The organism is Novosphingobium sp., assembly GCF_025351285.1.
In the GTDB taxonomy this organism is placed as follows: domain Bacteria; phylum Pseudomonadota; class Alphaproteobacteria; order Sphingomonadales; family Sphingomonadaceae; genus Novosphingobium.
In genome coordinates this window covers 1-49,174 of sequence record NZ_JANXWG010000006.1, presented here as the reverse complement: position 1 = coordinate 49,174, position 49,174 = coordinate 1, and the positions used below count along the sequence as shown (strand labels likewise).

Annotated in this window: 40 protein-coding genes and 1 pseudogene; 18 read left to right on the top strand and 23 right to left on the bottom strand. The window is 64.9% G+C overall.

Features of this window, described 5'->3' with window-relative positions; all coding sequences use genetic code 11:
• Positions 1-396 (bottom strand): annotated as a pseudogene (locus Q0R16_RS00740) (transposase); the annotation flags it as partial.
• A gap of 541 nt (positions 397-937) precedes the next feature.
• Here Q0R16_RS00740 and Q0R16_RS00735 point away from each other — a divergent pair.
• Positions 938-1,141: a hypothetical protein gene (locus Q0R16_RS00735; RefSeq protein WP_295630801.1), complete on the top strand. Its 204-nt coding sequence runs from the start codon at positions 938-940 to the stop codon at positions 1,139-1,141.
• Positions 1,142-1,487: 346 nt separating this feature from the next.
• The gene (locus tag Q0R16_RS00730; protein WP_295630799.1) at positions 1,488-2,180 is read left to right on the top strand and encodes a serine hydrolase domain-containing protein; all 693 of its coding nucleotides are present in this window, start codon (positions 1,488-1,490) and stop codon (positions 2,178-2,180) included.
• A gap of 252 nt (positions 2,181-2,432) precedes the next feature.
• On the opposite strand, the gene Q0R16_RS00725 is transcribed toward Q0R16_RS00730, so the two are convergent.
• The 10 genes from Q0R16_RS00725 to Q0R16_RS00680 all read right to left on the bottom strand — a co-directional run bounded on the left by Q0R16_RS00725 (position 2,433) and on the right by Q0R16_RS00680 (position 13,881).
• Positions 2,433-3,842, bottom strand: coding sequence for a DUF1501 domain-containing protein (locus Q0R16_RS00725; RefSeq protein WP_295630797.1), 1,410 nt, complete (start codon positions 3,840-3,842; stop codon positions 2,433-2,435).
• A 12-nt stretch (positions 3,843-3,854) separates the two neighbouring features.
• Positions 3,855-5,618 (bottom strand): DUF1800 family protein, encoded by a 1,764-nt coding sequence (locus Q0R16_RS00720; RefSeq protein ID WP_295630795.1) that lies wholly within the window; start codon positions 5,616-5,618, stop codon positions 3,855-3,857.
• Positions 5,619-5,803: 185 nt separating this feature from the next.
• Positions 5,804-6,799 carry a P-type DNA transfer ATPase VirB11 gene (virB11, locus tag Q0R16_RS00715; protein WP_295630793.1) on the bottom strand — a complete coding sequence of 332 codons (996 nt, stop codon included), beginning with the start codon at positions 6,797-6,799 and terminating at the stop codon, positions 5,804-5,806.
• Between the two features lies 1 nt (position 6,800).
• Positions 6,801-7,889 carry a TrbI/VirB10 family protein gene (locus Q0R16_RS00710; protein WP_295630791.1) on the bottom strand — a complete coding sequence of 363 codons (1,089 nt, stop codon included), beginning with the start codon at positions 7,887-7,889 and terminating at the stop codon, positions 6,801-6,803.
• Positions 7,886-8,581 carry a TrbG/VirB9 family P-type conjugative transfer protein gene (locus Q0R16_RS00705; protein ID WP_295630789.1) on the bottom strand — a complete coding sequence of 232 codons (696 nt, stop codon included), beginning with the start codon at positions 8,579-8,581 and terminating at the stop codon, positions 7,886-7,888. Before Q0R16_RS00705 ends, Q0R16_RS00710 begins: the two co-directional genes overlap by 4 nt.
• A complete protein-coding gene (locus Q0R16_RS00700) occupies positions 8,581-9,516 on the bottom strand; it encodes a VirB8/TrbF family protein (protein ID WP_295630787.1) in 936 nt (311 codons plus the stop codon). Before Q0R16_RS00700 ends, Q0R16_RS00705 begins: the two co-directional genes overlap by 1 nt.
• On the bottom strand, positions 9,513-10,847 hold the full coding sequence (locus Q0R16_RS00695; protein WP_295630785.1) for a type IV secretion system protein: 1,335 nt from the start codon (positions 10,845-10,847) through the stop codon (positions 9,513-9,515). The genes Q0R16_RS00700 and Q0R16_RS00695 overlap by 4 nt, the downstream gene beginning before the upstream one ends.
• Complete coding sequence (locus Q0R16_RS00690; protein WP_295630783.1) at positions 10,805-13,231, bottom strand: VirB4 family type IV secretion/conjugal transfer ATPase; 2,427 nt, start codon at positions 13,229-13,231, stop codon at positions 10,805-10,807. Before Q0R16_RS00690 ends, Q0R16_RS00695 begins: the two co-directional genes overlap by 43 nt.
• Positions 13,210-13,497: a VirB3 family type IV secretion system protein gene (locus tag Q0R16_RS00685; protein WP_295630781.1), complete on the bottom strand. Its 288-nt coding sequence runs from the start codon at positions 13,495-13,497 to the stop codon at positions 13,210-13,212. Before Q0R16_RS00685 ends, Q0R16_RS00690 begins: the two co-directional genes overlap by 22 nt.
• A gap of 69 nt (positions 13,498-13,566) precedes the next feature.
• The gene (locus Q0R16_RS00680; protein WP_295630805.1) at positions 13,567-13,881 is read right to left on the bottom strand and encodes a TrbC/VirB2 family protein; all 315 of its coding nucleotides are present in this window, start codon (positions 13,879-13,881) and stop codon (positions 13,567-13,569) included.
• 382 nt (positions 13,882-14,263) lie between these two features.
• On the opposite strand from Q0R16_RS00680, the gene Q0R16_RS00675 reads away from it, so the two are divergent.
• A complete protein-coding gene (locus Q0R16_RS00675) occupies positions 14,264-16,255 on the top strand; it encodes a TIR domain-containing protein (protein WP_295630779.1) in 1,992 nt (663 codons plus the stop codon).
• Between the two features lie 34 nt (positions 16,256-16,289).
• On the top strand, positions 16,290-16,526 hold the full coding sequence (locus tag Q0R16_RS00670; RefSeq protein ID WP_295630777.1) for a hypothetical protein: 237 nt from the start codon (positions 16,290-16,292) through the stop codon (positions 16,524-16,526).
• A gap of 60 nt (positions 16,527-16,586) precedes the next feature.
• Here the strand turns inward: Q0R16_RS00670 and Q0R16_RS00665 are convergent, their stop codons facing one another.
• From Q0R16_RS00665 to Q0R16_RS00655, 3 genes are read right to left on the bottom strand one after another with little or no spacing between them, the layout of a single operon-like run.
• Entirely contained in the window at positions 16,587-17,714 is a 1,128-nt protein-coding gene (locus Q0R16_RS00665; protein ID WP_295630775.1) for a trypsin-like serine protease, read from the bottom strand.
• Between the two features lie 11 nt (positions 17,715-17,725).
• Positions 17,726-19,174, bottom strand: a complete 1,449-nt coding sequence (locus Q0R16_RS00660) for a serine protease (protein WP_295630773.1) — start codon at positions 19,172-19,174, stop codon at positions 17,726-17,728.
• Entirely contained in the window at positions 19,174-20,814 is a 1,641-nt protein-coding gene (locus Q0R16_RS00655; protein WP_295630771.1) for a serine protease, read from the bottom strand. The genes Q0R16_RS00660 and Q0R16_RS00655 overlap by 1 nt, the downstream gene beginning before the upstream one ends.
• Positions 20,815-20,988: 174 nt before the next feature.
• On the opposite strand from Q0R16_RS00655, the gene Q0R16_RS00650 reads away from it, so the two are divergent.
• Positions 20,989-22,953: a hypothetical protein gene (locus Q0R16_RS00650; protein WP_295630769.1), complete on the top strand. Its 1,965-nt coding sequence runs from the start codon at positions 20,989-20,991 to the stop codon at positions 22,951-22,953.
• 10 nt (positions 22,954-22,963) lie between these two features.
• Here the strand turns inward: Q0R16_RS00650 and Q0R16_RS00645 are convergent, their stop codons facing one another.
• Positions 22,964-23,842 (bottom strand): MBL fold metallo-hydrolase, encoded by an 879-nt coding sequence (locus Q0R16_RS00645; protein WP_295630804.1) that lies wholly within the window; start codon positions 23,840-23,842, stop codon positions 22,964-22,966.
• Positions 23,843-23,954: 112 nt separating this feature from the next.
• A complete protein-coding gene (locus Q0R16_RS00640) occupies positions 23,955-26,381 on the bottom strand; it encodes a TonB-dependent receptor (protein WP_295630802.1) in 2,427 nt (808 codons plus the stop codon).
• 601 nt (positions 26,382-26,982) lie between these two features.
• Between Q0R16_RS00640 and Q0R16_RS00635 the strand changes: the two genes are divergently transcribed.
• From Q0R16_RS00635 to Q0R16_RS00595, 9 genes are read left to right on the top strand one after another with little or no spacing between them, the layout of a single operon-like run.
• Positions 26,983-28,065: a putative urea ABC transporter substrate-binding protein gene (locus Q0R16_RS00635; RefSeq protein ID WP_295630767.1), complete on the top strand. Its 1,083-nt coding sequence runs from the start codon at positions 26,983-26,985 to the stop codon at positions 28,063-28,065.
• Positions 28,066-28,120: 55 nt separating this feature from the next.
• On the top strand, positions 28,121-28,936 hold the full coding sequence (locus Q0R16_RS00630) for an ABC transporter permease (protein ID WP_295630765.1): 816 nt from the start codon (positions 28,121-28,123) through the stop codon (positions 28,934-28,936).
• Positions 28,933-29,709 carry an ABC transporter ATP-binding protein gene (locus Q0R16_RS00625; protein ID WP_295630763.1) on the top strand — a complete coding sequence of 259 codons (777 nt, stop codon included), beginning with the start codon at positions 28,933-28,935 and terminating at the stop codon, positions 29,707-29,709. The genes Q0R16_RS00630 and Q0R16_RS00625 overlap by 4 nt, the downstream gene beginning before the upstream one ends.
• Positions 29,706-30,179 carry a CopG family ribbon-helix-helix protein gene (locus Q0R16_RS00620; RefSeq protein WP_295630761.1) on the top strand — a complete coding sequence of 158 codons (474 nt, stop codon included), beginning with the start codon at positions 29,706-29,708 and terminating at the stop codon, positions 30,177-30,179. The genes Q0R16_RS00625 and Q0R16_RS00620 overlap by 4 nt, the downstream gene beginning before the upstream one ends.
• Entirely contained in the window at positions 30,176-31,000 is an 825-nt protein-coding gene (locus Q0R16_RS00615; protein ID WP_295630759.1) for an urea amidolyase associated protein UAAP1, read from the top strand. Before Q0R16_RS00620 ends, Q0R16_RS00615 begins: the two co-directional genes overlap by 4 nt.
• 11 nt (positions 31,001-31,011) lie before the next feature.
• Positions 31,012-31,650 (top strand): urea amidolyase associated protein UAAP2, encoded by a 639-nt coding sequence (locus Q0R16_RS00610; protein WP_295630757.1) that lies wholly within the window; start codon positions 31,012-31,014, stop codon positions 31,648-31,650.
• The gene (gene uca / locus Q0R16_RS00605; protein WP_295630755.1) at positions 31,647-35,255 is read left to right on the top strand and encodes an urea carboxylase; all 3,609 of its coding nucleotides are present in this window, start codon (positions 31,647-31,649) and stop codon (positions 35,253-35,255) included. The genes Q0R16_RS00610 and uca overlap by 4 nt, the downstream gene beginning before the upstream one ends.
• Positions 35,252-37,015: an allophanate hydrolase gene (atzF, locus tag Q0R16_RS00600; RefSeq protein WP_295630754.1), complete on the top strand. Its 1,764-nt coding sequence runs from the start codon at positions 35,252-35,254 to the stop codon at positions 37,013-37,015. Before uca ends, atzF begins: the two co-directional genes overlap by 4 nt.
• Positions 37,016-37,032: 17 nt before the next feature.
• Positions 37,033-37,956, top strand: coding sequence for a YncE family protein (locus Q0R16_RS00595; RefSeq protein ID WP_295630752.1), 924 nt, complete (start codon positions 37,033-37,035; stop codon positions 37,954-37,956).
• A gap of 40 nt (positions 37,957-37,996) precedes the next feature.
• Here the strand turns inward: Q0R16_RS00595 and Q0R16_RS00590 are convergent, their stop codons facing one another.
• The 7 genes from Q0R16_RS00590 to Q0R16_RS00560 all read right to left on the bottom strand — a co-directional run bounded on the left by Q0R16_RS00590 (position 37,997) and on the right by Q0R16_RS00560 (position 44,119).
• Positions 37,997-38,326, bottom strand: coding sequence for a UrcA family protein (locus Q0R16_RS00590; protein WP_295630750.1), 330 nt, complete (start codon positions 38,324-38,326; stop codon positions 37,997-37,999).
• Positions 38,327-38,451: 125 nt separating this feature from the next.
• On the bottom strand, positions 38,452-38,817 hold the full coding sequence (locus Q0R16_RS00585) for a hypothetical protein (protein WP_295630748.1): 366 nt from the start codon (positions 38,815-38,817) through the stop codon (positions 38,452-38,454).
• A 22-nt stretch (positions 38,818-38,839) separates the two neighbouring features.
• A complete protein-coding gene (locus Q0R16_RS00580) occupies positions 38,840-40,411 on the bottom strand; it encodes a tetratricopeptide repeat-containing sulfotransferase family protein (protein ID WP_295630746.1) in 1,572 nt (523 codons plus the stop codon).
• Positions 40,408-41,331, bottom strand: a complete 924-nt coding sequence (locus Q0R16_RS00575) for a sterol desaturase family protein (protein WP_295630744.1) — start codon at positions 41,329-41,331, stop codon at positions 40,408-40,410. The genes Q0R16_RS00580 and Q0R16_RS00575 overlap by 4 nt, the downstream gene beginning before the upstream one ends.
• Positions 41,332-41,430: 99 nt before the next feature.
• Positions 41,431-42,369, bottom strand: coding sequence for a LysR family transcriptional regulator (locus tag Q0R16_RS00570; RefSeq protein WP_295630742.1), 939 nt, complete (start codon positions 42,367-42,369; stop codon positions 41,431-41,433).
• Between the two features lie 113 nt (positions 42,370-42,482).
• The gene (locus Q0R16_RS00565; RefSeq protein ID WP_295630740.1) at positions 42,483-43,106 is read right to left on the bottom strand and encodes a hypothetical protein; all 624 of its coding nucleotides are present in this window, start codon (positions 43,104-43,106) and stop codon (positions 42,483-42,485) included.
• Between the two features lie 29 nt (positions 43,107-43,135).
• Positions 43,136-44,119, bottom strand: coding sequence for a sterol desaturase family protein (locus tag Q0R16_RS00560; protein WP_295630738.1), 984 nt, complete (start codon positions 44,117-44,119; stop codon positions 43,136-43,138).
• A gap of 339 nt (positions 44,120-44,458) precedes the next feature.
• Here Q0R16_RS00560 and Q0R16_RS00555 point away from each other — a divergent pair, with 339 nt between their 5' ends.
• The 4 genes from Q0R16_RS00555 to Q0R16_RS00540 are packed head-to-tail and all read left to right on the top strand — an operon-like array spanning position 44,459 to position 49,126.
• Positions 44,459-45,139, top strand: coding sequence for a DUF969 domain-containing protein (locus tag Q0R16_RS00555; protein WP_295630736.1), 681 nt, complete (start codon positions 44,459-44,461; stop codon positions 45,137-45,139).
• Positions 45,136-46,047: a DUF979 domain-containing protein gene (locus Q0R16_RS00550; RefSeq protein WP_295630734.1), complete on the top strand. Its 912-nt coding sequence runs from the start codon at positions 45,136-45,138 to the stop codon at positions 46,045-46,047. Before Q0R16_RS00555 ends, Q0R16_RS00550 begins: the two co-directional genes overlap by 4 nt.
• Positions 46,044-47,036: a DUF2891 domain-containing protein gene (locus tag Q0R16_RS00545; protein WP_295630732.1), complete on the top strand. Its 993-nt coding sequence runs from the start codon at positions 46,044-46,046 to the stop codon at positions 47,034-47,036. The genes Q0R16_RS00550 and Q0R16_RS00545 overlap by 4 nt, the downstream gene beginning before the upstream one ends.
• Before the next feature lie 50 nt (positions 47,037-47,086).
• Positions 47,087-49,126, top strand: a complete 2,040-nt coding sequence (locus Q0R16_RS00540; RefSeq protein ID WP_295630730.1) for an amidohydrolase family protein — start codon at positions 47,087-47,089, stop codon at positions 49,124-49,126.
• Positions 49,127-49,174 lie beyond the last annotated feature (48 nt).

Genomic DNA, 49,174 nt, shown 5'->3' with positions numbered 1-49,174 from the left:
CCAAGCATGAAAGCCACTGCGCGAGACACCGCCAAAAATCTGGGAGCGCCCCGCAAATCCATGACACCGGCCAGATTCCTCGATGCTTTGCGATGAACCCGAACTTCATATCGAGTCCCTGGCAAAGTAGGCCGCGGCTTTTTTTAGGATGTCACGTTCCGCCTTCATCCTGGCAAGCTCGCGGCGCAGCCGCTCAATCTCCTGGTTCTCAGGCTTCATCTGGCCATTGCCAGGAAACGCCGACCGCGGATCGGCTTCCGCTTCGCGGACCCATTTACGCAGCACATTCTCGTGCAGGTCCAAGTCCCGGGCGGCCTGTGCCACCGCCACGCCCCGATCGCGGACCAACTTCACCGCCTCAAGCTTGAACTCTCGGCTGAACTTCCGTCGTTGCATTTACATCCTCCGGTCCCAAAAACACCTTAACTCGGTGTCCATGAGACCGGCAGCAGCTCAGACGATCCCGCTCGGCCTGTGGCGCTCACCGTTCGTAAACCATATCTGCCAGCAGTCGAACGACGCTTAGCCGCCGCTCGGGGCGAAATCGCCGCGGCGCGTGCAGCCTCTTTGCCGGCCTTGCGGCTTACCGCTGGCGGGTTAGGGCAAGCCCTGGCCGCTGCGGGTCCCCTCGGTTGGATGGCCACGTTTGAGTCAAGTATATTTGCGCCTGTGTTTCGGCGCTGGCGATTGCAGGCACGATATGACGAGGCGACCGCAAGACAACAAGAGAGCCTTGCGCTATATCGGCTAGCGCTGCTGCAGGCGGCGCAGGAAGCGGTCAACACGCTATCCGCCGTCGAATTGGGTCAGCAGCGAGAACCCATTTTCGAATAATCGCTCGATATGGCTAGGCGCACCATGGAGTTGGCATCGTCTCAATACCGCAATTGATCTGACTGGCTTGCTCGAAAGTCGACGCATTGAATTGGCCTTGCCGATGGCGGCGATCGATGCGCGCCAAGATCGGCTGACGGCGGCGATCAACCTCTACGAGGCGCTGGGGGGACGCCACGGAGTGAGCACCATACGTGACGTATGCCTGGATGCGGATCTAGTACTCGCTTCTGTCCGCGTGAAAGTATGTAATTGCTCGACTCCGACGGAATTCGGCGCGGTGCCGGCGACTGCGAATAAGGCCTAAGGCAACCAAGCCCAGCACCACAAGTCCGAGCATACCAGGCTCGGGAACATCGGTCGCGCCGCCAGACGTGCTTGTCATTCCGCCGCCGCTGCTCGTGCCACCGCTGCTGGTCGCACCACCGCTGCCGCTTTCGCCCGAAGTCGAAGTGCAATGGCAATCCGCATCTGGGTCAGGCTTATGGTCGGGACCGGGTTTGGACCCCGGATCGGGGTGGTGGCCATGTTCAGGGCTCGGCGCGATTTTCGGGCCGGACCCGTTACCAGCGGGACCTGACTTAAGGACTGGACCGCCCGCCTTTCCACCAGCCGCAGGGCTGTCCCCTCCAGATGTGCCACAATTGCACCTGTTGGCCACGCTGCCGCTCGGCTATCAACCGGGTTCATGCTGGCGTTACAGCATGTCTATGGATGTGCAGGGCGCGATCATCGAGCGGTTGAGTGGGCAATCGCTGCCCCAAATCATGCGCCAACACATATTCGATCCGCTAGGGATGGAAGATACCAGCTTTTTCATCGCTCCCCGAAAACGGCATCGCCTCGTGACGCTTTACCTCAAGATGGGTGATGCCCCGCTAACGCCGATCGCCAATCCCTTGCAGCCAGACTCTGAAAGCGAACCGAGGCTGGCGATGGGTGGCAGCGGGTTGTTCTCTACCGCATACGACTATGCCCGCTTCGCACAGATGCTTCTCAACGGCGGCGAACTGGACGGTGAGCACATTGTCAGCGCTCAAGCCGTGCGCGCACAGATGACCAATCGCCTTCCGAACGATCTGCTCGAGACGCGCTTTGTCGCCGAACACCAGAAATTTCGGCCAGGCTTCGGCTTTGGCTACAACGGGGTTCTATTCACCGACCCGGAGCTTGCCGGAATGCCTGTCTGCAAAGGCACTTATCACTGGGATGGCGCGGCTGGCACATGGTTCTGGGTCGATTCAGAAAACGACCTGCTGTTCGTCGGGATGACGCAGTTTCTGTCCTACACTGCGCTTCCGCTCAAGGCGACGAGCCAGATGCTGATGGGTGAAGCAATCGACTGAGGCCGAATTTGGCCCGCGAACGAGCGCTTTTCAATTGGCAGGGTCGGGATCGGCGCTCAGCGACCATAGGTCCGATCGGTGTAAATCGGTGCGACATCGAGCGGAGTTATGGTCGCTGGAAATACACGTTTTGAACAACACGTTTGCGCGGTCAAAGTTTTGAAGGCGGCAAAATTTATCACAGCATTTCGTGACGAAAATAGTATTTTATTGCAAATTATACGATCGATTAAAATATATCGATACGATTTTTCAAATAAACCCGACATCAGTACCAAGTGGACTACCAGTGTAGTTGCCAATATTAGGAAGAACAGTAGAAAGGTTGCTGGCCGAAACGCCGAACCAGCTCGCCATCGTTGCGCCATATTGGTCGACCGACATCGTCGGTACCAGCCGGCCCTGGCCGATATCGTCGGGGCCGTTGTTGGCGAGCGTTGGATTGATCCCGTAATAGCGCCCGCCCTTGACCGCGCCGCCCAGCACGAAATGCATCGAACCCCAGCCGTGATCGGTGCCGTCGTTGTTCGAAGTCAGCGCGCGGCCGAAGTCCGAGGCGGTAAAAGTCGTGACCTTATCGGAAATGCCCAGTTCCACGGTCGTATCATAAAATGCCCTCAGCGCGTCTGCCAGGTTGGTCATTAGCAGCGGGTGGATCGTGTCCAGACCATCGTGAGTGTCGAATCGGCCGGTCGAGACGAAGAACACCTGCCGCTTGGCGCCAAGCTCGTTCGACACGGAGATCAGCTTGGCGACCTCCTGCAACTGCGCGCCGAGCGAGGATTGCGTGTCGGCAGCGGCGGGGAACACCGTAGTGGTTACGGGCGCAGTGGCCAGCGCGGTGGTGATCTGGCTGTAGAGCCCGAGCGAACGCTTGCCGATGGTGCCGTATTCGGTGCCGAACAAGTGGCTGCTGCCACTGCCGCCGATCAGTTGCTGGAGCAACGTGGCCGCCTGCGCCGAACCTTGCAGCGAATTGCGGGCGTTGAGCGCGATCGGGCCCGAGGGCGAGATTGCGTATTGCACCGCGGCGGTGCCGGTCAGGAACACCGCGTTGCCCGCGGCATTGATGCAGGTCAGCGTGGAAGTGCCGTTGCCCGATTGCAGCAGGTCGCCGATACGCCCGCCCCAGCCCGAAGTTGCGCCTTCGGGCTTAGAGCTTTGCCAATAACTTTGCTGGTCATTGTGGCTGAGCAACTTGGGCGGCAGCGGCACGCTGTTGGCCTGATACTGCGCCTTGGTGGTCGGCTGGACCAGCGTGCCCACGTTCAGCATCACCGCCATCTTGCCCGCGTCGAAGATCGGCAGCAGTTTGGCCAGTTCGGGTGCCAGCGCGTATTGCGCGCCGTTGGGCAGCGCCACGCTCGGTTTGAGCACTGTGGGCGTTACAGATGCCTGCGAGTAGTTGAGCCCCGGCCGCTGCGCGGCATAAACCGCGTATTGCGCGGCGTCGAAAGGCACCAGCGTGTTGGCGTAATCGTTGCCGCCATAAAGGAACACACAAACCAGCGCCTTGTAATCGGTGGCGGTGGCGGCGGCAGCCTCGCCGATCGAGGCCAGGTTCATCACGAAAGGCGCGGCTCCGCCGACCAGGCTGACGGCGGAAGCGCGCTTGAGGAAGGCGCGGCGCGAGGCGTCCCCAAAGATTATGGGCATGGTCATTGCGTCAGTCCTTCAGCGCAGCACAAGGTATTCGGGCGAGGCCATCACCAGCACGATCGCGGCATAGATGCGGTTCAGCAGCCCGGCGTTGGTGGCGGTCGAAATCGTGTCGAGCGCGGTTTTCATCGAGGCCAGCGTCGCTGCCGAGATCTGGTTGGCCGCCAGCACAAGGTTGAGTTCGGCCAGCAAGGCCGCGCTGTCGGTGGCAAGCGTGGTCAGCGACGAATAGTCGGGCTTGGCCTCGCCCGCGCCGTTCACGATCACGCTTTGCATGTAGTTGACGTAAGCCACGATCTGCGGCTCGTTGGTGATCTGGAATTCGGGCGCAACCAGCCCGGCATTGGCGATCGCACCCTGCACGGCATAGCCGGGGCGGAACCAGTTGAACACGCTGGGCGCATGGCCGGGGCTTTCGCCGATGCGGTTCGCGGTCGATGACACGTTGCCGAAGGGCCAGAGACTGGTTGGCGATGTGACGTTGAAGGCCCTGGCCCATTGCACCAGCCGCACCACCGGTTCGCGCAGCTTGCCGAAAGTGGTGCTGGTTGCCTGGCCGTCGTCGCGCGCTTCGGTGTCGGTCAGGATCGAGCGGACCACTGCCTGCATGTCGCCGCGCGCGCCCTTGCCGTTGTTGGCAAACACCGCGGAAACTCGCGCTACATAAGCGGGCGAAGGGTTACTGGTGACAAGATGCTGGATCATCTGCTTCGAGACGAACGGCGGCGTGTTGGCGTGGTTGAACAACCCGTCGAGCGCCAGCATGCGCGCGGTGGCACCATCGCTGCCGGCGGGGATGTTGATACCGATGAAGCTGGTGGCGCCGGTTTCGTGGTTGGCCGCGGTGATCGACAGACCGAGCGGGATGCGGTTGGGGGTGCTGTTGTCGTTGTTGGCGTAAGTATAGCCGGTCCACACCCGCGCGCCTTGCGAGACATCGGCCTGCGTATACGTCGGCACCGGGTTGCCGCCGCTCAGCACGTTGGTCCCGTCCGGGTTGAGCTGATAGAGCCCGATCGTGAACAGTTGCATCAATTCGCGCGCATAGTTCTCATCCGGGATGAAGCCGTTCGCGTTGGCCTTCACGCTGCCCAGGAAGGTCAGGTACAGCCCCATGCCCACGCTGGTGGAAACGGCCTCCATCAGGTTGCGGTAGTTGCCGAAAGCGTTGTCCCACAACCGATCGAGGTAATCCGCCATCACGAACGGCTTCCAGCTTCCGCCGAAGCCGTCGATCGAAACCACCCACATGTCGAGCAGCGCCAACCCCACGCGCTGGCGCAGAATATCGGCGCTGCCCATCAGTTGCGACCAGATCATCGGCTCGTAGCCGCTCGCAGTGTTCTGGTTGGCAGACACGTTGTAGCCGTTGGTGGTCAGGAAATCGTAGAACTTCTGCGGCCGGGCCAGTGCGAACTGGCCGGTGATCCAGGCATCGAACCCGCTGCTGGCAACCGTCGTGACATCGGCCTTGGCATAGCCGATCGCCGCCTGCGACAGGAAGCGCGAAGCCGAGGTGCCGGTGACGGTGGGGGTTGGTGTCGGGGTCGGGGTAGGCGTCGGAGTGGGCGTTGGCGTCGGCGTCGGCGTGCCCCCGCTTTCGCCGCACCCTTCGAGCGCCAACGATCCGGCGCTCGCCGCCGACAGCGTCGATGCGAACGACAGCAGTCCGCGCCGATCCACCTTACGGCGGCTTTCGGTTGTTGGAGCAGTTGCGGTGGACTCGGCTGTTTGCAGCCCGTCCTGCTCGATCACGCTGGTATCATCCCAACCCGTCATGTCTGCTCCCGATCGCCGCACCCGGCTGCCATGTTCTTTGTTATCCTAGCGCGCCCTTGTAACCGCACAACGCGCCACGCGACACTCTCCTTCGCGGGGCATGAAGGTTTATTTCGCAGACATGATGGACCGCCCGTCAACCATTGCGCATTGGGCCGATATTGCGCGCCCGGGCTGTACGTGCGCTATTCGCGCGTCAACTTGATGGCAGAAATCCCCCGCACTCCATCGCGCCGTTCGAGCTGGACGATCACATCGACCGTGGCCGTAACATACGCGACAATGTCTTCACGGCGGAGCTGGGTTCCGGTCTGCAGGATGATCAGCGCCACCTGTTCGATCGCGCCCTCGGGGCTGTCGGCATGGATCGTCGAAAGCGAGCCGGGGTGGCCCGTATTGATCGCACGCAGGAAGGTATAGGCCTCGGGCCCGCGCAATTCGCCCACCACGATCCGGTCCGGCCGCATCCGCAGCGCCGCCTGGAGCAGATCGTCGGCCGAAACACGCGCCTCGCCCAGTTCGCCCTTGATTGCCAGCAGGCCGACCGCATTGGCGTGGGCCAGCGCGATTTCGGCGGTGTCCTCGATCAGCACCAGCCGTTCGTGCGCTGGAATCTCGCGCATCAAGGCGTTGAGAAACGTGGTCTTGCCGCTCGACGTGCCGCCCGAGATCAGCACGTTGCGCCGCGCGCGGACCATGTCGGCCAGGAACTGCGCAAGGTCCTGCTGCGTGTCACCCGTGGGCCGGGGACTGGGCGGCGCCGCCGTGATGCCGCTGCTGACAGTCGCCTTGGCAAAGGCGCCGTCGGCAACGTAGTCGCGCAAGGTGCGATCGGGTGCGAGATGCTTGCGAAAGGCAATCGCCATGTCCCCGCGTGTCGCGGGCGGGGCCACGATCTGCACACGCGCACCCCCTCCAAGCGAATTGGCTGGCAGCGTGGCAGCAAGCAGCGGGTGCGCGCGGCTGATGCCCTGGTGGCTGAGCGCCGCGATCTGGCGCGCGAGATGCCACAGCCGGGTTGCGTCCAGTTCGGGGCAATCGACCCGCTCGATCGCACCACCCAAAGTTTCGATCCAGGCCTCTCCCGAGCGGTTGATCATCACATCGGTGACATCGGCGCGCGCCAGGAACCCGGCCAGCGGCGCGAGATAAACGTCGATGTATTGCGTGAGCGCCGTCACCTCAGCGCACCGGAGGGGTGCCGCCGAAATCGAGATCGCGCGCGACGAACACCGCGATTTCGGCGCCCTCGCGCACTTTCACCGTCGGCGGCCGGGTGAAGGTAGGGGCCAGCGCCTGGCCGACAGTCTGCCCTGCGCCACTGATATAGACGCCGCCGTTCGACGGCTGCGACGCCAGGTTGACCCCGATCGCCAGCGCGGATTGCAGCACCGCGCTGCCGAACCGTTCGAAGAAATGCGTGTTGACCCGCCCTGCCACTCCCGCGCCGCCAAGCGGATCGGACACCGGCGAGCCGATCCGGATCGCCACGCCATCGGGGCGGATCAGGCGGTTCCAGGTGATCAGGATACGGCGCAGGCCGGGGTTGGGATCGGCATGGAACTCGCCGATCAGCCGGCTGCCGCGCGGAATCAGCACGCGCGTGCCATCGAAGCTGCGCACATCCTGCGACACGATCGCGCGCGCCAGCCCCGGCCGGTCCGAATTGAGCGGGGTTTCGAGCACAGCCGCGATGATTGCACCTTGCGGAATGACCGATGCGCGGTTGCGGATCTGCGTGGCACGGACGGTTTCGTCGCCTTCGCCGGCGGCAGTTGCCGCCGCGCCGCCGGTGCCGTTGACCGGGGCGCCACTGCCTGCGGTCAGGTCCACCACCAGCGCGGGCTGGCTGCTGCCGGGGGGAGGCGCTGGGGGCAGCGGGCGCTGCGGCTGCACCAGCGGGGCGGGCGGTGGCGGGGCCATGATGACGGGCGGGCGTGCGCTGGCCGGTGTTGGTTCCGTAACTGCGGGGACGGCAACTATGACCGGCTGCGCGGGAACCACGGGTGCGGGCACCAGCAATGGTGGCGGCGCCGGTCGCGCGCGGGTCGCGGTCGTCGTGGCCGCCGCGTCGGTCGCGGAGCGCCGCGCGTTGAGGAGCAGGAACAGCGCCAGCGCCAGCACCGCAGCCATGGCGATGGCCAGCGGCAGCGGCACGAGTTCGCGCGGGCGGGCCACGCGCGGGGCCAGATCGTGTCCGGGCCCGCCGCGATCGCCGGTTGGATCGGGCATCGCGCGCGGGTCACCCTGCTTCGTATCCGGGCCGGTCATGGCCGGGCATCCTCGCGGATGGCACTGGCCCGCGATTTGCCGCGCACGAACACGAATTTGCGGTGGACGCCCTCGATCACATAAGCGCCATCACGCACCACGCCGTTGATCAACGCCAGTTCGCCCTTGCGATCCTCGGCATAGATCGCGGGAAGCAGCACGTCGGCCGGCCACACCATCGACGTAAAGTGCCCATCATCGCGTACACTTTGCGGCCACAGCGCGCGCGCGCCGCCCAGCTTGTAGCTACCGGAAGGTTCGGTGCTGGCTGTCGGCGGCGGCTCGATTGGCAACGCATACACGAAGCTGACGATATACGGCTGGACCCCGCTTATCGCCTGCTCGCTCGACAGCGTGAAACTGTAGCTGCGCTGGTCGGTCAGCACGACCAGGTTGGTGTGCCCGGCAAAGCCGTTGGGTTTGACCACGAATGCATCGGCCCGGCGATTGACCTGGACCTGCCATGCCGCTGCATCGCCCACCGTAACAGTTTCGATCCGCTCGTCAGGCGCCAGCCGCACGATCACCGCGAAGCCCGGCTCGACATGGAGCGAGACGACCTCGGTTGCATCGTACATGACCGTTTGCAGGTGCGGATCGCCCACGCCCGGCTGCGGCAGCACGGCCGCCATGGCGGGCGCACCGATCAGCAGCGCTGCGGCCCACGCAATCAAGGCGACGCGCCGATGCATCAGTGCGCGCTGGGCTGCGCGGGCACGCGCAGACTGGACTGTGCAGGCACGCGCGGGCCAATCGGAGCGGACGAAGTGCCCGCGCCCGGAACCGCCATCGGCACCGCAGCGGGGCCGGTCGCCAGCGGCGCAATCCCACCTTGAGTACCGACGGACTGGCCCGATGCCGGCCCGGTCGGCGCGGCAGGCGCGATGTTGATCGCCGCCGGGCCGGGGGCAGGCAATGCCTCCTGATCGCGGCGGTAGTGTGCGATCTCGAACCCCAGCGGATTGACCAGCCGATCATCCATCGCCAGCGGTTCCCCGGCAAAGCGATAGCGGATCTGCGCGACATAGGCGGTGCGGGTGGAGGGCGCGGTCGGCCCGTCGCGGCGGTCGGTTACGAAGCGCACTTGCGCGGTATCGGGACCGACCAGCGCGACGCTGTCGACTGTCACCGAGACGATGGCGCTGCGGGGGTAGATATTCATCGGGCTTTGCGGGTTGGTCAGCGGCATCTGCGCCAGGTACTCGGTGCGCGCTTCGCCCTCGGACCACAGGCCGATCTTGCGGTACTGGTCGGCAATCGTGGTGATGTCGAAAGTCTCACGCGCAACCACGTATTGCGCCAGCATCGACTGGGTCAGCGCCGATTGCGGCTTGAGCACTTGCGGGTGCGTGCCGTCGATCACGGTCGAGTAGCCGGTCGTCTTGTCGACCATCACGGTATAGGGCACCACGGTCTTGAGCGGTGCAAGCGCGACGAGCGCCAGCGCTTCGAGCACCGCCACCCCGGTCGCCAGGCTTGCAACGATCCATGCCGCGCGCCGCGAGTTGGCAAGCGCGGTATCGCGGTCATAGGCCCAGCTTCGCGCTGCTTCGTAATGCTGCTCGCGGTCTGCCGGTTCTTCGGCTTCGGCCACGTTTGGTTGGGGTGCCCCGGTTTCGCTCGTCACGTTGTCATATCCCGTCGCTGGGCGCCGATTGTGCTACGCTGGCGGATGCGGCGGCCGGTCTGGCCAAGCGGAGGTCCACTGCTCGAAGCGCCGGGTGCAGCCGCCGGATCGGAGCGCTGCGCCGCGCCTGCAAGGCGAACGATTCGCACTTGCTCGGGCAGCGAACCGTCATCGCGCCGGGCTTGCGCGCGCACGGCATCGGCCAGTTGCGCTGCACGGTTGCGGCTGTCGATGGGAGCGGCCGGGCCATCGCCGTTTTGGGCGGGGGCGGGCGAGCCGCGCTCGGTTCGGTCCGACGGGGCGAACAATGATCCGACCCCGTTGCTGACAGCCTCGGGTATCTGCAATCCCGCGGCCACGCGGATGACCGCGGCCAGCAGCGCAAACAACACGACGGCCGAAGCCAATGCGGTCGCGACGATCGCCAGTGGCAGGAACCCGGGTGGCTGGTTCGCATCGACCAGGTTGCGCAAGGCAACCACCTGCCGCTCGACGATTCCGAGATCGAGCGCCAGTACCAGCGGCACCGCGATCGTGCCCAGCATCGCGCCGAGCAGCACGCGCACCCACGCCACGAACAGCCCGCGCGTCCACGTGAACAGCAGCGATACGATGAACAGCGGCCCCAACGCCAGCATCAGGGCCATGGTCGCGCTGACCGTCAGCAATCCGCCCAGCGCTGACACGATCAACGCCGTATCGGCCAGTTCGAGCGGGAACTGCGCGGCTTGCGGCAGCGTACCCGCCAGCGGCGCGGCGCCGACTTGCGCGGTCGGCGCCGGCTGGCCGGGCAGCGGCGGCACTTGTCCCGGAGCCTGACCGTTTTGGGGCGACAGCGGCACGGATACAGTGGCCGGACTGACCAGGTCGGCGATCGCCGCGCTCACCCCGTCGATCCGCGCGGCGATCGCGGTCGGTGACAAGTCGCCCGACGTGCCTCCCCCAGAGCCGCCTGACATGCCTGCCGCCAGTTCCCCCGGCGCGCCGGTCACGACATCGAACACCAGCGTCTTGTAAGCCGGCCATTGCGTCGCCAGCGTCAACACCACGCCCAGCCGCAGCGCCAGCAGCACGCCATCGCGCAAGCTCAGCATCGAGCCGAGCAGCATCCGATAGCCGATCAGCGCGACGAAAATCGTCAGCAGCCCGGTCAGCGCGGTTCCGAACGGCGTGCCCGCACCCATCGCGCGATAGACGCCTTCGCCCAGCGACAGCGTGCGGCAATCGGCAAAAGTGATCACCGCGGTGACATAGGGCGCAAGCGCATCGAAGGCGGGGCAGCCGTCCATCACGCGCGCTCGCCCGCTCTGGCCAACAGGCGCGGCAGCCATGCGGCGGGATCGTCGCCGGTTTCGAGGCGAATCTCGTCAAACAACCGGACGGTGCGCTCACGCCCCGAAAGCACGGTCAGCAGATCGCGCTCGCCCGACAGGTTGAGCCGCACAACCACGCTTTCCTGGCCGTGCTTGACCAGGAAGCAGAAGGCGTTGTCGGGCAGGCTGCGCACCAGGTCGAATTCGTGCGCGGTCAACCCGAAGCCGCCGACGTAGTCCTCTTCCGCTGCCTTAGGGTTGGCGGTGAAAACCTGCGTGGCGGCCTGCTCGACAATCACCGATGCAATCCGGCTTTTCAGCGCATCCGAGGCGTTCTGCGTGGCGAAGCCGACGATGCCATTGCGCTTGCGGATGGTCTTTTCCCAGTCGCGGATGCGCGCCACGAACACATCGTCATCGAGCGCCTTCCACCCTTCATCGACCACGATGATCGCGGGCGTACCATCGAGCCGTTCGTCCACCCGGTGGAACAGGTACATCATCGCGGGCGTGCGCAGCACCGGATCATCGAGCAACCGGGTCAGGTCGAAGCCCACGGTGTCGCGGCTGAGATCGACCGCGTCATGCTCGTTGTCGAACAGCCAGGCGTGTTCGCCTTCACCCCACCACGGCCGCAGGCGCGCGTGGAGATCGTCGGCGCGCGGGCGTTCGCCGCCGCGCAGCAGATCGACGAAGCTCGACAGCCGGCGGTATTGGATGGGCGCGGCGAAGTTGGCGTCGACCGCGTCCTTGACTTGCGCCTGCTCGGCCGCGCTCAGCGGTTCGCCCGCCGGATTGGCCAGCCGCGCGATCCATTCGGTCAGGAACCGGCGGTTCTCGGCGCTGTCGGCCAGCAGCAGCGGATTGAGCAGGCTGGCGGTGCCGGGGCGCAAAACTTCGTAAACCCCGCCGATCGCGCGGATGAACAGTTCGGCGCCGCGGTCCTTGTCGAAGAACACGATGCGCGGATGGAACCGCCGCGCCTGCGCCAGCAGGAAATTGACGATCACCGTCTTGCCCGAGCCCGACGGGCCGATCACGGTGAAGTTGCCGAGATCGCCGGCGTGGAAATTGAAGTGGTACGGCCCGGCGGCGGTTGTCTCGAACTGGGTGACCGCATCGCCCCAATGGTTGCCCGCGGCCTGGCCCAACGGGAAGTTGTGGCTGCTGGCGAACGAAGCGAAATTGGCCGAACCGATCACCGCCCGCCGTGCGATCATCCCGAAATTGCCCGGAAACTGCGCCCAGAACGCAGGCTCCAGCCCCAGTTCCTCGCGCACCGCGACGATGCCCAGATCGCTGAGCGCGGCCTGGACTTCGGCGGCGCTGGCGTCGACTTCGGCCTGGCTGGCGCCGCGCACGGTGACGGTCAGGTGGTGTTCGCCAAAAGCGGCGCGGCCGGCGGCGACTTCGTCCTTGGCCTGCGCCAGTTCGCCGCGCAACGACAGCGCCTCGTCGTCCGACGCGCGCATTCGCCGCAACGCCAGGTTCATCCGTGCCAGCGCCGGCCCACGATCGACAAAGGCGAAGCTTTGCGAGATGACCATCTCGGCAGGCAGCCGCAGCAGATCGTCAAGCATTCCGGGCGCGGTGAGGTTGGGATAGTCCTTGATCGACAGCATCGCGCCGAAGCTGCGCGCCATACCATTGGCCGTGCCCAGTTCGAAGGTGTCCTGCCCAAAGCTGACCCGGCGATAGGGCAGGTATTCGCCCGCATCGCTGGCCGGCAGCCGCACCGGTGACAGATCGGCGTTGTAAAGCGCCGAGAGGAATTCGAGCACTTCGGAGCAAGGGCCGCCCGGCGTATCGTAAGCCGACAGCAGCCGCGGGGTATAGCTTGCCAATGCGGCCAGAAGCTGGTCGCCGGCCGCCTCCAGCGCACGCACTTCGATCGCGCGCTGCGCATCGGCGGCGGCGCGCGAAGTCGCCCGCCCGAACCGCCGCGCCAGCCGTTCGCCGATGCCGGTGCGGCCTTGCAAAGGGCGGCGCACGATCGTCAGGAACAGATCGTTAGCATAGAGCTTGCGGCTGGCCATCCGCAGCCGCCACGTTTCATCGAGCGCGGCGCTGAACGCATCGGGGAACGTGCCGCCGCCAAGCGGTTCGACCCGCATCCGCAGCACGTGGTGATAGATCGCAAAGCGCGACGAGCCGATCGCGCGCAACATCGCATCGCGCAAACCCTTGCGGTAATTGAGTTCGGCGCTGTCTGCGGTTTCGAACAGCAGCCCGCCCAGCCGGATCACCAGCATCAGGTTGCCATCGCGCAGTTCCACCACCCGATCGTTGACGTGGTGCGAATACGGCAGCCGGCTGCCCGCGCTTCGCTCCCGCGCGAACAACGCTTCGGGTTCGTGCGCGGCATGCGCGCCTTCGGTTTTCAGGCGCGGTAGGAGTTGCATCGCCAGAACCGATAGTTGGGCACGCGCGGGCAACGCGCCACGCGCACTTCCAGTAGATCGAACATGTACGGATCTTTGAGGCACGCGACCATGCCGATCGCGTGGACCACCAGCGCCACGACCACGGCCCAGGCGGACTTGAAGATCAGGAAAAATTCGGTCGAGACGATCAGGTTGATGACGAAAAAGCTGTACGTTACGCCCGCAAACATCTGCGGCCGCGTAAGCGCCACGAACAACGGATCGCGCGACAGCCCCTGATCCATGTCAGGCGCCTGCGCAACGGGTGATGACGATCCGGCCGATCATCGCGTCAAGCCCGCCCAGAGCACAAGTCAATAGCCGACCGAGGCCGAAGACTGGATGCCGGCGACGATGCTCGCCGCGCCAAACAGGATGAAGCAGCCCAGAATCACCGTGGCGCCATAGCGCCAGTTCATCCGCCCGGTCAGCATCATGAAGCCGATGCTCGCCACCGCGATCACCGCAACAACCGTGGCGACGGTGCCGAGCAGCGTCCCCTGAATCCATCGGATCGCGCCCACGATCGGCCCGGAACCCGCTGGATCCCCGGCGTAAGCCTGCGCCTTGGCCGCGGCCGAGTGGGCAAGGACAATCGCAGTAGCGAATGGACGAAGTGCAGTTTTGATTGCTTTCACACCCTCTACCCTATTGCCCACTGCAAACGCACGCAACGCCCAAATCCTCTGTGCGATACAATCATTGCGCAAATCATGCGAAGCCGGGTTCGATCCAACGCCGGTCGCCGGCTTTTTGACCAACCGACAGCCTTCAATGACATGGATCATGCATATCGCTGCTATCCCGACGGGAGCGGCAAGTTCTCGTACACGCGCGGGGTTTCATGAACGGTGGCTGCGAAACGCTCAGCCTCCGCTTGACCATCCTTCTCGGCAGGGCAGTGGTTCGGGATTCACGTTGCGGCGCGGAAGCAGTTGTCAGCGCATGGCTTGCGCAAACCTTTTGATTTCGGCACTTGCTTGCGCAGAGTCAGCGATCATAAGGGTTGCCATGACGGGACAAGGACCGATCGCGGAGGACGCTGGCTCGGCTGGCATGACCTCTGGGCCTGCGTCGGCAGCAAGCCGCGTTCCCGGCGCCGCCAACGTGTTCGTCAGCTATTCGCGAGTTGACCAGAAGCGCGCGCTGGCGGTCATCGGCGGGCTTGAAAAGGCCGGATTTGCGGTGTGGTGGGACGGGCTGCTCGAAGGTGGCCAGACTTTCCTCAAGACAACCGAAGCCGCGCTTCACGCCGCTGACGCCGTGGTTGTCGTGTGGTCGAAAACCTCGGTGGATTCGCACTGGGTGCGCGACGAGGCCACGCATGGGCGGGACGCGCGCCGACTTGTGCCATTGTCGATCGACCGCAGCGAGCCGCCGCTCGGATTTCGGCAGTTCCAGGTGATCGACCTGGCAAAATGGCGTGGCAACCCTTCCGGCCCTGAATTTCAGGCCGTTATCCGCGCGGTCCATGCAATCATGGGCGAGCAGCATGCGCCGCCAACCCCTGCAAGGCCAAGCCGCGGGTTATCGCGTCGCGTCGTCCTGGCAGGCAGCGGCGTGGTGGCAGCAACCGGGATCGGTGTTGCGACATGGCGCTTCGGGCAGAGCACGGGCGGTGTCGATCGCAACAGCGTGGCGGTGCTGCCGTTTCGCAACCTTTCGGGCAACGCCTCCGAAGAATACCTGACCCAGGGCATTGCCGAGGAAATCCGCCTGGCGCTCTCTCGCAATGCCGAACTGAAGGTGTTCGCGCCCGAAAGCACCGCCAGCGCTGGGGCCGATATCAGCAATCCCGTCGAAGTGGCACGCAAACTCGGGGCGGCAAGCCTGCTCGACGGGAGCTTGCGCCGGGCAGGTTCGCTGATGCGGGTTGTCGCCAGCCTGACGGATCGCGAAAGCGGCTTGTCGGTGTGGACCGAACAGTTCGACCGGCCGATGACGGACTTGTTTGCGGTGCAGAGCGAAATCGCGGCGGCGGTGGTGAGCGCCCTGGCAGCGCAAGCGGGCAAGAGCGCCGACGACAATCGCGGCAACATGAAAGTCAGCGGGACGAGCGATCCGGTCGCGCACGATGCCTATTTGCGCGGCAATGCATTCTACGCCTTGCGCAGCGGAGAAGCCTCGCTCAGCGCGGCGTTGCGTCAGTACGATGCAGCGGTGGCTGCGGACCCCGATTTCGCTGAAGCGCTGGCCGCCCGTGCGCGCACGCTCGTCAATATGACGCAGCAATACGGCAAGGCGGGCGAGTTTTCCGCCGCATACAAAAGCGCTCTGGCATCGGCGCAGAAAGCCGTCGCGTTGAAGCCCCGGCTCGCCATCGCGCAATCGACGCTGGGATATGTGCTTTTGCAGGCAGGGCTGGACTTTGCCGGCGCCCGCGGTCCGTTCGAGCTTTCACGACAATATGGCCAGGGCGATGCGGCGGTCATGCGCATCTATGCGGCTTTCTGCGCGCAAGCCGGGAATTTTCCTGCTGCGCGCTTGGCGATCGGGCGCGCGCTCGAACTCGATCCGCTCAACGCCGGCGAATTCAACACCTTGGCCTTTGTCCGGCTGTGTGAGCGCGATTGGGCCGGCGCGGCCGATGCGGGACATCGCGCACTCGATCTCAATCCGCGTATTCTCCAGAGCCACAGCTATATCGGCAAAAGCCTGTTCGAACAGGGCCGGGCTGCGGAAGCCCGCGTGGCGTTTCAGGCCGAACCGCTCGAGGTCGAGCGCCTTGTCGGCCTTGCCGTGACCGAACACCGGCTCGGCAATACCAAAGCGGCCGATGACGCGCGGTCTGCGCTGTTGCAAACGCTGGGCGATGCTTCGGCTTACCAGCAGGCGCAGATCTTTGCGCAATGGGGCCAGGCCGATCCGGCGCTGGAACGACTGGCGTTTGCGCGTCGGGTGGGGGATGTCGGTCTGATCCTGCTCAAGACCGACAGTTGGATGGACCCTTTGAGACCACGCCCCGAATTTTCGGCCTTGCTGAAGAGCCTCGGTTTCAGTTAGCCTTGCTGCGGGACAACACTGGGGGGTTATTACGATGCGCAAGACACTTTCAATTGTTGCCATCTGTGCCTTGCCGCTGGCGCTTGCCGGCTGCAAGAAAGCCGGCGACGCCACTGCCGAAGCCAGCCCGGCCGCTACCGAAGCTGCCACGATGGCAGCCGATGCCTCACCGGCCGATGCCAGCGCATCGGGCGCAGCCGATGCACCGTCGGCAGAAGCGTCGGGAACCAAGGGCGACGTTCCGTCTAGCGGCGGTGGCCCGCAACCCTGATCACGATCGCGAGCTTGTGAGCGGAGCGCCTGTTCGTCAGGCGCCCCGCCGCTTTGGCGCCTAAAAAGCGTAACCCGCAATGCCGGGCAGTTGGCGCGGTTCGACCACGGCCAGGCTCACGCCGGTGACCGCTGCAATCCAGGTTGCCCATTTGCTGACCGGGATCACCGGCGCCGGCAAGTCGGAGTTGCCCGACTTGGTTGCAAGTGTTTCGAAACAACCCCGTGGCTCGCTAAGCGGCACGCTCACGACACCGGCCAGTAGGGGGCCTGCTTCGAGATCGTACACGTAGATCGGGCTGCCATTGTCGCTCAGGCACAAGCGCAAGCCGCTACCCGTGAGGCTCGGTTCGGACCGGGGGCCACCGATCTGTACGGCATGCCCCCCTTGCCCCACCCCACCGATCGATGTCGTATCGGGCGCGGCCAGCGCGAAATGGCGGTAGAGCACGGCGGGCCAGCCCGGACGCATTACTTGCCCGAAGCCCAATCCGAGAAATTCGACTTCCCCTGCAGTGGGGGATTGAGGCGGGGCCATCGGGGTGAGCGCCGTGGCCGGGCTGATGCTTGCCCCGCCTGCGGTGCTGGCCGGGCGATCGAGTTCGAGCAATGCCAACCCGGCCTGCGCATTGCGTTCGATCCTGACCACACGCCGCGTTCCGCCCGCGTCCTGCGATAGATCCTGCACCCCGATCCTGGCCTCGATCGTGTTGGCATCACCGTTCGCAGGCACGCAAGTGGCGGCTGTCAGGACCCAGTGTGGCGCGACAAGCGTGCCATTGCACCGATGGCGCGCGCTCCAGTCCGGCGCGCCGGCTGATGATCCGGGCGATGCGCCGGCGCTGCGCAACTCGACCAGGAACGTGACCCGGCGCAGGTGCGTGAACGCGGTGCGATAATTCCCGCCGGATGAATAGCCGTTGTCGACCCCTGGAACCGGCCGCGCCAGCACTTCACGCCGTTCAGCGGCCGAGATCGCATAAGAAAGCATCGCAAAGCGTTCGGCCGGGTCGTCGAGATTTTCTTCCGCCCAGCGCCTGGCCCAATCGAGCACTTTGTCATCCTCGGGGCTTTGGGTGAACCGCGCGATACCGGTCGCAGCCGTCTGTGCCTGCGCGCGTGGCACCGCGAAACCGCAGATGACGAGCGCGGCTGCGAGGCAAGGCACTGTCGCGGAACAAATCTGCATCGGACTGGTCCTCAAGGAAGCAGGATCGTCTGGCCGGACGACGGCGGGTGAGCCCGGGCCCGCGCGATCCATCCAAGGTAAGCGCTCACCCGCGTGTATATACCGGGCCGATCGTCGGTTGCGACATGACAGCCTTCCTTGTTCCATGACACCACCCCCACCAGTTCAGTCACGGCCACGCGCGGATCGGACATGTACAAGGGGCCGCCGCTGTCGCCCGAACAGGTCTTCATCATGGTACCTTTCACGCAAAGGACGCCCGGATGGACACGGGCCACGAATCCTGGCCGGGTTTTCTCGGCGGCGGCCGACACCGCCGAAACCTGCCCCGAAACCTGCGCCGAAACCGGCACTGGCACTGGCACTTCCACCGGACCGTAGTCAGCCATTCGGGCGCATGCGTCATTCTCAAGCACGGTCAGTTCGACCCGTCGCAACAACGACGTGACGTCGTTGATGTCACCCACATCGCGGGTCCGGCCCCAGCCCACGGCTTCGACGGGTGTTCCCGGTTTCACTACGCTCGCGGCCAGCGTAGCAATGGCGATTGACTTGGGATCGCGCGGGGCCGGGTCTGCCGCAAGGTGGAGAAGCGCGATGTCGTCCCGATAGATATTGCCCTTCCGGTCGTAGGGGCCATTTTCCTTGAGCCTTCCGCCACCTTCGTTGTAGCCGGCGTGCACCACCGCCCCGTCCACATCGACGCTGTGCCCGCTCACGCCGCTGATATCGCTCACCCCCAACTGCACCGCCAGCTTGCCGGCAACCGCCCGCGGACTGACGCAGTGCGCGGCCGTAAGCACCCAATCGTGCGCAATCAGCGTCCCGCCGCAGACGTGCCGGGCCTGCCAACGGGCACCATAGAGGCTGGTGCTTTCCATGAATGCGGCGTCCTGGCCGACCAACGTGTCGCGATACCGGATTTCGACCGCGAACGGTGCGGCAGCGATCGAGATCGGCAAGCCACCTCCTGCGGCGCAGCAATGACTGGGTTCTTCCATGCCCAGCGCAAAATCGAGCGCCTCTCTTTCACTGCGCGACAACTCCTGTTCGATCCAGGTCTTTTGCAGTGCCGGCTTGCTGGGGAGCCCCGCCCTCGCGAAGCGTCCGAGCAGGTCCACCAGTGAACGTTCGCCGCCATCATAGAACATCGGGAAGTGCGATCCCGTGGACGAGCCCTGGTATGCGTGCGTCACGGGATCGTAAGCCGAGTAGAAATTCAGCTTCCTGGGTGAGCAGATCCATTCGGAAGTGCAGGTCTGCCTGGCGACCTTGAACCCAAGATCACGCGAAAGCCTGTCCTTCACGATCCGCGCGATTGTCTTGCGATCGGTGATGACCTTTGTGTTCTGCGTCGGGACTTCCGGTGCCTGCGCAACCACGCGAGACGTGTGGCTTGCAAGTACGGCAAGCACTGCAACCACCAGGAATTTCAGGAACGTGGCGCGCTGCTTCGTCATCACGGCAGCATCATCCGCTGCCCACTCATCAGCTTGCGCGCCATGGCTTGGGCGATCCACCCACGATAGGCATCCACCCTGGTATAGACACCGGGTTCGTACGCCGCCTTGATGTTGCAGCCGTCCTTGTTCCACGAAACGATCCCGACCAGATCGGAGCCTTCGATGCGGTAGAGCGGCCCGCCACTATCGCCCTCGCACGTCTTGCGGAACCCTCCGCGCGCGCAGATCACCTTGGGATGGATGCGCGCCACCTCGTGAGCACCCCCTGCCCGATCGACAACCCTGGCCGGACCGAAGTCTTCGCCCGGCGTTTGTCCGTGGACGCGAGCGCACTTGTCGTTGGCCAGTACCGACAGTTCCACGCGCGTCAGCAACGCAGTCGCGTTGATCGCTTTCGAAACATCGCGGTCGAGCCCCCATCCCACCGCCGAAACTGCCAATCCGTCAGCGGCAAAGCCCTTTGCGAGCATAATGGTCTTCACGCCGGCCACTTGCGTCGCGTGCGAAACGAGGTGCAGCAGGGCGATGTCGTCGCTGTAGATATCCGTGTCGCCAAGGTGCCGGTAACCCGAATGGACCACCGCCCCGTCGACGTTGATCTGGGTTCCTTCGCGCCGGCTGATATCGCCGACCCCGACTTGCACGGCCAGCGAGCCTTTTTCTATGGTGTTCGGCTTGACGCAATGCGCCGCGGTCAGCACCCATTGCGCCGCGATCAGGGCCCCGCCGCAGGCATGTCGCGCTTGCCACGACTGGCCGAACTTGCCGCTGTTGAATTGGGCCAGCAAGCCTGGCGCCGCGTTGTCGCTGCGAAACCGCACTTCGACGGCGAACGGTACGTCGTTGGGAGCAACACGATCACCGCCCAGCGCTGCGGCAAGATGGAAAGCCATCCCCAGCGCCTCGTTGATCGCCTCGAACTCGTAGCGCTTGAGGTAAACCGCGACCTTTTTCTGCTGGCCTGCCGGATCGTCCGGCTTGCGGTCACGCCACACCTTTTCGAGCCGCGCCAGCACGGCCGCTTCGTCGCCGGCGTAGATCATCTCGACTTCGTCGCGCGCATCGATCTTCAGCGTGACCGGGTCGACGTCGATAACGCTCATGTTGCGCGCGGCGCAGAAGCCTTCGATGCTGCAATAGACAAACCCGCCGAACCCCGGCTGAATGCCATGCTGGATGGCCGCCTTCCGCATTGCGGCAAGCGTGTCCGCTTCGCCCAGCTTGCGCCCGACAAAGGCTTGCTGCGCCGCCGTATCGGCGGGCCAGCGGTGATGCGCCTGGCGTGCATACCGCGCAGTCAGTGCCGCAATATCGCCCGCCTCGTAGATCTGCTCGTCATACCTCTGGTCGACCCGCAGCGTGACCGGATCGACATCGATGGTCCGCCAGCTCTCGCAATAGCCTTCGCGATAGCAATCCATTCGGCGCTGGCGCCCGGTCCCGATCGCTTGGGTGGCCGCCTTGATCATCACGGCCAGCACCGGATCGGCAGCTTCCGCTGGAGCAGTGGACAGCGCTGGCGCGCCTACGGGGTCTGCTTGCGCGCGCGCTGCAGGCGCCGCGAGCGCGAGCGCGGCATACACGCCGGCCGAGATCAGGAACTGGTCTGCACGCTTTCCCCCACCCTGCTTTTGCACGGCGCTGCATCCTTGAACCAAAGACCAGAACTTATGCGCGTTTTTCCACGCCGTCATCTTCGAACTTGTCAATGCGGCGCTTCGGTCGCCGCCCCTTGCAAAAGCCCGCAGTGCCAATGCCAGAAACCGGTTCCCTCCCTGGCATGCGATGTTCTAGCAAGGGGCATGGTTACCTTGCTCCAGCCCCGCCCATGCCTGTCGCTGTGTGTTACCGGTCACCGCGGAACCAATCAGGGCTTCAACGCCAACAAACCGGCCGTGGAGGCAACGCTGGCCGGGCTGTTCGAGGCGATCGGCCTTCTTGTCGACACCGAAGCGGCCACGCTTGGTCCGGTTGCGCCGGTGCGACTGCTCAGCCTGCTCGCTGACGGGACTGACCAGATGGCCATGACCATCGCGCAGCAGCGCGGATGGACGCTTGCGGCACCGCTGCCGTTCGGCCGTGCGCTCAATAGCGCCATCAACGCACGGCCTGCCACGCGCGCCGATGCCGAGGTCTTGCTGCAAGGCGCTTTGCCCCAAGACCCCGCCTGCGCCGCCGATGCTGCAACGCTCGCTGGCTGGTACGAAGCGGTCGAGTTGTTCGAGCTGGCTGACCGCGACAGCGCGATCGCCGGCGAATACCTGGCCGTGGTGGGCGCCCCTGCCAACGAATCGCGCACCCATGCCTTTCGCGCATCGACCTCTGCGCAAGTGGCGCTCGCGGGGCGCGTGATGATCGAGCAGGCCGACCTGATGATCGCGGTGTGGGACGGTGAATCGACCGACCTCGTAGGCGGCACCGGCCACACGGTTGCCTGCGCGCTGGATCAGGGGTGTGCGGTGTTGAGGATCGATCCCGCGGCACCCGAACGGTGGCATATCCTGCACGCGCCCGAGGCACTGGCCGCCAGTTTCCGCCCCGGCATGTTCATCGAGGATCGCGACGCCACGCTTTCCAGGATCGTGCGATCGGCCTTGCGTCCCGGCGAAGGCGGCGCCTTGCACCAGGGCGCGGCCGGCCTCGCGCGCGAGAAGTGGTATGCGCGCAGTTCTCTCCTGTGGCACGGCTATCGCCGGATCGAGGCCCTGTTCGGCGGCGAGAAACGGCCGTTCCGTTCGCTGGTCAACCGCTACGAAACGCCCGATGCAATTGCAACGGGCAGTGGGGCACCGCTGCTGGCCGCAGCGCGCGCCTTGCCCGGCGGCGATCCGGCCATCCCCGATCGGATCGAACGCGAAGTGCTCGGGCGCTTTGCGTGGACCGACGGAATTTCGGCACGGCTGTCCGACGCCTATCGCGGCGGCATGACCGTCAGCTTCGTGCTCTCGGCGTTCGCGATCGTCGGCGGAATTGCCTACGAGCCGTTCGCCGATGTCAACGCCAAGTGGATGTTTGCCTGCGCCGAGCTGGCCTTGCTGCTCGGGATCGTGGCGATCACCTGGCTGGGAAGCCGGCGCCGCTGGCACAAGCGCTGGTTCGAAACCCGGCGCGTGGCCGAATACTTGCGCCATGCGCCGATCATGCTGCTGCTGGGCGCAGCGCGACCGCCCGGCCGCTGGCCCAAGGGCACCGGCACCAGTTGGCCCGAATATTACGCGCTTCACCTGCTGCGGGCGCAAGGCCTGCCGCGCGTGGCGATGACCCAGAGCTACTTGCGCGGGGTGCTCGAAACGCTGCTCGCGCCGCATGTTTCGGGGCAGCGCGATTACCACGTGTCCAAGGCGCGGCGGCTGCACACGGTGCACCACCGGCTCGACAAGCTGTCCGAACGGCTGTTCCTGCTGGCGGTGCTGTCGGTGTCGACCTACCTGGCGTTCGCGCTCGCCTCTGGGCTGGGCTATCTGCCGCACGAGGAACTTCATGGCGCGGCCAAGATCTTCTCGTTCCTGGGCGTGATGTTCCCGACGTTCGGCGCCGCGCTTGCGGGCATCCGGTACTTCGGCGATTTCGAACGCTTTGCGGGCATCTCGGAAGTCACGGCGGGGCGGCTCGAAGCGGTTGATGCACGCATCCGGCTCCTGCAATCAGCGCCCGATCACCTGCTGACTTACGCGCAAGTCACCGAACTTGCCCATGCCGCCGACGACATCGTGGTCAGCGAAATCGAAAGCTGGCAGGCCGTTTTCGGTGGAAAGCATTTCACCGTACCTGTCTGAATGGCGAAAGCTACTCGCTGCGCGCGGGCACCGGCATCACGATGAAATGATCGTGGACTTGCCCTTTGCCGGGAACATCGAGCGGGGCCTTCAGGCCGATTTTCAACTCGGCGATGGTGGATGCGGGCAGTTCGAGCGGATGCTCATCGGGATGCGTGGGCGCTTCGTGGCCATAGTCGAGGCCTGGAGTGCGGGTCATTTCGATATGCGCGCCCAGCGCCGCGCGGATCGGGTGCGTGGCAGCGAAGGCTGCGAGGCGATCGAGGCTGGCGCGATCGTCGGGCATGAAATTGACCGGCACGTATAGCCGGCCGGGGTAAAGCGTGTCGCCCGAAAGCAGGATCTTCAACCGCGCATCGTAGTACATGGCCGCGGCCGCCTGGTGCCCGGGTGTGGGGATCACGTTCAGCACGCGGCCGCCAAGGTCGAAGCGGGCAATCTGCTGCGGCCAGTTGGCGATGCCGAAGAACGCAGCAACGTCGGCCGGTTTCAGCCCCACAACGGTGGTGCCGGGGCGATCGCGAAAGGCGGCGTCGCCGGCAACATGATCGCCGTGGCTGTGGCTGTGCGCAACCACCAGCGGGATGCTGGTGCGATGATGCGCGGCCAACCAATCCGCAACCAACCGATCGACCGTCGGCCTGATCCGGCCATCTTTCGCACCGGTGTCGACCAACAGCACCTTGTCGCGTCCGAACAGCAGATAGAGGAACGGCGCTTCGAAATTGGTCTTGATCGACTGGCGGATCACGAACGTATCGCCATCGAGCGCCTGGACTTGCGTGACGGGTTCGTCCGCCAGCGTGCCGTCGATCCATTTTTCGGGAAATAGCGCAGGGTGCGGAGCGGCGTATGCGGATTGCGCCACGGCCAGTGCAGCGCACGCCATCAACGCCTTGGCAGCCAGCCGCCGTCGGTCAACTGCCATGGGTTGGAAACCTTTCACCTTGCGCGCCGCCTTGATCCAGCCCGGGGAGTTGTCCCCGGGCTGGCATATCCGATCAATAGTGGAAGCGGAAATCCACGCCGATCTTGCGCGGGGTCAGGATACTCTTGTCGTAATAACGTTCGACCACGCCGGTGCGCACCTGGTTGAATGAACTGACATCATTGCCGATCGCGGTAACCGCGTACTTGTCGAAGATGTTGTCGGCAAAGATGCCGATTTCGAACACCTTGGCATGATAGGTGATCGAAGCGCGGTGCGTGGTGTAGCCCGGGATGACTTCGCCGTTCCCGCGCAGCCCGATGCGCGAATAGACGTTGCCGGTATACGTCGTGGCCCAGTTCGCCTCGATGTCGGCGCCGTTGGCCAGCGGCTGGGTGTAAGTGATCTGCCCGCTGGCCGAATTTTTGGTCGATCCCGGCAGGCGATCGCCGGCGAACACGTCGAACGGCACGCTCTGGCTGATGACCGCGTTGGCGGCGCCCTGGGTGAGGTGGGCATCGTCGTAGGAATAGGTCCCCTGCACCACCAGACGCGGGGTCACCTTGAACCGGGCAGAAAGCTCGAAGCCTTGCGACACCGCATCGTTGGCGTTGATGGTGATGCCGACCGCGCCGTTCACGGTCTGCGAAGGAAGCTGGATGCCCTTCCAGTCGACATGGAACACCGCGGCGGTCATCTGCAGGCGCTTGTCGAAAACCGAAGCGCGAACGCCCAGTTCCAGGTTGCGGGTCTTGTCGGGGTTGTAGGCCAGTTCGTTGGGCAGTGCGCAGACGTTCTGGCCGGGCGGCAGCGGCAGGATGCACGGCGCCACGCGGTTGACGTTGCCGGTGCGGTAACCGGTGCTGTAGGTGAAGTAGGCCAGCAGATCGTTGCTGAACTTGTACGAGGTGTTGGCCTTGTAGACCACGCCATCGGCAGCAGTCTGGCCCGATTTGATGCGGCTCGCGGCAAACTGGATCAGCGGGTACGGCGTGCGCCGCAAGCCGCCGCCGGTCAGCGGAGTGTCGGTGCCGCCTTGCGCGAAGGCATCGTACTTGAAGTAGCGCACGCCCCCGGTCAGCTGCCACTTGTCGGTGATGTGGAACGTGCCTTCGCCGTAGACCGCCTTTTCGCGCAGCGAGGTGTTGACGAACGAGATATATTCCAGATCATCGGGCCGGTTTACGCCGAGGAATTTGGCGTAGCCCGGCGTGTATTCCTGGTAATTCCGCTTGTTGCGCAAGTTGTTGTAAAACCCGCCGATCACCCAGTTGAACGGGCCGCCGTGGGTGGAAACCAGCCGGACTTCGCCGTTGAACTGGGTCGACCGGCTGGTCGACTGGTTGAACGACGAGAACGCGGGGAACGCCTCGTAGCCATAGTCGAGATCGAGCAGCAGGTCGGTGTTGTCGCTTTGCTGCGACACCTTCTGCGTGGTCCAAGCCGATGTGGCCACGAGCTGTGCGATGCTGAACAGGTTCAGGTTGAATTCGGCCGCGAACAGATCCGAAATGCGCTTGTTGGGTTCGAGGTAGCGCTTCGTCGATTCGTAAGGCCCCGATCCCAGCACGCCCGCCTGCGTTGTCTGGTAGCCGCCAGTGCCGGTGTTCTGATGCGCGTACGTGAGGAAAACCTTGATGTCGGGATTCAGCTCTAGCAGCAGTTGGTTGCGCGTGGTGAACGTCAGTTCGTAGTTCACGTCCTTCTTCGAATAAAAGTTGGCCGCGCGCTGGGCCGCGGTACCGAACGACCCGCCGGCGGCCGTCAATCCGCGCACGGGCTGCGAGTTCGAGACGCCGGGGTTTTGCAACAGGTAGTTGTAATCGATGAAGCCGGGATTGTCGTAATAGCCCACGGTCGAGCGGAACGCGACGTGGTCCTTGATGATCGGCACGTTGATCGTGACATCGCCGTTCACGCCAGGTTTGCCGCTGTGCGCTTCGCCGAAGGCGCGCACGTGGGCATCGATCGACCATTTGCCCGTGTCGGGACGGTTGGGCATGTAGCGCACCGCGCCGGCCAGCGTGCCGAGCCCGTAAAGCGTGCCTTGCGGACCTTGCAGCACCTCGACGTGGTTGATGTCGAGCAGCTTGAAATCGAGGTAGAGCGGAATTTCGCCCAGATAGACGCCAACGGCGCTTTCGGCGTTGGAGCCGCCCGAGCTGGTATCGGCGGCGGAAATGCCGCGCAGGACGATGCCGCCGGCCGATCGCGGACCGGTATCTAATACCGTGACGCCGGGGGTGAAGGCGGCAAGGCCCTTGATGTCGTCGATGCGGTTCTTGGCCAGCTCTTCGCTGCTGACCGCGCTGATGTTGATCGGCGCGTCCTGGAGCGTCACCGAGCGACGAGTCGCAGTGACGAGGATTTCGTTGGGATCGGTGTCGGGCGCGCTTTGTGCAGGCTCGCTTTGAGCAGGCGCGTTTTGCGCCAGTGCCTGTGTGGAACCGGCGCCGGCCAGAATGGTCGCGCAGAGCAGTGTGTTGCGGATGATTCTCATAGTCACTTCGACCCCCTACGATTGAGCCTGTCGTCGTGACATCCATCCCATTGGCGCTCTGTTGCGGCGCTTGATCGTCGGCCTGGCGGCCGGTCAGCTTGCCCGTCTCGCGGCCGCAGCCGCTCCACGGTCGGGCAATTGCCGGGTGCCGCCAAACCTTGTGCTCATCACTCCCTGAAGCGATAATTGAAAAGGTATGGATATTACGGAATGCGTCAAGCATAATAATTCTGCACCTGCTCAGTATGACGCAAGCGCGCACCGCACTGCACAAAACCGCGCTTTTCAGGAGGTTCGTCAGATCGGTCGAAGGCGACGCGATCGCCCGGCCGATTCGGCGAATCGCGATCAGGCGCCGATCGATGTCGCGAGCTGTTGCAATTTCGAGTCGCAGGCAGGCATCCCGCCGGAGACCGCCGACTCAGCGCCGCAGTGGGCTCAACCATTGCGCGCCGGATCTCGCTGGCACGATGAACAACCGCCCTCGCCTGCCCGCATCGCCAGTTTGCCTTGCGTATTACCTAATTCGATGCCCGTAATATTTTTATGGACAGCCCGATTGTTTGCAGGAATGCTGCACTGCGAAAAAGGGAGCCGAATCATGATCCGAAAGATTGGCAAGGCGTGCAGCGTGGCTTTCATGGCCGGTGCGGTTTTCCTCGCATCATGCTCGCAGGCGCCCGGCCCCAGGGCCGAGGCCCGCAAGGAGTTCAACATCGGCTGGTCGATCTACGCCGGCTGGATGCCCTGGCCCTATGCGCAACAGGCCGGGATCGTGAAAAAGTGGGCCGACAAGTACGGCATCAAGATCAACATCGTACAGGTGAACGACTACGTCGAATCGGTGAACCAGTACACCGCCGGCAAGTTTGACGGCGTCACCGTGGCCAACATGGACGCGCTCACTATCCCGGCCGCCGGCGGCAAGGATACCAGCGCGATCATCGTCGGCGATTATTCGAACGGCAACGATGGCATCCTGCTCAAGGGCGCCGACCAGTTGAGCGCGATCAAGGGCAAGCAGGTCTATCTGGTCGAGCTGTCGGTATCGCATTACCTGCTGGCGCGTGGGCTCGAAACCGCCGGCATGAAGCCCACCGACGTCAAGACCGTGAACACATCCGATGCCGATATCGTCGGCGCGTTCGGCAGTCCCGACGTAACTGCGGCCGTCGCCTGGAACCCGCAGCTTTCGGTGATGAAGGGTCAACCGGGCGTCAAACTGGTGTTCAGTTCGGCCGATATCCCGGGCGAGATCCTCGATCTGCTCGTGGTCGATACCGCCACGTTGAAGGCCAATCCCAATCTCGGCAAGGCGCTCACCGGCATCTGGTATGAAACCGTGGCGCTGATGAACAGCCAAGACGCAAAGGGCAAGCAGGCGCGCGCGGCGATGGCCAAGCTGGCGGGATCGACGCCCGAGGCGTTCGACAGCCAGTTGAAGACGACGTTCCTCTATTCGGACCCCAAGGCGGCTGTCTCTGCAACGTCGAGCCCAGCGCTTATCAAGACGATGACGCAAGTGCGCAACTTCAGCTTTTCCAAGGGCTTGTTCAAGGGCGCGACGTCGGCAGACGCGGTGGGCATGGCCTTTCCCGGAGGCAAGACGCTGGGTGACGCGCAACATGTGACGCTGCGCTTCGACGAAAGCTTCATGAAGATGGCCGCTGACAACCAGCTCTGATCCGCGGATTCGCAACCTTTGAAACCCGTGCCTCCATCGAAAGCGATGTGACGATATGCGTTGGGTGAACCGACACGTTCGCCGGAGCGACGGCATCTTCCTGGGTGCGCTGCCGATCCTGCTGCTTGTGCTGCTCTACCTGTTCCTGGCGACGCAGCGCCACGCCGCCAATCCGGCCGACAAGATCCTGCCGCTGCCCGGCGGCATGGCGCAGGCGATGGCCGCGCTGCTGTTCCAGCCCGACCAGCTTTCGGGCAAGCTGCTGTTCTGGGCCGATACGCTCGCCAGCCTCGAACGGCTTGGCGCCGGGCTGGCGATCGCAACGCTGATGGCGCTCGTGGTCGGGCTGGTGCTGGGCGTGCTGCCGCCGGTGCGCGCGACGTTCGGCCCGCTGGTGACATCGATCGCGGTGATCCCGCCGATCGCGCTGCTGCCGATCCTGTTCATCGCAATGGGGCTGGGCGAGACCTCGAAGATCGCGCTGATCGTGATCGGCATTGCGCCGGTCATGGTTCGCGATATCGCCTCGCACGTCGCCGCCTTGCCGCGAGAACAGATCATCAAGGCGCAGACGCTGGGCGCCAGCAGTTGGCAGATCATGATCCGCGTCGCGCTGCCGCAAGCCCTGCCGCGGCTGTTCCACGCGGTGCGCATGGCGCTGGGGCCGGCGTGGGTGTTCCTGATTTCGGCCGAGGCGATCGCGTCGGACGTGGGGCTGGGCTACCGCATTTTCCTCGTCCGCCGCTACCTCGCGATGGACGTGATCATTCCTTATGTCGCCTGGATCGCGGTCCTCGCCATCCTGGTCGACGTCGCGCTGGCCTTCCTCAGCAAGCGCCTGTTCCCCTGGGCGCACGGAGCTGGCCATTGAGCGCCGCTCCCATCCTCAGCTTGCGCGACATCTGGGTCGAATACGGCGACAAGATCGTGCTCGAACGCGTCGATCTGGACGTCGAAGCCGGTGCATTCGTATCGATCATCGGCCCGTCAGGCGCGGGCAAGAGCAGCCTGCTGCGCATCGTGCTCGGCCAGGAAGCCCCGACGCGCGGATCGCTGCTGCTCGACGGCGAACCACTCGCGCCCGAATGCGGGCCCGATCGTGGCGTGGTGTTCCAGCGCTATTCTGTGTTCCCGCATCTGTCCGCGCTGCAAAACACGGTGTTCGGGATCGAATGCGCCAAGGCTCCGCTCTCCGCGCGGCTGTTCGGCGGCGCGCGCCGCGCGGCAATGGACGAGGCGACCGAAATGCTGGGCGCGGTGGGCTTGGGTGACAGCCTGAATCTTTATCCCGCGCAGATGTCGGGCGGGATGCAGCAACGGCTGGCGATCGCGCAGGCACTGATCAAGCGCCCGCGCATCCTGCTGCTCGACGAACCCTTCGGCGCGCTCGATCCGGGCATTCGCAAGGACATGCACACCCTAATCACGAAACTATGGCGTGACTATGCGCTCACGATCCTGATGGTGACGCACGATATCCGCGAGGCCTTCGCGCTGGGCACGCGGGTGCTCGCGCTCGACAAGCGCCGGCACGATCCGCACGCACCGCACCGCTTCGGGGCAACGGCCGTGTACGATCTCCCATTGCGCGACCGAAACGGTTCCGCTGAAAACCCGATAAAGACATTCGAGGACAGGACATGACCACCGAACCCTCCAGCCTGGCGCGGCTCAGCATGAGCCTGCCCGGCGAACTGTTCCGCCAGCTCGACATGATGGTCGAAGAACGCGGGCTGCCCTCGCGCTCACAGCTCATCGCCGAACTGATCCGCCATGCGCTCGCCGAACATGAAGCCTTCACGCGGCCCGACGACATGCTCGCGGGCACGATCACCATCGTCTACCGCGGCGATCGCGGCCGCGTGCGGCATCAGCTTGCGCAAACGCAGGCGCGCTACCTGAAAGAGGTCATCTCCTCGCAGCACGTGTTTCTGGAAGATGACCAGTCGCTCGAAGTGCTGCTGGTTCAAGGCCCAGCCATCCGTTTAAAGGACTTGTGCGACGCGCTCCGCCGTGTGCGCGGCGTGCAGCAACTCGAACTGGTCGCCACCACCGCGCTCCTGCCGCCGCTGCATGAACAGGAAGCCGCCAGCCTCCGGGGAGCCGCCGCATGACCGACGGACTCGCAAACCCGCTCGCCGCGCGCGATCACGCCCGCAAGCAGGCCGGCACTGTGGTAGAGGCGATGCCAGTGCTGCCGCCGGTGGCGCACGATCTGCCGGAAGGCGTCGCCCCGGACGCCTTGTTGTGGGAAGAAACGATCGCGGCCGGCGGCTATGCCACGCGAAAGCTGGCGCGCGGCACCCGGCTCCGGCTGATCGACGTCAAGGGCGATGCCTGCGCCTCGCTGCTGATCTTCAACGCCGAAATGCCCAGCGAACGGCTGAACGTGGCCGACACGGTCAAGATCCAGTGGAATGCCTATCTCGGGCAGGGAAAGCTGCTGCTGTCGGACATGGGCCGCGTGCTGATGAGCATCGTGGAGGACACTGCGAGCACACACGACTGCTTCAGCGGCACCTCCAACGCCGCCAGCAACGCCACGAAATACGGTGACGGGCGCAACAGCGGGCTCTATCCCAACGGACGCGACCGCTTCCTGCTCGGCGCGGCCAAGCACGGCCTCCAGCGCCGCGATGTCCACCCCTGCGTTACGCTGTTCAAGGGCGCGCGGATCGAGCCCGACGGCGTAATCACCCCGCAGATCGGCCCCTTCGCGCCTGGCCGCAGCATGGTGCTGCGCGCAGAAATGGACGTGATCGTGGTCATCGCAAACTGCCCGCACGTGCTCGACTCCCGGCCGGACTACACCGTCACCCCGCTGCGCGCGACCGCATGGCGTGGGCCCGCCACGCCGCACGACGATGCCATCCGCACCGCGACGCCGGAGGGCCTGCGCGCCTTCCTCAACGTCGAAGACTACCTGCGTCGCTGAAAGGACCGGCCATGATCAATCGCGACGTTCAACTCGACGGCCTTTCCGACCAGATCCTCCACGATGAAGTGGTGCCCGCCCGCGCGCCGTGGCTGTACCACATCAAGGCTGGCCAGACCTTGCGCATCGTCGATCTCGAAGGAAACCAGGCGGTCGACTTCCTGCTCTACGCCGGCGCCGACGACGCCGAACGCTACAGCGCGCAGGACACCGTCGCGGCGCAAGGCAACCTGTTCCTGCGCCAGGGCACGGTGCTGCGCTCGAACGAAGGCCGGCCGATGATGACCATCGCCGCCACTTCGGTCGATTACCACGACACCATCGGCGGCGCCTGTTCGTGCGAATCCAATACCTTGCGCTACGGCCACCACACCAAGGCCGAACACGCCTGCGTCGAAAACTTCCTCGAAGCCAACTTGCGCGAAGGCCGCGGCAAGCGCGACATGGTCTCGAACATCAACTTTTTCATGAACGTGCCGGTGGAAGCCGACGGCGCGCTCGGCATCGTCGACGGGATTTCGGCGCCGGGGCTGACGGTGGACTTGCGCGCAGAAATGGACGTGATCGTGGTCGTCTCCAACTGCCCGCAGATCAACAATCCCTGCAACGGTTTCAACCCCACCCCCGTGCGCATGATTGTCGCTGCATGAGTTTCGACACCGTCCTCATTGCCAACCGGGGCGCGATCGCCACCCGCATCATCCGCACCTTGCGGAGCATGGGGCTGCGCTCGGTCGCGGCCTATTCGGAGGCCGACGAAGGCTCGCTCCACGTCTCGCAAGCCGACGAAGCGGTGTGCATCGGCGGTGCAAGGCCATCGGAAAGCTATCTCAACGTCGCTGCAATCCTCGAAGCCGCGAGGCGGACTGGCGCCGGCGCGATCCACCCGGGCTACGGCTTCCTGGCCGAGAACGTCGACTTCGCCGAAGCCTGCGCCGAAGCCGGGATCGTCTTCATCGGCCCTACCCCCGACAACATCCGCACCTTCGGACTGAAGCACAGCGCCCGCGCGCTCGCCGCCGCCAACCACGTTCCGCTGGCGCCCGGCACCGACTTGCTGACCGACGAGGCCGAAGCCGTCACCGCCGCGCGCGACATCGGCTTCCCGGTGATCCTCAAGGCCACCGCGGGCGGCGGCGGTATCGGCATGCGCATCTGCGAGGACGAGCACGCCGTCCGCGAAGGGTTTGCCTCGGTAGCCCGGCAAGGGCTGGGCAGCTTCGGCGATGCCGGCGTGTTCCTCGAACGCTACGTCCGCCGCGCGCGCCACATTGAAGTCCAGATCTTCGGCGATGGCCAGGGGCGGATCATGCCGTTGGGCGAACGCGATTGCTCGCTCCAGCGCCGCAACCAGAAAGTCGTCGAGGAAGCCCCCGCCCCGCTCCTGCCCGAATCCGTGCGGGAAGACTTGTTCGCGGCGGCAGTCCGGCTCGGCCAGGCGGCAAACTACCGCTCGGCCGGCACGGTCGAATTCCTCTACGACGCCGAACGACAGCAGTTCTTCTTCCTCGAAATGAACACCCGCCTCCAGGTCGAGCACGGCGTGACCGAGGAAGTGATGGGCATCGACCTCGTCGAATGGATGATCCGTGGCGGCGCCGGGGACTTCGCTTTCCTTGATGCCGAACCGCCCCAGCCGAATGGCCACGCGGTGCAAGTGCGGCTCTACGCCGAAGACCCCGCGCTCGACTATCGCCCCACAACAGGCACGCTGACCGCGGTCGAATTCCCCGAGGACGTCCGCGTCGAAACCTGGTGCATGGCGGGCGGCACGGTCAGCCCGTGGTACGATCCGATGCTGGCCAAGCTGATCGTCCACGCCCCCACCCGCGCCGAAGCCGTCCGCGCCGCGCAAGCCGCCGTCGATCACAGCCGCATCGACGGGCTGGAAACCAACTTGCGCTGGCTGCGCGACGTGGTGCGCTCCCCCGCCTTCACCAGCGGCGAGGTTTCCACGCGCACGCTCGACGCGATCGACTACCGCCCGCGCAGCATCCGCGTGATCAGCGGCGGCACCGCGACGACCGTGCAGGACTGGCCCGGCCGGCAAAAGCTGTGGGCGGTGGGCGTTCCCCCATCCGGCCCGATGGATGACCAGTCGTTCCGGCTCGGCAACCGGCTGGTCGGCAATCCCGAGGGCACCGCCGGGCTGGAGATCACCTTCACCGGCCCGACGCTGTCGTTTACTGAGCCCGCGCGGATCTGCCTGACCGGCGCCGATTTCGGCGCGACGCTCGACGGCGTTCCGCTGCCGCGCGGCAAGGCGATTGCCGTCGGCGCAGGGCAGACGCTGGTGCTCGGCCGCGCCAGTGGCGGCGGGATGCGCGGATATCTGCTGGTCGCGGGCGGGTTCGACATCGCGCCCTACCTCGGCAGCCGCAGCACCTTCGAATTGGGCCAGTTCGGCGGCCATGCCGCGCGCCGCCTGCTCGCGGGCGATACGCTGCACTTGGCCGGCGAGCCGACCGACAGCCCGCTTGCCTCGGCCGTGCTCCCCGCCATGTCGAGCGAGTGGACTGTGCGCGTCCTCTACGGCCCCCACGGCGCCCCGGATTTCTTCACCGATGAGGACGTCGCCACGATCCTGTCGGCCGAATGGCAGGTCCACTACAACAGCAACCGCACCGGCGTTCGTCTCGTCGGACCCAAGCCGCACTGGGCGCGCAAGGACGGCGGCGAGGCGGGGCTGCACCCCTCCAACATCCACGATAACCCTTACGCGATCGGCGCGATCGACTTTACCGGCGACATGCCGATCATCCTCGGCCCCGATGGCCCCTCGCTCGGCGGCTTCGTCTGCCCCTTCGTGATCTTGGCCGCCGATCGCTGGAAAGCCGGGCAACTTGTGCCGGGCGACAAGGTCCGTTTCGAGCCGGTGACCATCGCCGATGCCGCGCAGGCCGACGCAATGCAGCGCAAGCTGATCGCCACGGGCACGCCGCCCGAAGCGACCCCGGCGCGACCGCTGGGCACGCTCTCCCCGATCCTCGCCGAATTCCCGCAAGCGCCGAACCGCCCACGCACCGTCTATCGCCAGCAGGGTGATCGCAACATCCTGGTCGAATACGGGCCGATCGTGCTCGACATCGAACTGCGCATCCGCGTCCATGCGCTGATGGTCGAGCTGGAGCGGCTGGCGCTGCCCGGCATCGTCGATATTGTTCCCGGCATCCGTTCGCTCCAAGTCCACTTCGACGGCGTGGTGATGGACCAGCAACAGGCGCTCGCCGTGCTGATTGCGGCAGAGGAGCGGCTGGCCGATCTCGAGGATTTCGCCATCCCCTCGCGCATCGTCCACCTTCCGCTGAGCTGGCGCGATCCGGCCACGATCGAGACGATCGAGAAATACATGAGCGCCGTCCGCGACGACGCGCCGTGGTGCCCCGACAACATCGAATTCATCCGCCGGGTCAACGGCTTGCCCGATGCCGCCGCGGTGGAGAACCTGATCTTCGAGGCCAACTTTCTGGTGCTAGGGCTGGGCGATGTCTATCTCGGCGCGCCGGTTGCTACCCCGGTCGATCCGCGCCACCGGCTGGTCACAACCAAGTACAACCCCGCGCGCACCTGGACCCCGCCCAATGTCGTCGGCATCGGCGGCGCCTATATGTGCATCTATGGCATGGAGGGACCAGGCGGTTACCAGTTGTTCGGCCGCACCATCCAGGTGTGGAACACACATCCCAGAATCGGGGGCCAAACCAACGCCTTCACCGAGGGCAAGCCTTGGCTGCTGCGGTTCTTCGACCAGATCCGCTTCTACCCCGTAAGCGCCGATGACCTCACCGAATGGCGCCGCGATTTCCCCAGTGGGCGCCGTTCGATCCGCATCGAACCATCCGAATTCCGGCTGTCCGACTACCGCGTGTTCCTGGCGCAGAATGCCGAAGCGATCGCCAGCTTCGAAGCCCGGCGCAAGATCGCCTTCGACGCTGAGCGCGCCGATTGGCAGGCGCGCGGCGAGTTCGACCGGATCAGCGATCTTGCCGAAGTGGATCAGCCACCCGCCGGCGCGGTGGTGGTTCCGGAGGGCGCAGACCTGATCGAGGCGCCCTTCGGCGGGAGCGTATGGAAGCTGCTCGTCGCCGCCGGGGACGCGGTCGAGGCCGGCGACACCATCGCGGTGTTGGAAGCGATGAAGATGGAATGCGCGGTCCACAGCCCGAGCGCGGGGACGGTCTCGGCGCTGTACGTGCGCGAGAACCAGTCGCTCCAACCCGGCGCGCCGATGATGGCATTGACGAGGCATCCATGACAGCCAACCGCAGCGCCACCGCGATCGCCGCCGCCGTCAGTGCCGGACAGACCAGTGCGGTCTCGGTAATCGAGGACACGATCGCCCGCCTTGCCGCTTACGATGTCGTACAGCCGCAAGCCTGGATCAGCCGCGCGGCCCCGGACGCATTGGTCGCCGCCGCCCGCGCCATCGATGCGCGCGTTGCCGCTGGCGAAGTGCTCCCGCTGGCGGGCGTGCCCTTCGCGGCGAAGGACAACATCGACGTGGCCGGGTTCGAGACCACCGCCGCATGCCCGGCCTTCGCTTATCGCCCCGACCAATCGGCCACGGTTGTCGAACGCCTGCTGGCGGCCGGCGCGATCTGCGTGGGCAAGACCAACCTCGACCAGTTCGCCACCGGGCTCAACGGCACGCGCAGCCCTTACGGCGCGCCGCGCAACGCCTACAACCTGGCCTATGTCAGCGGCGGATCGAGTTCGGGCTCGTCAGTGGTGGTGGCGGCGGGGCTGGTGCCGCTGGCACTCGGCACCGATACCGCCGGATCGGGCCGCGTGCCGGCCGCGTTCCAGCACCTGATCGGGTTCAAACCCACCAAGGGCCGTTGGAGTACGCACGGGGTCGTGCCCGCCTGCCGCACGCTCGATTGCGTGACTGTGCTCACCAACGACACCGCCGATGCGCGGCTGGTCGATTCCATCATTGCGGGCTTCGATCCGCCCGATGCTTATTCCAAGCCGCTGGCGGATCACCCGGTTTCAGGCAACCGCATCGGCGTGCCGCGCCGCAGCCAGCGCGTGTGGTTCGGCGATGCCGAATCCGAATACCTTTACGATCGCGCGCTCGATCGACTGGCCGGGCTCGGCACGATCGTCGAGATCGATTACGCGCCGCTGCAGGAGGCGGCGCAACTGCTTTACAGCGGCCCGTGGGTGGCCGAACGGACCGCCGCGATTGCCGGAATGCTGACGGACAATCCTGAAGCAATCGATCCGACCGTGCGCACGGTGGTGGAACCCGGCCTGGACGTCAGCGCGGTCGACTTGTTCCGCGGGATCTACCGCCTCGCAGAACTGAAGCGCCATGCCGACTTGCTGTGGGGCGAGATCGACCTGATGGCCTTCCCGACCACGGGCACGACCTATCGCGTGGCCGAAATGCTGGCCGCACCGGTCGCGCTCAACAGCGCGCTGGGCTTCTATACCAATTTCGTGAACCTGCTCGACATGGCCGCCGTGGCCGTGCCCGCCGGCACCCGCGCTAACGCTACCGGCTTCGGCGTCACACTGATCGGCCCGGCCGACAGCGACATGGCGCTGCTCGACGTGGCGGACGCCTACCTCGCCGCCGCGCAGATTGCGCCACCGCCAAAACTCGACCTGGAGGGAAAGATGCAGACCGTGAAACTTGCCGTCGTCGGCGCCCATTTGCAGGACATGCCGCTGCACTGGCAGCTCACTTCGCGCAATGCCACGTTCGTCGGCGCGTTCGAAACCGCGCCGAATTACCGGCTCTACGCGATGGCGGACAGCGTTCCGCCCAAGCCGGCATTGGTGCACAGCGAGGACGGCGGAACGATCGCGCTGGAGATTTACGAAATGGGCGTGGCCGAATTCGGCAGCTTCGTGGTCGAAGTGCCCGCACCGCTGGCGATCGGCACGGTGACGCTAGCCGACGGCAGCAGCGTGAAGGGCTTCGTCGCCGAACCCCGCGCGCTGGCCGGCGCCGAGGACATCACCGCGCTGGGCGGATGGCGCGCCTATATCGCGCAGCGCGCTTGAACGGCAAAGGAACGGACATGCAGACGCTCAAGGGACTGGTCATGGCCATAGCGGCGGGTTGCGCGGTAGTGCCGGTTGCGGCGCACGCGGCAGGTGAACAAGTCATCGAGGTCCCGGGCTTCGGCGATTTTCTCGCGGTGGACGGCAAAACGGTGTGGATGACCAACCGCAGTAGGGTCGAACAATGGTCGCGCAAGGGCAAGCTGGCCGAAGTGCCGCTGGCGCACCCCTGCGGCGCGCTGACCGTGGCGTTCGGCGATTTGTGGGTGGCCGATTGCAAGGCCGGCACGCTCAACCGCATCGACCGCAAGACCGCCAAGATCATCACCAGCATCCAGACCGGCATCGGCGATAGCGAAACCAACGTGGTGGCCGGCGCCGGATCGGTGTGGGTGGCGAGCGACAAGATGGGCACGATCAGCCGCATCGATCCTGCCACCAACACCGTGATCGCAACGATCACCGCTGATGCCGGAAGCTACACCTTGGCGTTCGGGTTCGGCGCAGTGTGGGCGGTGAGCATCGGCCAGAATTCGATAAGCAAGATCGATCCCGTCATCAACACCGTGGTCAAGCACACCGCACTTGGCGAGAAGCCGGGCTTCCTGGCGGCGGGTGAAGGCGCGGTGTGGGTCCAGGAACAGGGCGATGGCACGCTGGCGCGGATCGATCCGGCCAGCGGCGAAGTGACCGGAAGGGTCAAGGTTGGCGCATCGCTCAAATACGGTGACATCGATACAGGTGGCGGGATGGTGTGGCTGCGGACCACCGATGACCAGACGTTCGCGGCGATCGACGCCAAGACGCTGGCGATCACCGCCCGCGTCGGCAAGGCCGATGGCAGCGGGGCGCTGCGTTATACCAAGAAGGGCGTGTGGACATCGGCGCACGACGCGCACTCGCTGACTTACTGGCCCAAGCCGCCGCAATACGCGAAGTGAAACGTCCGCGGCCCGGATATGCGGGCCGCGGTCTGCTCCGTTAGCGGGCGCTTGCCAGCCGGGTCGGGGTGCCCGAAGCCTTCGCCACGCGCGTTTCGATCTGCGCGCGGACATCGGCGGCGACCGAGGTACGGCATGCCTGCGACTGGCTGTCGAGCGACAAGTGCACGCCGGCAAGCCGATCACCACACACCGCGCGGGCGGCCTGATCGATGCGGATCGCGAGGCGCTGCTGGCCGTCGGCGGTCGACAAGTCGAGCCCCTTGAGATTGAGCGTGGCCCGGCTTTCGGCAAGAGGGTTGTCGGTTGTGCTGGCCATGGCTGGAGTCGCGAATGCGATCGCGGTGAGCGCCAGAAGGCTGCTTTTCATCATCATCTCCTGCGTGTGGTACTGGTGTCGCTCTGTGGCAACCTGTGGTCCGTTTACGCCCAGGAGAGAAAACTTTCAATAGCCAATGAGTATTTGTTCTTTTATTACCGTTGTTTGAGACGGTATTACTTGCGGCTGATCGTGATCATGGCGAGGTTGGTTGTGTGACCGAACAGGCCGATCGGAAGGCCGGCTTCCGTCGTGGCATCGGCGACCGCAACGGTAATCGTGCGCGCATAAGGTTCGGACCACCCGCGCAGCGTTTCCACCGGCACGCGCGCGTGCCATTTGTGCGCGCCGGCGGTGGCGATTGCGTGGCCGTTGATGCTGACCGCCGCGGCCGGGTTGACGCGGTGGCCCCTCACCAGCAGGCAGCTTCCTGAGGCACACTTTACCAGCCGCGTGCTGGGCTGAGGCGCGGCCTGGGCCGCCTGGGTGAGGCCGAGGCTGATCACGGCGGCCAGTGCCAGGGTGGGAAAATGCGATGGCATGAGTCCGGTGCCTCCTTGCATGTCAGTCGATGTCGAGGCCGGCTTGTTCGAAGAAGCGGCGGACCGGCTCCATCACCGCGGCATGGCGTTTCCAGCGCGCGACCGAATCGCGGTAGATCGGCTGGCGAACTTGCGCGGCGCTGGGGGTGGAGACGGGGGCAGCGCTGGTGTGGAACGACAGGCAGGCGTCCGACCATTCGAGCCCGCAATGCGTAAGCATGCGACGGGTTTCGCCCTCCTGGTCGGCGACCAGATCCTCGTAGCGCACTTCGATAAGTTGGCCTGGCAGCGCCGCGCGCCACAGCGCCATCAGCCGGTCGAACCGCACGTAATAGGCGGCGATGTCGAGCAGATCGTAGCTGTAATCGTAATAGCGCGAGCTGACCGCGAACAGGTTGCGGAAGTTGCTGAGCACCGTGTCCATCGGATGGCGGCGCACGCACACGATCCGCGCGTTCGGCAGTGCTTGCGCGATGAAGGCGGCGTAGTGGAAATTGCCGGGAAATTTGTCGGTGAAGCGCAGTTGCGGATCGCGGCGGTGGTGGCTGGCGCGTTGCAGGTAATCGCGGCCGACCGCGCCCATATCACCGCGCGCGGCGGCGGCGATCGTTTCCGGGTCCATTGCGGTGGGCGTGCGCGTGCCCGCCGCCTTCTTCACCGCGAGCGGCAGCGCCTGCAACTCGCCGGCGCTTTCTACGTCGGGATGCGAGGATATGATGCGATCGACCAGCGTGGTGCCGGTGCGCGGCATGCCGATGATGAAGATCGGCGCGTCGGCCGGTGGCTCGGTCGACGGCGCAGCCTTCGGCATATTCGCCTCGATCGCATCAAACACCGCAGCATCGCGCGCGAAGGTATAGGGCAGCGTGCGGCGATGCTCGGCATTCGTGGCGCAGAGCCGGTCGAGTGCCTCGTCGGCCTGGCCCAGGTCTTCCAGTTCCTTGGCCAGCGCATAGCAGAGCAACAGCCGGCCGCGCCCGTCGCGCGTTTCGGCATGGGTGTGCGTCAGCCGTTGGACGTGGTTCCGCGCCGGGGTCTGCTTGCGTAAGCCGGCGAGCAGGTGGTGCGCCCTGGCGTCACCGGGCGCCTGCGCAATCAGGGCTTCGAGCGCGGCATCGGCCTCGTCTGCCCGTCCGAGAAAGTTGAGCGTGACCGCCTGGTTGTAGCGGTATTCGGTGTGGCCCGGCTCCAACCGCACCGCTTCCGAAAAGTGCGCCAGCGCCGCCGCGTGATCGCCGAGCCGGGCATAGACGCAGCCCATCGTGTCGCGGCTAAGCGCATCGACGGGCGGGGTTTGCTCGGCATCGCGCAGTGTTGCCGCAGCATCGCCGTCACGGCGCACCAGCGTGAACAGCTTGGCGAGTTGCGCGCGATATTCGCCCTGTGGATCGAGCGCCACCGCGCGGCCGAGGTGCTGGATACCGGCCTGAACCCGCCCTGCACTCGATTCGGCCACGCCCAGCAGGAAGTGGCCTTCGGCATCGCGCGGATTGTCCGCCACCATCGTCGCGGCGAAGCGTTGTGTTGAATCGAGGTCGCCCAGCGACAGCGCGCGGCGAGCGACGCTGGCTTGTCCCGAGCCGGCCGCGCTCATGCGGTTGCCGTGGCTCCGGCTGCTTCATCGTCCGGTGCCGCCGATTGTTTGGAAGCGCGGCGCGCTTTCCAATCATCGATCAGGCCGCGAAACGGAAACAGTGTCTGCTCGACGATCGTCAGGCGCCGCCGTTCATCCTGCCCCACGATCGCGGATTCGCCTTCGCGGAACGTGCCGAAGATGCGATCGAGCAGGATCAGCGAATTGCCATAGTTGCACCGCGTGCTTTCGTAATCGGCCGAGTGGTGCAGGCTGTGGTGCTGGATGGTGGTGAAAAAGAACGAATACCAGCGCGGGGGGTCCGAACGCACATTGGCGTGAGCGAAAGTCGAGATCACGCCGGTGGTGCCGAAAGCGGCGAAAATAGCGGTCTTTTCCAGATCAAACAGCGCGACCACGCTGAGGGTAATCAGGAACAGTTCGATCGGATTGCCGACCGCGCCTTTCGCGGCGTTCAACTGCGTGATGTGGTGATGGACCGCATGAGTCAGCCAGAACGGCCGCGCATTGTGCATCAAACGATGCATCCAGTACTGGCCGAACTCGATCAGGAACACCACCAGCGCAACCTGCAACAGCCACGGCATGTGCAAGGCCCATTGCGTGGTGATGCCCAGCGAAGCCTTCATGGCCTTGAGCGGGCTTTCGGCCAGCTTGTCGGTGGCCCAGGAAATGGCGGTGGCGCTCAGCATCACGTAGAACAGGTCGGTGAAGAATTCCTGCCGGTTCATGCGCCATTCGGCGTGACGTTCGTGGACCAGTTCGAGCAGCAGCACGGTGATTACGGTCGTGGCCATGACCACGGTGAGCGTCCAACCGTTGTCGGTCACCACCTTCGGCGCTAAACCCCAGAAGGCGATGACCAGCGCGACCATCGCCGGCGGGATCAGGTTGAACACCTGGTTCTTGGTGAATGACATGCGCGGCTCCGTTCGGTGTCGGAACTTTGCGCTGCACTGCAATATCGGGCCATATGCAAAATCGCGATGCAAGACATAGATTGGGTCTATGAGTCAGACCTAAGCCCGCGTTTGGGCGCGAACACGGCGGATCACTTCGTCCCAGAAAAGCTGCGTCGCGGTGTCTCGCGCAGGTTCCGTCCGGGCGAGCAGGAAGATATCGTAGAACGGCTCGAAATCGGCATGGAGCATCGGCCAGAGCTTGCCTTTCGCCACTTCGGCCTCCGCCACCTGGACCGGCAGGAAGCCGATGCCGACGCCCTGGACGATCAGCCGCCGCGCCTCGTTGGCATCTTCGGCCAGCCCGCTGACTTTGGTCCCCAGCCGATAACGGCGGCGCAGGTGCTTGATCAGTTCGATCTCGTCATCGCCCGTCAGCACGAAATCATCGTCGCGCAATTCGCCCAGCCGGCTGACGCGGTAGCCGAAGTAGGGGTGGCTGCGCGAGCAGTACAATTGCTGGCGCTCCACCAACAGCGGTTCGTACATCAGGCTGCCGCGCACGCTGTTGTCGTAGCCGACGCCCACTTCGACCTCGCCCTGCTCCAGCGCATCGAGCACCTGGCGCCACGGCGAGACGCGCACCTCGATATGGATCGCGGGATTGCGGCGATGGAAACTGGCGATCGCTTCGTCGAACGCGTCCGAGACGAGGCCCGAGATGATCTGGATGCGGACGATGCCTTCCACCCGCTTTGTCGCCTGCGCGATCTGGTGCGGCACCATGCGGGCGGCTTCGAGCATGTCCTCGCACAATGCCATCAGCGCCTTGCCCGCCGCGGTCATCTCCACGCCGGTGGCGGTGCGGTGGAGCAGGCTGGCCCCGACATGCTCTTCCAGGCGTTTGAGCGCGGCGCTGATGCTGGGCTGCTGTCGGTTCAGTTGCCGCGCCGCCGCGCCGATCCCCCCTGCGCGGACGATGTCGACGAACGTCCGCATCAGGTTCCAGTCGACACGGCTGGCGAATTTCCGGTCGGTCAACGGCGGCGGGTCGGTCATGCACAAGTCCTGCTGCTAGCGGTGCGGTGCGCCCCGTTGAGCAGGTTTAGCCCCGACTGCGCGTCAGGGCATAGATTAAATCGATGAACGGCGCGAGATAACTCGATTTTTCACTATGACCCTAGCAGTCGTCTGCGAAACAGCCGCTTGACCAATTTATCCTCGAGCACGCGCCCGATCAGGTAAAGCGCCGCAAAAATCCCCGCAAAAACATAAGCTGCGGTAGCAGAAGGCTTTTTCTTGCCGCTGTCCTTGTCCTTGCCATCCTTCTTGGGCTTTTCGGGAGCGGGCGCACCGAGGAATTTGTCGATCGGATTTAACGGCAGCGCCAAGTCCTTCTTGTCGTTCTTTTTCGCGGCTTTGGCATCCTTGCCCGCCGCTTCGGCCGAGGCCTTTTCCAGGTTGCCGACAAAGAGCGTCAATTGCGCAAAGCCCAAAAACAGCAACGGTGCCAGAAAGCACAGCAGCAACGCACGGCTGATCAGGTGGTAATGCAGCACTGCGCCAGCCATGCCGTTTTCGATCCGCAGCACGCCCGCGTCGAACACCGACATCTTGTCTTGCGCGGCCTGTCCCTTCTTGCGGAAGACCAGCGCATCGCCATCACGGTCGTGGCTGGTGCCGGGCTCATGAAACAATGGATCGAGCGCGCCGAACGCCTGTTCGACCGTTTGCCCCGGAGCGAGCGCGACGGATCCCCTGACGTGCCAGATCCAGTCGATGAGCTGCGTGTTCAAGCCTTTTCCTTCGACAGGTGCGCCCCGCTTCACTCGGCAGGTACTGCTGTTGGCGAACGGCCGAACTTTTCCTTCAACGCCTTCCAGCCCTCGGTGAAAGGATGGGTCATCTGCTCGCTGATCGTCATCCGACGCCCGCCTTCCATGCCCAGCAGTTCCGCTTCACCGTCGATGCAGGTGCCGAACATGCGGTCGATGAAGATGTACGATCCGGCGTAGTTGCTGCGCGTCGATTCGAAATCCTGCGAATGGTGCAGGCTGTGATGCTCGGTCGTGTTGAACAGGAAGCGCCACCACCGCGGCGAATTGAACCGGACATTGATGTGCTGGTACGTGCCGATCGCCATACCGATCGCGCCGGCCATCAGCGCTGCCCTGGGCAGGAAATCGAAGAACCCGCCGATGCCCAGGCTGATCAGGAACAGCTCGATCGGATTGCCGACCGCGCCCTTGTTGATGTTCAACTGCGTGATGTAGTGATGCACCGAATGCGGCAACCACAACGGCTGCCAGTTGTGCATCCCGCGATGCATCCAGTATTGCCCGAAATCGAAGATGAACGAAATCGCGAATGCCTGCACCAGCAGCGGCAGCCCGGTAAACCACTGGAACTTTTCCAGATGCCAATAGCCCTGCATGGCATCGATCATCGGGCCATCGCCCAGATAGCCGTCGACCAGGCGCAGCACCGTATAGCCGAGCCCGACATAAAACAGATCGGTCGCCAGTTCCTTCCAGGTCAGCCGCCAGCTATCATAGCGCGGGTTCACCCATTCGAGCGCCAGCAGCAGGATCTTGAACCCGACACCGATGCCGATCGCGGTCGAGGCCTTGGCGATCGAATTGGGCGCATAGTACCAGAACACGATCAGCCCGAAGAGCACCACCGGCTGGAACCAGGTGAAAAACCACTGCTTGAACGGGCCGCCTTGCACGCGCGGGATATTCTCCCACCCGATGGTGACTGGTGCCTGGGTGCCGACCACCCTGTTGCCGACGCGAATTCCGTTCATAGGCCCGCACTCGCAATTTTCGCCGATACCATGCGATTTTTGTCCAGCGTCAAGCAAGGAATAGCACATTCCCGCCGCCCCAACATCCGAAACGTGCAGCCATCACGCTAGATCGGATAATGGTATGAATGTCATAAATCTGGTCTATGGGGCTGCATGAATGAGCGGGGCGCATCGTTGAAGTGTCTGAAATTTTTGGATATCAATGCGCGCTGTCAACCGCAGACCAAGCGACACGGTTTGGTGTCCGGTCCCAGGGCTGGCTCCGCGGCGGGCTCGGTGGCATGACGGCGGAATGATCGCTGTTCCACGCCCTCGCCTGCCCGGACCATTGCGCTGATGCTGGTGCTGGCAGGCATCGCCGTGATCGTTGTGGGGTTTTTGCTGCGGTTCAACCCGCTGCTCGTGGTCGTGTCCGCCGCGCTGGTGACGGGCATGGCCGCGCATCTAGGCCCGGTCGCGGTGCTGTCGGCGCTGGGCAAGGCGTTCAATACCAACCGCTATGTCACGATCATCTACATCGTGCTGCCGGTGGTCGGCATCCTCGAAGCCCACGGGTTGCAGGCACGCGCGCGGGCGCTGATCGGACGCATTCGCGGCGCCACGATGGGCCGGCTGCTGATCGTGTACCTGCTGTTCCGCCAGCTCAGCGCCGCGCTGGGGCTGGTCTCGATTGCCGGGCCGGCGCAGTCGGTGCGCCCGCTGGTCGCGCCGATGGCCGAAGCCGCCGCCGAAACGCAATCGCATGGAACCGCCGATCCCGATCACGCCAAGGCTCTCGCCGCCGCGACCGACAACGTGGGGCTGTTTTTCGGCGAGGATATCTTCATCGCGATCGGCTCGATCCTGCTGATGAAGGGCGTGTTGCAGGCCAACGGCATCGAGCTGCCCCCGCTGGCGCTGTCGGTGTGGGCGATCCCGACTGCGATCGCCGCGTTCGTGATCCACGGCAGTCGCTTGCTGTGGGCCGATCGGCGGCTGAACGGCATGGGCCAAAATCCACTAGGCCGGCAGCCATGATCGGGCTCAATTTCCTTTACCCCGTGGCAGGTTCGACCTTCGCCGCATTTGCCGTGCTGAGCCTTGCCGAACGTCCGCGCCGACCAGGCAATGCAGCGTTCTACGCGCTGATAGCGGCCAGCTTCCTGATCGGCGACCGACTTGGCGACTTCGGCAACGGGTTGCTGGTGCTGGCGATTGTCGCGGTGACAACGCTTGGCCGGCTGCGTCCACGCGCGGATACGCCCTCTGCTGCCACCCCGCGCGGATCGATGCTGTTCGTGCCCGCGCTCGTCATCCCGATCACCGCATTGGCCGGCTCGCTGGTGTTCGCGCAAGTCCCGGGGCTGGTCGATCCCAAGCAGGTTACGCTGGTCTCGCTCGCGCTGGGTGTGATCCTGGCACTGGCCATCTGCTATGCCTGGCTGCGGCCCTCTGCGACCGAACCCTTCCGGCAAGGCGCGCGGCTGATGGACCAGATCGGCTGGGCGGCGATCCTGCCGCAACTGCTCGCCAGCCTGGGCGCGGTGTTCGCGCTTGCGGGGATGGGCGACGTGGTGGGATCGTTGATCGGCCACGTGATCCCGACGGGCAGCCTCGCCGGCGCGGTGATCGCCTATGGCCTTGGCATGGCGCTGTTCACCGCAATCATGGGCAACGCCTTCGCCGCCTTCCCGGTGATGTTCGCCGCGATCGGGCTGCCGCTGTTGATCCACGCGCATCACGGCGATCCCGCGCGCGTGGCCGCGATCGGCATGCTGGCTGGGTTCTGCGGCACGCTGATGACGCCGATGGCGGCCAACTTCAACCTGGTGCCGGCCGCCTTGCTCGACCTCAAGGACCGCTACGGCGTGATCCGCGCGCAAGTGCCGACCGCGTTGCCGCTGCTGGTGTTCAACATCGTCCTGCTGTGGATAGTGATCCGATGACCGTTCTGAACGCCGACATGGCCGCCGGTTTCGCCCGGCTGACATTGAGCCACCTGGGCCAGCAATACCCCTACAAGCTCGACCATGTGCTGGCCTGCGACGCCGATGCGCTGCCCCCGCGCGTGCTCCACCCGATCTTCCACGGCAGCTTCGATTGGCACAGTTGCGTCCACGGCTACTGGCAAGTGCTGACGATCGCGCGGCTGTTCCCGGACACGCCCGAAGCCGCGCAAATCCGCGCGCGCGCCGATGCGATGCTCACCCCCGAACTGGTCGCGGGCGAACGTGCCTACCTCGACCGACCCAACGCGGCGGGATTCGAGCGGCCTTATGGCTGGGCGTGGCTGCTTGCCTTGCATGGCGAGGCCATGCGCCACGATGCGCCGTGGGGTGCCGCGCTGGCGCCTTTGGCCGCCGCATTTGCCGAGCGGTTCCGCAATTTCCTGCCCAGGCTGACTTATCCGATCCGCACCGGCACGCATGGCAACAGCGCCTTCGCCCTGGCCCTCGCGCACGATTGGGCAAGAACCTACGACCCCGCCCTCGCCGCGCTGATCGAACGAACTGCAAACGGCTGGTTCTGCGCCGATCGCGGTTGCCAGGCGTGGGAGCCGGGCGGCGACGAGTTCCTGTCATCGGCGCTGAGCGAGGCCATGCTGATGAGCCGCCTGCTCGATCGCGCGGCGTTCACCGCCTGGTTCGATGCGTTCCTGCCCGATGCCGCCGCACAACGCCCCGCCACGCTGTTCACCCCCGCCACCGTATCCGACCGCACCGACGGCAAGATCGCGCACCTCGACGGGCTGAACCTGAGCCGCGCCTGGTGCTGGCGCGAAATTGCCGGCGCACTTGGGCCAAACCATGCGGTCAGCAATGTCGCGCACGCCACCGCCCGCCACCACATCGCCGCCAGCCTGCCGCATATCGGCGAGCACTACATGGGCACTCACTGGCTTGCGAGCTTCGCGCTGCTGGCGCTGATGGCCTGACGATCGGCAACCCCTTCACAAACCGCGCCTTTCGTGGTCAACCTCCGCGCATGAACAGAACCTCGACATTCGCCCTCGCCCTCACCGCCCTCCCGCTCGCGCTTGGCCCGCTCGCCTCGGCCCATGCCGAAACGCAAAGCTACTCGGTCATCTTCGGAGGCAAGGTCGTCGGCCACCTCGATGCCGCCACGAACGGCAACCGCACTACGATCGATTTCGACGTCAAGAACAACGGCCGCGGGCCGACGATGGCTGAAGTGATCGAACTGGGCGCCGACGGCCTGCCCGCGCGCTGGGACGTCACCGGAAAGACCACCTTCGGCAGCAAAGTCGAGGAGCATTTCCTCAAGACCGGCGGCAAGGCCACCTGGACCGATTCGACCGGCAAGGGCAGCGCTCCGGCCAAGGGCCCAACGCTCTATGTCGCGCAAAGCGGAAGCCCCTTTGCCGACCAGATCTACGCTCGCGCGCTGCTGGCCCGTCCCGGCATGACCATGCCTGCGCTGCCGGGTGGACAGCTCACGCTGGAAAAGGGCGAGAGCTTCTCCGTGACCGGCGCCGGCGGCCCTCTCACGGTCACGCGTTATGTCCTGACCGGCATCCAGACCACGCCGGAAACGATGCTGATCGACGACAAGGGCGGGCTTTTCGCCAGCGTCGACCCCAGCAGCGTGCTGGTCCGCAAGGGCTACGAAGGCGAAGAGGTGCGGCTGCGCAAGATGGCGGCCGACTGGTCGACTCAGCGCTTCGTCGGCATCGAGAAACAGGTCGCGCACAAGTACGATTCGCCTGTGCGCATCAGGAACGTGCGGCTGTTCGATCCGAAAACCAGCACGCTCACCGGTCCGGTTTCGGTACTGGTCAACGGCCGCGAGATTGCCGCCATAGAACCGCTCGACAGCCCGGCCACCCCCGGCGAAGTCACCATCGACGGCGCCGGCGGCACGCTGGTGGCGGGCATGTACGAAATGCACGGCCACCTGGGGCAGGACGATGCGCTGCTCAACCTGGTCGCGGGCATCACCACGGTGCGCGACATGGGCAACGACAACGCGGTGCTGGCCAAGCTGATCGATCGCATCGACAGCGGCGAACTGGGCGGGCCGCACGTAATCCGTTCGGGCTTTATCGAAGGCAAAAGCCCGTTCAGCGCCAACAACGGCATTCTGGTGAACAGCGAACAGGAAACGATCGACGCGGTGCGCTGGTACGGCGCGCGCGGCTACTGGCAGATCAAGAGCTACAACAGCATGAACCCGGCGTGGATTCCCGCGCTGGTGAAGGAAGCGCACCGGCTGGGCATGCGCGTGGCGGGGCACGTGCCGGCATTCTCGACCGAGGACACCGACATCGAGGCGGGCTTCGACGAGGCGACGCACATCAACCAGTTCGTGCTGCAATGGGTGATCAAGCCAACCGAAGACACGCGCACGCTGTTCCGGCTGACCGCGCTCAAGCGCTTGCAAGGGCTCGATCTCACCAGCGAGCGCGTGCAGCACTCGATCAAGCTGATGGCCAGCCACCATGCTGCGATCGACCCGACGCTGGGCATCCACGAAAACCTGCTGCTCAACCGCGACGGCAAAGTGCCCTCGGGCGCGGTCGACTACATCGATCACCTGCCGATCGGCACGCGTCGCGACATGATGAAGGCTTGGATCGACACATCGGCGCCGGGCGACGCGCAAGCCTACGAAGCGGCTTATGGCAAGTTGCTCGACGTGACCCGGATGCTCCACGATGCCGGGGTGATGATCGTGTTCGGCACCGATACCGGCGGCAGCTTCACTTACCACCGCGAGCTGGAACTGTATCAGAAGGCCGGCTTCACGATCCCCGAAATCCTCAAACGCGCCACCTTCGACAGCGCGGTCTATGCCGGACAGGGCGATCGCATGGGCTCGATCGAAAAGGGCAAGCTGGCCGATTTCTTCCTGGTGCCCGGCGATCCGACCAAGGATCTGAAGGCGATCAAGACCATCGCCATGGTGGTGAAGGACGGCACCTTCTATTACCCGAGCGAGGTCTATCCCAAGTTCGGGATCAAACCGTTCACGGCCGCGCCGAAGGTCACGCTGCCCGGCAGCTAAACCCAACTTCCCGTTCGTGTCGAGCGAAGACGAGACACGCGAGCGCAG

Excerpts from the sequence above, each read along its gene's own strand:
- Q0R16_RS00735 (WP_295630801.1), top strand. The coding sequence starts at position 938 with ATGGCGGCGATCGATGCGCGCCAAGATCGGCTGACGGCGGCGATCAAC.
- Q0R16_RS00725 (WP_295630797.1), bottom strand. The coding sequence starts at position 3,842 with ATGACCATGCCCATAATCTTTGGGGACGCCTCGCGCCGCGCCTTCCTC.
- Q0R16_RS00720 (WP_295630795.1), bottom strand. The coding sequence starts at position 5,618 with ATGACGGGTTGGGATGATACCAGCGTGATCGAGCAGGACGGGCTGCAA.
- Q0R16_RS00710 (WP_295630791.1), bottom strand. The coding sequence starts at position 7,889 with ATGACCGGCCCGGATACGAAGCAGGGTGACCCGCGCGCGATGCCCGAT.
- Q0R16_RS00705 (WP_295630789.1), bottom strand. The coding sequence starts at position 8,581 with ATGCATCGGCGCGTCGCCTTGATTGCGTGGGCCGCAGCGCTGCTGATC.
- Q0R16_RS00695 (WP_295630785.1), bottom strand. The coding sequence starts at position 10,847 with ATGGCTGCCGCGCCTGTTGGCCAGAGCGGGCGAGCGCGCGTGATGGAC.
- Q0R16_RS00690 (WP_295630783.1), bottom strand. The coding sequence starts at position 13,231 with ATGCAACTCCTACCGCGCCTGAAAACCGAAGGCGCGCATGCCGCGCAC.
- Q0R16_RS00685 (WP_295630781.1), bottom strand. The coding sequence starts at position 13,497 with ATGGATCAGGGGCTGTCGCGCGATCCGTTGTTCGTGGCGCTTACGCGG.
- Q0R16_RS00675 (WP_295630779.1), top strand. The coding sequence starts at position 14,264 with ATGACGGGACAAGGACCGATCGCGGAGGACGCTGGCTCGGCTGGCATG.
- Q0R16_RS00670 (WP_295630777.1), top strand. The coding sequence starts at position 16,290 with ATGCGCAAGACACTTTCAATTGTTGCCATCTGTGCCTTGCCGCTGGCG.
- Q0R16_RS00665 (WP_295630775.1), bottom strand. The coding sequence starts at position 17,714 with ATGCAGATTTGTTCCGCGACAGTGCCTTGCCTCGCAGCCGCGCTCGTC.
- Q0R16_RS00660 (WP_295630773.1), bottom strand. The coding sequence starts at position 19,174 with ATGACGAAGCAGCGCGCCACGTTCCTGAAATTCCTGGTGGTTGCAGTG.
- Q0R16_RS00645 (WP_295630804.1), bottom strand. The coding sequence starts at position 23,842 with ATGGCGTGCGCTGCACTGGCCGTGGCGCAATCCGCATACGCCGCTCCG.
- Q0R16_RS00640 (WP_295630802.1), bottom strand. The coding sequence starts at position 26,381 with ATGAGAATCATCCGCAACACACTGCTCTGCGCGACCATTCTGGCCGGC.
- Q0R16_RS00635 (WP_295630767.1), top strand. The coding sequence starts at position 26,983 with ATGATCCGAAAGATTGGCAAGGCGTGCAGCGTGGCTTTCATGGCCGGT.
- Q0R16_RS00630 (WP_295630765.1), top strand. The coding sequence starts at position 28,121 with ATGCGTTGGGTGAACCGACACGTTCGCCGGAGCGACGGCATCTTCCTG.
- Q0R16_RS00620 (WP_295630761.1), top strand. The coding sequence starts at position 29,706 with ATGACCACCGAACCCTCCAGCCTGGCGCGGCTCAGCATGAGCCTGCCC.
- Q0R16_RS00615 (WP_295630759.1), top strand. The coding sequence starts at position 30,176 with ATGACCGACGGACTCGCAAACCCGCTCGCCGCGCGCGATCACGCCCGC.
- Q0R16_RS00610 (WP_295630757.1), top strand. The coding sequence starts at position 31,012 with ATGATCAATCGCGACGTTCAACTCGACGGCCTTTCCGACCAGATCCTC.
- uca (WP_295630755.1), top strand. The coding sequence starts at position 31,647 with ATGAGTTTCGACACCGTCCTCATTGCCAACCGGGGCGCGATCGCCACC.
- atzF (WP_295630754.1), top strand. The coding sequence starts at position 35,252 with ATGACAGCCAACCGCAGCGCCACCGCGATCGCCGCCGCCGTCAGTGCC.
- Q0R16_RS00595 (WP_295630752.1), top strand. The coding sequence starts at position 37,033 with ATGCAGACGCTCAAGGGACTGGTCATGGCCATAGCGGCGGGTTGCGCG.
- Q0R16_RS00590 (WP_295630750.1), bottom strand. The coding sequence starts at position 38,326 with ATGAAAAGCAGCCTTCTGGCGCTCACCGCGATCGCATTCGCGACTCCA.
- Q0R16_RS00585 (WP_295630748.1), bottom strand. The coding sequence starts at position 38,817 with ATGCCATCGCATTTTCCCACCCTGGCACTGGCCGCCGTGATCAGCCTC.
- Q0R16_RS00580 (WP_295630746.1), bottom strand. The coding sequence starts at position 40,411 with ATGAGCGCGGCCGGCTCGGGACAAGCCAGCGTCGCTCGCCGCGCGCTG.
- Q0R16_RS00575 (WP_295630744.1), bottom strand. The coding sequence starts at position 41,331 with ATGTCATTCACCAAGAACCAGGTGTTCAACCTGATCCCGCCGGCGATG.
- Q0R16_RS00570 (WP_295630742.1), bottom strand. The coding sequence starts at position 42,369 with ATGACCGACCCGCCGCCGTTGACCGACCGGAAATTCGCCAGCCGTGTC.
- Q0R16_RS00560 (WP_295630738.1), bottom strand. The coding sequence starts at position 44,119 with ATGAACGGAATTCGCGTCGGCAACAGGGTGGTCGGCACCCAGGCACCA.
- Q0R16_RS00555 (WP_295630736.1), top strand. The coding sequence starts at position 44,459 with ATGCTGGTGCTGGCAGGCATCGCCGTGATCGTTGTGGGGTTTTTGCTG.
- Q0R16_RS00550 (WP_295630734.1), top strand. The coding sequence starts at position 45,136 with ATGATCGGGCTCAATTTCCTTTACCCCGTGGCAGGTTCGACCTTCGCC.
- Q0R16_RS00545 (WP_295630732.1), top strand. The coding sequence starts at position 46,044 with ATGACCGTTCTGAACGCCGACATGGCCGCCGGTTTCGCCCGGCTGACA.
- Q0R16_RS00540 (WP_295630730.1), top strand. The coding sequence starts at position 47,087 with ATGAACAGAACCTCGACATTCGCCCTCGCCCTCACCGCCCTCCCGCTC.